49 protein-coding genes and 1 pseudogene (2 of these 50 running past the window's edge) are annotated in these 56,773 nt (G+C 68.6%); 18 read left to right on the plus strand and 32 right to left on the minus strand.

Features of this window, described 5'->3' with window-relative positions:
- The 7 genes from ACT54L_RS10535 to ACT54L_RS10565 all read right to left on the minus strand — a co-directional run.
- On the minus strand, positions 1-942 hold the 5' portion of the coding sequence (locus ACT54L_RS10535) for a methyl-accepting chemotaxis protein (protein ID WP_476085531.1). It extends 534 nt beyond the left edge of the window; 942 of the gene's 1,476 nt are visible here — the first part of the coding sequence; its start codon is at positions 940-942; its stop codon lies off the left edge, out of view.
- 85 nt (positions 943-1,027) lie between these two features.
- Positions 1,028-1,708 carry a nickel pincer cofactor biosynthesis protein LarB gene (gene larB, locus ACT54L_RS10540; RefSeq protein ID WP_476085532.1) on the minus strand — a complete coding sequence of 227 codons (681 nt, stop codon included), beginning with the start codon at positions 1,706-1,708 and terminating at the stop codon, positions 1,028-1,030.
- Positions 1,705-2,505, minus strand: coding sequence for an ATP-dependent sacrificial sulfur transferase LarE (gene larE, locus ACT54L_RS10545; protein ID WP_476085533.1), 801 nt, complete (start codon positions 2,503-2,505; stop codon positions 1,705-1,707). The genes larB and larE overlap by 4 nt, the downstream gene beginning before the upstream one ends.
- A complete protein-coding gene (larC, locus tag ACT54L_RS10550; RefSeq protein ID WP_476085534.1) occupies positions 2,502-3,971 on the minus strand; it encodes a nickel pincer cofactor biosynthesis protein LarC in 1,470 nt (489 codons plus the stop codon). Before larC ends, larE begins: the two co-directional genes overlap by 4 nt.
- A gap of 23 nt (positions 3,972-3,994) precedes the next feature.
- Entirely contained in the window at positions 3,995-5,320 is a 1,326-nt protein-coding gene (locus ACT54L_RS10555) for a nickel pincer cofactor-dependent isomerase, group 22 (protein ID WP_476085535.1), read from the minus strand.
- A gap of 63 nt (positions 5,321-5,383) precedes the next feature.
- Positions 5,384-6,358, minus strand: a complete 975-nt coding sequence (locus ACT54L_RS10560; RefSeq protein WP_476085536.1) for a Bug family tripartite tricarboxylate transporter substrate binding protein — start codon at positions 6,356-6,358, stop codon at positions 5,384-5,386.
- A gap of 256 nt (positions 6,359-6,614) precedes the next feature.
- Positions 6,615-7,409 (minus strand): FadR/GntR family transcriptional regulator, encoded by a 795-nt coding sequence (locus ACT54L_RS10565; protein ID WP_476085537.1) that lies wholly within the window; start codon positions 7,407-7,409, stop codon positions 6,615-6,617.
- 407 nt (positions 7,410-7,816) lie between these two features.
- Here ACT54L_RS10565 and ACT54L_RS10570 point away from each other — a divergent pair, with 407 nt between their 5' ends.
- From ACT54L_RS10570 to ACT54L_RS10590, 5 genes are read left to right on the plus strand one after another with little or no spacing between them, the layout of a single operon-like run.
- The gene (locus ACT54L_RS10570) at positions 7,817-8,944 is read left to right on the plus strand and encodes a four-carbon acid sugar kinase family protein (protein ID WP_476085538.1); all 1,128 of its coding nucleotides are present in this window, start codon (positions 7,817-7,819) and stop codon (positions 8,942-8,944) included.
- A complete protein-coding gene (gene pdxA, locus ACT54L_RS10575; RefSeq protein ID WP_476085539.1) occupies positions 8,941-9,966 on the plus strand; it encodes a 4-hydroxythreonine-4-phosphate dehydrogenase PdxA in 1,026 nt (341 codons plus the stop codon). Before ACT54L_RS10570 ends, pdxA begins: the two co-directional genes overlap by 4 nt.
- 15 nt (positions 9,967-9,981) lie before the next feature.
- Positions 9,982-11,115 carry an iron-containing alcohol dehydrogenase gene (locus ACT54L_RS10580; RefSeq protein ID WP_476085540.1) on the plus strand — a complete coding sequence of 378 codons (1,134 nt, stop codon included), beginning with the start codon at positions 9,982-9,984 and terminating at the stop codon, positions 11,113-11,115.
- 35 nt (positions 11,116-11,150) lie between these two features.
- Positions 11,151-12,041 (plus strand): dihydrodipicolinate synthase family protein, encoded by an 891-nt coding sequence (locus ACT54L_RS10585; protein ID WP_476085541.1) that lies wholly within the window; start codon positions 11,151-11,153, stop codon positions 12,039-12,041.
- Positions 12,042-12,050: 9 nt separating this feature from the next.
- The gene (locus ACT54L_RS10590) at positions 12,051-13,016 is read left to right on the plus strand and encodes a hydroxyacid dehydrogenase (RefSeq protein WP_476085542.1); all 966 of its coding nucleotides are present in this window, start codon (positions 12,051-12,053) and stop codon (positions 13,014-13,016) included.
- A gap of 77 nt (positions 13,017-13,093) precedes the next feature.
- Here the strand turns inward: ACT54L_RS10590 and ygfZ are convergent, their stop codons facing one another.
- Positions 13,094-13,969, minus strand: coding sequence for a CAF17-like 4Fe-4S cluster assembly/insertion protein YgfZ (gene ygfZ, locus ACT54L_RS10595; RefSeq protein WP_476085543.1), 876 nt, complete (start codon positions 13,967-13,969; stop codon positions 13,094-13,096).
- A 71-nt stretch (positions 13,970-14,040) separates the two neighbouring features.
- On the opposite strand from ygfZ, the gene ACT54L_RS10600 reads away from it, so the two are divergent.
- Entirely contained in the window at positions 14,041-15,378 is a 1,338-nt protein-coding gene (locus tag ACT54L_RS10600) for a dihydroorotase (protein WP_476085544.1), read from the plus strand.
- Between the two features lie 21 nt (positions 15,379-15,399).
- Here ACT54L_RS10600 and ACT54L_RS10605 read toward each other — a convergent pair whose 3' ends face one another.
- Positions 15,400-16,869 (minus strand): methyl-accepting chemotaxis protein, encoded by a 1,470-nt coding sequence (locus ACT54L_RS10605; protein WP_476085545.1) that lies wholly within the window; start codon positions 16,867-16,869, stop codon positions 15,400-15,402.
- 297 nt (positions 16,870-17,166) lie between these two features.
- Between ACT54L_RS10605 and ACT54L_RS10610 the strand changes: the two genes are divergently transcribed.
- Complete coding sequence (locus ACT54L_RS10610; protein WP_476085546.1) at positions 17,167-18,084, plus strand: HpcH/HpaI aldolase/citrate lyase family protein; 918 nt, start codon at positions 17,167-17,169, stop codon at positions 18,082-18,084.
- Between the two features lie 26 nt (positions 18,085-18,110).
- Here the strand turns inward: ACT54L_RS10610 and ACT54L_RS10615 are convergent, their stop codons facing one another.
- The 6 genes from ACT54L_RS10615 to ACT54L_RS10640 all read right to left on the minus strand — a co-directional run bounded on the left by ACT54L_RS10615 (position 18,111) and on the right by ACT54L_RS10640 (position 26,314).
- On the minus strand, positions 18,111-19,244 hold the full coding sequence (locus tag ACT54L_RS10615) for a DUF2778 domain-containing protein (RefSeq protein ID WP_476085547.1): 1,134 nt from the start codon (positions 19,242-19,244) through the stop codon (positions 18,111-18,113).
- 191 nt (positions 19,245-19,435) lie between these two features.
- Positions 19,436-20,665, minus strand: coding sequence for an MFS transporter (locus ACT54L_RS10620; protein ID WP_476085548.1), 1,230 nt, complete (start codon positions 20,663-20,665; stop codon positions 19,436-19,438).
- A gap of 156 nt (positions 20,666-20,821) precedes the next feature.
- Positions 20,822-21,616: an SDR family NAD(P)-dependent oxidoreductase gene (locus ACT54L_RS10625; RefSeq protein WP_476085549.1), complete on the minus strand. Its 795-nt coding sequence runs from the start codon at positions 21,614-21,616 to the stop codon at positions 20,822-20,824.
- A gap of 82 nt (positions 21,617-21,698) precedes the next feature.
- A complete protein-coding gene (locus ACT54L_RS10630) occupies positions 21,699-23,780 on the minus strand; it encodes a putative bifunctional diguanylate cyclase/phosphodiesterase (RefSeq protein ID WP_476085771.1) in 2,082 nt (693 codons plus the stop codon).
- A 177-nt stretch (positions 23,781-23,957) separates the two neighbouring features.
- Positions 23,958-25,460: a carboxypeptidase M32 gene (locus ACT54L_RS10635; protein ID WP_476085550.1), complete on the minus strand. Its 1,503-nt coding sequence runs from the start codon at positions 25,458-25,460 to the stop codon at positions 23,958-23,960.
- A 95-nt stretch (positions 25,461-25,555) separates the two neighbouring features.
- The gene (locus ACT54L_RS10640; protein ID WP_476085551.1) at positions 25,556-26,314 is read right to left on the minus strand and encodes a GntR family transcriptional regulator; all 759 of its coding nucleotides are present in this window, start codon (positions 26,312-26,314) and stop codon (positions 25,556-25,558) included.
- A gap of 283 nt (positions 26,315-26,597) precedes the next feature.
- On the opposite strand from ACT54L_RS10640, the gene ACT54L_RS10645 reads away from it, so the two are divergent.
- The 4 genes from ACT54L_RS10645 (at position 26,598) to ACT54L_RS10660 (ending at position 29,561) form a co-directional block, all read left to right on the plus strand.
- Positions 26,598-27,533, plus strand: a complete 936-nt coding sequence (locus ACT54L_RS10645; protein ID WP_476085552.1) for a hydroxyacid dehydrogenase — start codon at positions 26,598-26,600, stop codon at positions 27,531-27,533.
- The gene (locus ACT54L_RS10650; RefSeq protein WP_476085553.1) at positions 27,530-28,534 is read left to right on the plus strand and encodes an Ldh family oxidoreductase; all 1,005 of its coding nucleotides are present in this window, start codon (positions 27,530-27,532) and stop codon (positions 28,532-28,534) included. The genes ACT54L_RS10645 and ACT54L_RS10650 overlap by 4 nt, the downstream gene beginning before the upstream one ends.
- Positions 28,535-28,638: 104 nt before the next feature.
- Entirely contained in the window at positions 28,639-29,082 is a 444-nt protein-coding gene (locus ACT54L_RS10655; protein ID WP_476085772.1) for an antitoxin Xre/MbcA/ParS toxin-binding domain-containing protein, read from the plus strand.
- Positions 29,079-29,561: an RES family NAD+ phosphorylase gene (locus ACT54L_RS10660; protein WP_476085554.1), complete on the plus strand. Its 483-nt coding sequence runs from the start codon at positions 29,079-29,081 to the stop codon at positions 29,559-29,561. Before ACT54L_RS10655 ends, ACT54L_RS10660 begins: the two co-directional genes overlap by 4 nt.
- A 65-nt stretch (positions 29,562-29,626) precedes the next feature.
- Here the strand turns inward: ACT54L_RS10660 and ACT54L_RS10665 are convergent, their stop codons facing one another.
- Together ACT54L_RS10665 and ACT54L_RS10670 are read right to left on the minus strand one after the other, a co-directional pair.
- Complete coding sequence (locus ACT54L_RS10665; protein ID WP_476085555.1) at positions 29,627-30,901, minus strand: UxaA family hydrolase; 1,275 nt, start codon at positions 30,899-30,901, stop codon at positions 29,627-29,629.
- 7 nt (positions 30,902-30,908) lie between these two features.
- Positions 30,909-31,196: a UxaA family hydrolase gene (locus tag ACT54L_RS10670; protein ID WP_476085556.1), complete on the minus strand. Its 288-nt coding sequence runs from the start codon at positions 31,194-31,196 to the stop codon at positions 30,909-30,911.
- A gap of 332 nt (positions 31,197-31,528) precedes the next feature.
- Between ACT54L_RS10670 and ACT54L_RS10675 the strand changes: the two genes are divergently transcribed.
- Complete coding sequence (locus ACT54L_RS10675; protein WP_476085557.1) at positions 31,529-32,500, plus strand: tripartite tricarboxylate transporter substrate-binding protein; 972 nt, start codon at positions 31,529-31,531, stop codon at positions 32,498-32,500.
- Positions 32,501-32,563: 63 nt separating this feature from the next.
- Here the strand turns inward: ACT54L_RS10675 and ACT54L_RS10680 are convergent, their stop codons facing one another.
- Genes ACT54L_RS10680 through ACT54L_RS10695 form a run of 4 tightly spaced genes read right to left on the minus strand, consistent with a single transcriptional unit; the run spans position 32,564 to position 36,466 of the window.
- Entirely contained in the window at positions 32,564-33,493 is a 930-nt protein-coding gene (locus ACT54L_RS10680; RefSeq protein ID WP_476085558.1) for a dihydrodipicolinate synthase family protein, read from the minus strand.
- 56 nt (positions 33,494-33,549) lie between these two features.
- Entirely contained in the window at positions 33,550-34,548 is a 999-nt protein-coding gene (locus ACT54L_RS10685) for a TRAP transporter substrate-binding protein (protein ID WP_476085559.1), read from the minus strand.
- 30 nt (positions 34,549-34,578) lie between these two features.
- Positions 34,579-35,844, minus strand: coding sequence for a TRAP transporter large permease (locus ACT54L_RS10690; protein WP_476085560.1), 1,266 nt, complete (start codon positions 35,842-35,844; stop codon positions 34,579-34,581).
- Position 35,845: 1 nt separating this feature from the next.
- Complete coding sequence (locus ACT54L_RS10695; RefSeq protein ID WP_476085561.1) at positions 35,846-36,466, minus strand: TRAP transporter small permease; 621 nt, start codon at positions 36,464-36,466, stop codon at positions 35,846-35,848.
- 111 nt (positions 36,467-36,577) lie between these two features.
- Between ACT54L_RS10695 and ACT54L_RS10700 the strand changes: the two genes are divergently transcribed.
- Complete coding sequence (locus ACT54L_RS10700; protein ID WP_476085562.1) at positions 36,578-37,237, plus strand: GntR family transcriptional regulator; 660 nt, start codon at positions 36,578-36,580, stop codon at positions 37,235-37,237.
- A 16-nt stretch (positions 37,238-37,253) separates the two neighbouring features.
- Here ACT54L_RS10700 and ACT54L_RS10705 read toward each other — a convergent pair whose 3' ends face one another.
- On the minus strand, positions 37,254-38,108 hold the full coding sequence (locus ACT54L_RS10705; protein WP_476085563.1) for a glutaminyl-peptide cyclotransferase: 855 nt from the start codon (positions 38,106-38,108) through the stop codon (positions 37,254-37,256).
- Positions 38,109-38,361: 253 nt separating this feature from the next.
- Between ACT54L_RS10705 and kdsA the strand changes: the two genes are divergently transcribed.
- The 3 genes from kdsA to ACT54L_RS10720 are packed head-to-tail and all read left to right on the plus strand — an operon-like array spanning position 38,362 to position 40,940.
- Positions 38,362-39,213, plus strand: coding sequence for a 3-deoxy-8-phosphooctulonate synthase (kdsA, locus tag ACT54L_RS10710; protein WP_476085564.1), 852 nt, complete (start codon positions 38,362-38,364; stop codon positions 39,211-39,213).
- Complete coding sequence (locus tag ACT54L_RS10715; RefSeq protein WP_476085565.1) at positions 39,210-39,947, plus strand: 3-deoxy-manno-octulosonate cytidylyltransferase; 738 nt, start codon at positions 39,210-39,212, stop codon at positions 39,945-39,947. Before kdsA ends, ACT54L_RS10715 begins: the two co-directional genes overlap by 4 nt.
- On the plus strand, positions 39,948-40,940 hold the full coding sequence (locus tag ACT54L_RS10720; protein ID WP_476085566.1) for a KpsF/GutQ family sugar-phosphate isomerase: 993 nt from the start codon (positions 39,948-39,950) through the stop codon (positions 40,938-40,940).
- A gap of 47 nt (positions 40,941-40,987) precedes the next feature.
- Here ACT54L_RS10720 and ACT54L_RS10725 read toward each other — a convergent pair whose 3' ends face one another.
- From ACT54L_RS10725 to ACT54L_RS10770, 10 genes and pseudogenes are all read right to left on the minus strand, one after another.
- A complete protein-coding gene (locus ACT54L_RS10725) occupies positions 40,988-44,311 on the minus strand; it encodes a molybdopterin-dependent oxidoreductase (protein ID WP_476085567.1) in 3,324 nt (1,107 codons plus the stop codon).
- Between the two features lie 44 nt (positions 44,312-44,355).
- The gene (lhpI, locus tag ACT54L_RS10730; protein ID WP_476085568.1) at positions 44,356-45,321 is read right to left on the minus strand and encodes a bifunctional Delta(1)-pyrroline-2-carboxylate/Delta(1)-piperideine-2-carboxylate reductase; all 966 of its coding nucleotides are present in this window, start codon (positions 45,319-45,321) and stop codon (positions 44,356-44,358) included.
- A gap of 39 nt (positions 45,322-45,360) precedes the next feature.
- Complete coding sequence (locus ACT54L_RS10735; RefSeq protein ID WP_476085569.1) at positions 45,361-46,134, minus strand: helix-turn-helix domain-containing protein; 774 nt, start codon at positions 46,132-46,134, stop codon at positions 45,361-45,363.
- A gap of 152 nt (positions 46,135-46,286) precedes the next feature.
- Positions 46,287-47,522 carry an ABC transporter substrate-binding protein gene (locus ACT54L_RS10740; RefSeq protein WP_476085773.1) on the minus strand — a complete coding sequence of 412 codons (1,236 nt, stop codon included), beginning with the start codon at positions 47,520-47,522 and terminating at the stop codon, positions 46,287-46,289.
- Positions 47,523-47,599: 77 nt separating this feature from the next.
- On the minus strand, positions 47,600-48,547 hold the full coding sequence (locus tag ACT54L_RS10745) for a branched-chain amino acid ABC transporter permease (protein ID WP_476085774.1): 948 nt from the start codon (positions 48,545-48,547) through the stop codon (positions 47,600-47,602).
- A 69-nt stretch (positions 48,548-48,616) separates the two neighbouring features.
- Positions 48,617-49,492, minus strand: a pseudogene (locus ACT54L_RS10750) (branched-chain amino acid ABC transporter permease); the annotation flags it as partial.
- A gap of 10 nt (positions 49,493-49,502) precedes the next feature.
- Positions 49,503-50,216, minus strand: coding sequence for an ABC transporter ATP-binding protein (locus tag ACT54L_RS10755; RefSeq protein ID WP_476085570.1), 714 nt, complete (start codon positions 50,214-50,216; stop codon positions 49,503-49,505).
- Positions 50,209-50,955 carry an ABC transporter ATP-binding protein gene (locus ACT54L_RS10760; protein ID WP_476085571.1) on the minus strand — a complete coding sequence of 249 codons (747 nt, stop codon included), beginning with the start codon at positions 50,953-50,955 and terminating at the stop codon, positions 50,209-50,211. Before ACT54L_RS10760 ends, ACT54L_RS10755 begins: the two co-directional genes overlap by 8 nt.
- A gap of 543 nt (positions 50,956-51,498) precedes the next feature.
- Complete coding sequence (locus ACT54L_RS10765) at positions 51,499-52,359, minus strand: alpha/beta fold hydrolase (RefSeq protein ID WP_476085572.1); 861 nt, start codon at positions 52,357-52,359, stop codon at positions 51,499-51,501.
- Between the two features lie 128 nt (positions 52,360-52,487).
- On the minus strand, positions 52,488-55,076 hold the full coding sequence (locus ACT54L_RS10770) for an alpha/beta hydrolase (RefSeq protein ID WP_476085573.1): 2,589 nt from the start codon (positions 55,074-55,076) through the stop codon (positions 52,488-52,490).
- Between the two features lie 510 nt (positions 55,077-55,586).
- On the opposite strand from ACT54L_RS10770, the gene ACT54L_RS10775 reads away from it, so the two are divergent.
- Positions 55,587-56,657 (plus strand): efflux RND transporter periplasmic adaptor subunit, encoded by a 1,071-nt coding sequence (locus ACT54L_RS10775; protein WP_476085574.1) that lies wholly within the window; start codon positions 55,587-55,589, stop codon positions 56,655-56,657.
- Positions 56,654-56,773, plus strand: partial view of an efflux RND transporter permease subunit gene (locus ACT54L_RS10780; protein ID WP_476085575.1) — the 5' portion only. 2,958 nt of this gene lie beyond the right edge of the window; 120 of the gene's 3,078 nt are visible here — the first part of the coding sequence; the start codon lies at positions 56,654-56,656; its stop codon lies off the right edge, out of view. The genes ACT54L_RS10775 and ACT54L_RS10780 overlap by 4 nt, the downstream gene beginning before the upstream one ends.

The following is a 56,773-nucleotide window of genomic DNA, read 5'->3' on the forward strand; positions in this document are numbered from 1 at the left end:
CTGGTGCACCTGGCGGCGGATCTCCTCCACCGAGGAGGCCAGCTCCTCCGCGCCGGCGGCCACCGACTGCACGTTGCTGGCGGTCTGCTCGGTGGCGGCGGAGGCGGAAGCCGCCTGCATGTTGGTGCGGGTGACATCCTCGGAAATGAGGGTGAGGTCGCTGGCGATCTCCGCCTGCGCCTTGGCGCGCTGCATGCGGCGCAGGACGGCATTGGTGATGTCGGTGGCGAATTTGACCACCTTGAAGGGCTTGCCGGTGTCATCGACGATGGGGGTATAGGTGGCCTGGATCCACACCTCCCGCCCGCCCTTGCCGATGCGGCGGAACTCGCCCTGCTGGTATTCGCCGCGCTGGAGCGCCTTCCAGAACTCCCCATAAGCCGGCGTGCCGCGCTCCTCATTGGCCATGAACATGGAATGATGGCGGCCCTGGATCTCGTCCAGGCGATAGCCGAGCGTCTTCAGGAAGTTTTCGTTGGCGGTCAGGATGGTGCCGTCCAGCTGGAAATGGATGACCGCCTGGGACCGGCCGATGGCCTCCAGCTGGCACTCATCCTCCAGGCTGCGCAGCTTGCGGGCGGTGATGTCGGCGGCGAACTTCACCACTTTCAGGACGCGGCCGGAGTTGTCGATCACCGGATTGTAGCTGGCCTCCAGCCACACCTCCGCCCCGCCCTTGGCGATGCGCTTGAATTCGCCGGCGTGGAAATGACCTTTGGCGAGATTGCTCCAGAAGGCGCGGTAGTCAGCGCTCTCCGCAAAGGCCGGGGTCACGAAGATGCGGTGGTGGCGGCTCCTCACCTCGGGGAGCGTATAGCCCACCACCTTCAGGAAATTCTCGTTGGCGGCCAGGATCTCGCCAGCGGGCGTGAATTCGATCACGGCCATGGCCCGGTCGAGGGCCTTGAGCGCAAGGGCGGCCTCAGAATTCTTTCCAAACATCAGGGCCCTCGCGGGACGGGTGAACAGCACCTCACCGTGCGGGCCTCGGCTTGCATCAGGCTTGCATCCGCTCGCCCGGCGAAAATCACCTCTCGGCCGGGAGCATCAGGCCACGCATGCGCAGGGCCGATTGGGCGGCCCCGAAGCCGTTGTCGATGTTCACCACCACCAGGCCCGGGGCGCAGCTCGCCAGGGCCGAATGCAATGCGACGGTGCCTCCTTCGGACACGCCCTGTCCCACGGAGGTAGGTACGGCGATGATTGGCGCTTGGATCAGTCCCGCCAGCACCGAAAACAGCGCGCCTTCCATGCCGGCCACCGCGATGACGATGCGCGCGCGGCGGATCTCTTCCAGCCTGTCCATGAGCCGCCAGAGCCCGGCGACGCCCACATCCGCGATCACCCGGGCCCCCACGCCGCAGAAGGCGAGGGTGCGCACGGCCTCCCCCACCACGGGCATGTCGGCAAGGCCGGCGGCCACGACGGCGATGTCCGGCTCCCCGGCGCAGGCGGGCACCGGACCGAAAAGGCCGGTGCGGGAGACGGGCTCGTAGTCGAGGCCGCCACGCAGGACGTCCGGCAGTCGCTCCACCTGATCGGGGGCAAGGCGCGTCAGGAGGACCGGACGGCCGAGGCTTCGGGCGGCGGTGAGGATCTGCGCGAGCTGCGCATCGGTCTTGCCCTTGGCATAGACCGCTTCCGGCAGGCCGGTGCGGGCGTCCCGGCCCCAATCCATGCACGCGTCCGGGTTCAGGGCGTCGCTCATTCCGCGGCGCTCCGCACGAAGGCGCTGCCGACGCGATAGGCGCCGAGGCCCGCGAATGTCCGGCCTTCCGCGTGGCAGGCGGTCTCCATGAGGGCAGTCAGGTCCGCCATCGCATCCGGCGCAGGGGCCGGGCGCAATTCCAGATGCACGCCGTCCCGGCGCAGGCGGACGCGCACGGTCTGGTGTGCGCCCAGAAGGCGGCGCACCTCCCCCTCCGTGCGGTCGATGAAGGCGAGGTCGCGCGGGTCGATGGCAATGCCCGTCTCCACCCGGCTGGCGAGGCAGGGCTGGGCGGGAAGCTCGGAAAAGGCGGTGAGCCCCAGGTGCCGGGCCAGGGCGCGGATGCCCGGCTTGCCGATGCCGGCGGTCACGAAGGGATGGATGACGCCATGTTCCCGCGCGGCGTTCAGACCGGGGCGGTGCTCGCCGAGATCGTCCAGGTTCGTGCCCGAAGCGATGGTGCGCTCGGTGACGGCGGCAATGGCGCCGTAGAGGTTGGCCTTGCAGAAATAGCAGCGGTCGAACGGATTGGCGCGATAGCGCGGATCGTCTTGCTCGCCGGCATTGAGCAGGTGCAGGTTCCAGCCTTCCGCTGTCGCATGGGCCGTGATGAGCCCGCGGGCCTGGCCGGGGACGGCGGGGGAGACCGCGTGGATCATCAGCGGCGGCGTTGCCGCATGGCGGTGGACCAGCGTGGCGAGGGTCATGCTGTCCACGCCCCCGCTCACCGCCACCGCCAACGGGGGCAGGGTATCGAGCAGGGCGAGCAGGCGGGGCAGATCCTCGGGCGCGGTCATGGCTCGCTCCGTCCGGCCGCCCGCCGCGCGGCGAGGGTGCTGAGGCCGGAGAGCGCATCGGCCTCCACCTTGGCGGTGACCTGCCCGTCGGGACGGGTGGCATGCTTCACCGGGCGGCCATCCGCCGCGTGGCCGTGCGTGCGGGCAAGGACGCGCCGCTCCACCCGATGGAAGCGCAGGCCGAGGGTCGAGGTTTGTAGGAAGACGGCATCGCTGATGGCGTCGAGCCGGTCGTCCTCGCACAGCAAGGCGAAGGTGGTCAGCGGCCGGCCCTTCTTGCCGAGGCCCGACACGAGGCGCAGGTCGCGCACCCCGGTGGTGGCGCGCAGCAGGTCGGCGGCGTGGGCCATTTCCTCGCCGGTCATGTCGTCAATGTCGAAGGCGATTTCGACCAGCGCGTCGGGCCGCACCACCTCTCCGGAGCTCTCGAACAGGCTGGCGCGCAACACGTTGGGCAGGCCCGGCAAGCTGCGGGTGCCGGCGCCATAGCCGACCGCCTTGAGGCTGGCGAGGGCCGGCCGCGCAGCCGGAGCGTCCCCCATGAGATGGCGCAGGATGGCCGCGCCGGTGGGCGTCACCCGCTCGCCGCTCACCCCGTCATCCCGCCAGGGGAAGCCGGTGAGGATGTCCAGTGTCGCCGGCGCGGGCACGGGCAGGAGGCCGTGGGCGGTCTTCACCATCCCGCCGCCCAGCGGCAGGGGGGAGAGGCTCCAGCTGGCGCCGGGGAGGGCGGCGGCAATGCTGCCGGCTGCCACCACGTCCATGAGGGAATCCCAGTCGCCGATCTCATGGAAATGCACCGCCTCCACAGGCATGCGATGCATGCGCGCCTCGGCCTCCGCCAGCACGGTGAGGATGGCGATGGCGGCCTCTGCCGTGCCGGGGCTGAGCCGGGCGTCGCGGATGCGGGCGCGCATGTCCGCGAAGGTGCCGGACGGGGCGGAGACGTGAGGCCGAGGGTGCGCGTGCGGGTGAGCCTCGGCATGGGCATGCGCATGGGAATGGGCATGGGAATGGGCGTGGGCATGAGAGTGAGAGTGAGAGTGAGAGTGAGAGTGGCTCTCACCCACGCCATCACCACTCGCCGACGCCTGCGCATGGGAATGGGCATGGGAATGGGCGTGGGCATGAGAGTGAGAGTGAGAGTGAGAGTGGCTCTCACCCACGCCATCGCCGCCCGCCGACGCCTGCGCATGGGAATGGGCGCTGTGGGAATGGGCGCTGTGGGAGGGATGGCGCGTCCCGTCGGCCGGGGCCTCGCCGGGACCCACCAGCGAGACATGCAGCGCCGCGATGCCGCCATTCACCACCTCGGCGATCCGCGCCTTCCCCGCCTCCGGCGGAAGCACGGCGGCGATGTCGGCCAGCACGCGCGGCTTCAGGTCGGGGCGGGCGGCCAGCAGGGCGGCGACGAACATGTCGCCGGCGATGCCGCCCACGGGATCGAGATGAATGTGAAGCGTCACGGCCGGCTCACCCACGCCGGCGCTCAATGCGGCAGGTCCGGCCACGGGTCCAAGAGGCGCCCATCGGCGTCGAAGCCCATGGCGCGGGGTTCGCTCAGGATCTCGATGCCCGGCCGGTCGGCGATCTGCGGCAGCAGGGCCTCGGAGGCATAAAGATATTCCAGGTGCAGCGTGTTGGGGATGCGGATCATGGTGATCGCATCCGGCGTCTGGGATTCGCAGGTCTTCACCGCCGCTTGGATTGCGGTCTTGTCGTCCGGCATGGCCATGGGCAGCGAGGCGGCGATGAGCACGCCCGAGGTCAGAGAATTGGTATAGACCGCCTCCCGGTCGAAGCGGTTGAACAGGCGGTCGGTGATGACATCGGCGCGGGCGACGCCATTGGCATTGCCCTGGCTCTTGTCGGTCACGTCCAGCACGATGATGCGCGAGACGCTCGGGCCGCCCTTAATGGCGGTGGTGGAGGGGCGGCCGGTGATGTTGGGGTCCATGCCGCTGCCGGAAAATTCCTTGCCCACATAGTCCACCAGCAGCACGTCCAAGGGGCCGGAGGCCAAGGGCTGGTCGAGGGGGCCGAGCGGCAGGCGGGGCATATTGCGCATGGCCTCGGCGAGGAAGGCGCGCTCGGCCTCGATCAGGCCTTCGGGCGGCAGCACCACCACCTTGCACAGGCGGTCATAGGCATTTTCCACCGTGCCGATGCCGAACAGCACCTTGCAGGTGGCCAGCTTCACCCGCGCCATCTCGATGATGAAGCGGCCCACATGGTTGAAGCCCCAGGCGTGGCAATTGTCGGCGCCCGACTGCTTGCCGAGGCCGATGGCCAGCATCTTGACGAGGCCGCTCTCATTCTGCGCCCGGAAGGCGCTGTGCGGCTTGATGCGGTTGAACAGCACGATGCCATCCGCCTCGAAGGCGAGGCGGTCGATGCGCACCGACATGCCATTGTCCAGCACGCCCACTTCCACCGTCTCCATGGAGGAGCGGATGGGGCAGCCGGCGCTTTGCTCGGTCACGCCCAGCTGGGCCAGCACCTTGGCCTGGCCCTCGGCGGTGGCGCCGCCATGGCTGCCCATGGAGGGCACGATGAAGGGATGGGCGCCCAGCGCCTTCAGTTCGCTGACGATGGCGCGCACCAGCTCCGGCAGGCTGGCAAGGCCCCGGCTGCCCACGGTGAGGGCCACCGACATGCCCGGCCGGATAGCCTCCCGCACGAAGCCGGCGGAGGCCAGGGCGTCATGCACCGCCCCTTGCGGCTCCACCGCCGGGGCGGCGAAGAAATTCTGTCGGACGAGGGCCATGCGGGGCAGCGGGGTGTTCTCGACCAGCTTCACATAGCTCGGCCGCATGGCGTCTCTCCCGTTCTGTTCTTGATGCCGCGGCGGGCCTCGGCCCGCCGCATGCGAATCTTATCACTGGGGCTTGATGTTGCCCTTCTCGATGACTTCCTTCCACTGCGCCGTCTGCGCCTTGATGAGATCGGTGAACTTGGCGGGGGAGGAATTGGACACCGGGGTCACGCCCATGGCTACCATCTTGGCGATGGTGTCGGGCTGCTTCATGAAGGCGTCGATCTCGGCCGCCAGCTTGTTGATGATCTCGTCGGGCGTGCCGGCGGGGGCGAGGAAGCCGTGCCAGGCGGTGGCCTCGAAGCCGGGGACGAACTCGGCCACGGTGGGCAGGTTCTTGTCGAAGGCCTCTCGCTCGGGGGTCGCCACGGCGAGGGCCACCAGCTTGCCGTTCTTCACATAGGGCAGGAGGAGCGGCACGTTGTCGAAGGCCAGTTCCACATTGCCGGAGAGCAGGTCCGGCAGCATGGCGGACGAGCCCTTATAGGGAACGTGCACCATCTGGGTGCCGGTCTTCTGCATGAACAGCTCGCCGGCCAGATGCTGGGTGGTGCCAATGCCGGCGGAGCCGAAGGACACCTTGTCCGGGTTCGCCTTCAGATAGGCGATCAGTTCTGGCACGGTGCGGGCCGGGATCTTGCTGGGATTGATGACCAGCACATTGGGCACCACCGACACCTGGGCGATGGGCTTCAGGTCGCGCAGGGTGCGATAGGGGAACTTCTCGCCATAAAGGGTCGGGTGCACGGCGAGGTTCGAGGTGGAGGCGAGCACCAGCGTGTTGCCGTCGGGCGCGGAGCGCACCACCTTGTCGACGCCGGTCACGCCGCCGCCGCCGCCGATGTTTTCCACGATGAAGGGCTGGCCCAGCTTCTTCTGCAGGTTCTCGGCCACCATGCGGGCGATGATGTCTGCCGTGCCGCCGGAGGAGAAGGGCACCACGATGGTCACCGGGCGGGACGGATAGGCCGGCTGCGCCATCACCGGGCCGGCGAGGACGAGCGACAGGCAAGCAGCGGCGAGGGATCTGAGCTTCACAGCTTCCTCCGAGTGTTTTGTTTGCGGCCGGTCATCGGCGGCGCGGAAGCCGGGCGGCTCCGGGGCGGACACGCTCTGCGGCAGCATCCGCCGGCAACGTGCGGACTTGTCCACTATTTGTCAAGATGTCATTCTTGTCGCAGCGGAAGGGGCGCGGTGCAGCCGCAATATGGCCGCGCAGAGGTGCCCGCGCGCGCCTGTCCCGGCGCGAGCGGAGGGGCGGCCGGAGGGTGGTGGCCTCCGCGCGGGCAGCGGGTCAGAGCGAGAGGTCGAGGGTCCGGCCTTCAAAAATGCGGTCCCGCGAGCCTTCCAGATGCTGGCGCATGAGGGTGCGGGCGGTCTGCGCATCCCGGCGGCGGATGGCGTCGAACACCTCCTGGTGTTCCTTGAAGACGCCCGCCAGCCCGGAATGAGGCCCCATGAGGGAGACGCCGTGGAACTTCATGCCCACCGCGATGTGGTCCTTCAGCGCCTGCATGGAGGAGATGTAATAATGGTTGTTCGAGGCCTGAGCGATGGCGCAGTGAAAGGCATAGTCCGCATCCTCCCGGTGGCGGTGGGCCTGGGTGGCGTCGCGCATCAGGTCGAGGGCGGCGGCGATGGCGTCCAGCGCCGGCTCGTTCCAGCGCAGGGCGGCGTAATAAGCGTGGTCCGGCTCCAGGGTGAGGCGGAACTCATAGCAGCGCTGGATGTCGGCGATGGTCTCCACCGGCGAATAGCCGATGGCGCGGGATTCCTCCACCCGCACCTTCACGAAGCTGCCCGCCCCCTGGCGGGAATAGATCAGGCCCTCGTCCCGCAGGCGTCGGAGGGCCTCGCGGATGATGGGGCGCGACACCAGGAATTGCCCGGCCAGCTCGTGCTCGCCAGGCAGCTTCTCGTCCGGCTGATAGTCGCCGCGGCTGATCTTGGTGAGCAGCAATTGATAGACGCGCTGCACCAGCGGCGTGCGGTGGGCCCGGTCGGTGCTGCCCTCCGTGCCCTCGGGCCCCCCGTCGGAGGCGGTGGTGGGCAGGGAAACTTCCTGCGAGGTGTCGTCGCGATCGGCCATGACAACTTTCCAGAACAGTACGGGGCGGGCGGGGCGCGACCGTAACGGTCGCAGCCTGGGCATTTCCCCCGGCTCGTCTTATAACACATTGCCTGCGCACCGCTCATTGGCAAGGGGCGATGCGCCGCGCGGCTCGTCTTAATGCCATTTTCAACCTTACAACATGTTGACAGTGCGGCGGCGCCGGGCGTATCACCCCGTAAAGGGCGGCGACTGAAGCCCGTCCATGTGAGGGAGATGCCGGTGAGCCCCATTCTCGTCCCCCCTCCGCGCGCGCCCGGCGTGCCGGTGGGTGCATGGGAACGGCGCCCATGACGGCGCCCGCCCATGTGGGGCCCGCCGACGCGGCGCCCGCCGATGTGGGGCGCGCAGCGCCCGCGGCGCCGGCCGCTTGGGACGGCGCTGGAATGCCGAACCTGCGTCTGATCGCCGATGACCTCACCGGCGCCCTGGATTCCGCCATGGCCTTCGTGCGCCCCGGGCATGCGCTTCCGGTTCACCTGGGCGCACCAGGCCTGGCCGTGGGGCCGCTCGCCATCGACAGCGACACCCGCGCGTGCAAGCCGGATACGGCCCGCCGGATGGTGGCGACCCTTGCCGGGGCCGTTGCTGCGACGCCTGGGGCGGCGGAAAGCCGCACCAAGGCGCCCCTCTTCTTCTGCAAGCTCGACAGCCTTCTGCGCGGACGCGGCGCGGCGGAGATTGCCGGCTGGCACGATGCCATGACTTTCGCGCGCTGCATCATTGCCCCGGCCTTCCCCCATCATGGCCGCGTCACGCGCGGGGGCGTCCAGATGCTCCAGGGACCGGACGGCGCGCGGCCCGTAGGCGAGGATCTTGCTGCCGGGCTGAGGGCCTTGGGCCTTTCCGTGCAGCTCTGCCGGCCCGGCGATGCCGTGCCTGATGGCCTCAGCCTCTGGGATGTGGAGGCGCAGGCCGACCTTGTTCGCATCGCGCGTGATGGCGCCGCCGCCGGTGGTCGCACCTTGTGGTGCGGCAGCGGAGGTCTCGCCCTTGCGCTGGCGGGTGAAGTCGAGCCTGCCTTCATCGACCCTGCCACCTTGCCGCGCCCGCTGCTCGGCCTGTTCGGCACCGATCATCCGGTGACGCGGGCGCAGGTGGAGGCCTGCGGCGCGGCCGCCTTCCAAATTCGCGAAGGTGGGCCGCGTGAGGCCTCAGATGTCGCCGCGCGCCTTGAGGGTGACGGCGTCGCCCTCCTCTCCCTGGCGCTCCCCGAGGGCACGCCCCGCCCCGAAGCGGCGGAACGCATCGCGGACGAATTCGCCCGCCTGCTGTCGGCCATGCCCGCCCCGGGCACTCTGGTGGTGTCCGGCGGCGAGACGCTGCGGTCGCTCAGCCTGTCGCTGGGGGCGGAGCGGCTTGATCTTCTCGGTGCCTTCGAGACCGGCATTCCCGTGTCCATCCTGCGGGGCGGGCGGTTCGACGGGGTGCATGTGGTGTCGAAATCCGGCGCCTTCGGTGATTCCCTGCTGCTGCGGCGGCTGATCTTTCCAATGCAAGGAGCGCGCGCATGACGCCGCATTTGGCCGTCACCATGGGCGACCCGGCCGGGGTCGGCCCGGAAATCATCGTCAAGGCCTGCGAGCGGCTGAAGGACCGGCTGGCTGCCGGCGATTTGCGGCTCCTCATCATCGGCTCCAATCCGGCGCTGAAAGAGGCGCAGGCGCTGCTCGGCTCCACCCTGCCCATTCCCGAGGTGAGCGAAGCCGACAGTGCATGGCCGGCGCTCGCCTGCCTCCAGGCGGGGCCGGAGGGCGAGCCCATCCGCCCGGGCGTGCTGAGCCTTGATGGCGGCCGCTTTGCCTTCCTGGCCATCGAGCGCGCCGTGCGCCTCGCCCAGGCCGGCCGCGTGCAGGGCCTGGTGACGGCGCCCCTCAACAAGGAGGCGCTGAACAAGGCCGGCTATCATTATGCTGGTCATACCGACATGCTGGCGGACCTCACGGGCGCCCGCGGCTCGGTGATGATGCTGGCCCACGGCAATATGCGGGTGAGCCACCTGACCACCCACATCGCCCTGAAGGACGTGCCCGCCAAGCTCACGCCTGAGCGGCTGCGCTATGTGATCGACCTCACCGACCAGACGCTGAAGGGCCTCGGCCTTTCCCGCCGCCGCATCGCGGTGGCCGCGCTGAACCCCCATGCGGGCGAAGGCGGCCTGTTCGGGCGCGAAGACATCGAGGTGAGCACCCCCACCATTGCCAAATGCGTGGCCGACGGGCTCGACGTAGTCGGCCCCGTGCCCGGCGACACGGTGTTCGTGAAGCTGCGCGCCGGCCAGTTCGATGCCGTGGTGGCCATGTATCACGACCAGGGGCACATCCCGGTCAAGCTGCTCGGCTTCAACGTCAATCCCGAAACCGGAACGTGGGATGCCCTGTCCGGCGTCAACATCACGCTGGGCCTGCCCATCATCCGCACCTCGGTGGACCACGGCACGGCGTTCGACATTGCCGGCAAGGGCATCGCCAACGAACTGAGCCTCATCGAGGCCATCGACTATGCCGAGAAGCTCGCCGCTTCCGGCACGCACTGAAGGAAGGGCGACGTCATGACCGCAGGTCTCTCCGCGCCCATCGAGCTGGCGCGCCCGCCCCGCATCCTGTTTGGCTCCGGCACGGTGGCGTCCGTGCCGCGCTGGATCGCCGAGAAGGGCTTTTCCCGCATCCTGGTGGTGGCCGACGCCTTCAATGCCGCCCGCGTCCATCTTCTCGGCCTTCAGGGCGAGGTCACCGTCTTCGGCGCGGTGAAGCCCGAGCCGGACGTGCCGAACCTGGAGGCGCTCCTCGCCCGCGCCGTCGCGGCGCGGCCGGACGTGGTGATCGGCTTCGGCGGCGGCAGCGCCATGGATCTGGCCAAGCTCGCCGCCGTGCTGCCCGGCTCCGGGCAGTCGTTGGCCGAGGTGGTAGGGCCGGAAAAGGTGAAGGCCAAGGGCGCTGCCCTGATCCAGGTCCCCACGACGGCGGGCACCGGGAGCGAGGCGGGCACCCGCGCTCTCGTCACCGATCCCGTCACCCAGAACAAGCTCGCCGTCCAGAGCCTGCACATGCAGGCGGACCTTGCGGTGGTGGACCCCGACCTTACTCTGTCCGTGCCCCCGGCGGTGACGGCGGCCACCGGCGTCGATGCCCTCGCCCATTGCGTGGAGGCCTTCACCAGCCGCAAGGCCCATCCCACCATCGATCTCTATGCCCTGGAGGGCGCGCGGCTGGTGGGCCAGCACCTGGCGGCCGCCATCCGCGATGGGTCGAATACCGAGGCCCGCGCGGGCCTCGCGCTCGCCTCGCTCTATGGCGGCTTCTGCCTCGGCCCTGTCAACACCACGGCGGGCCATGCGGTGGCCTATCCGCTGGGCACCCGCCACCACATCGCCCATGGCGCCGCCAACGCGCTCATCTTCCCCCATGTGCTGGCCTTCAACGCGCCCGCCGTGCCGGAGAAGACCGCCCTCGTGCTCCAGGCGCTGGGCCTGAAGCCCTCCGCCGATCCGGCCGAGGTGCTCGAAGCCGCCTATGGCTGGTGCGCCGGCCTCGGCTGCCAGATGCGCCTGTCCGCCCATGGGGTGCCGCGGGAGGACCTGCCCGTCATGGCCACCGAGGCCCATGCCATCCGGCGCCTGCTCGACAACAACCCGCGCGACATCAGCCGCGACGAAATTCTCGCCATTTACGAGGCCGCCTACTGAGCGGGCCCGACAGAAAGATGGGAAAGGCTGAGGACATGACCAAGATTAAGGGCACTTTCGTTGCCATCGTCACGCCCTTCGACGCGACGGAGACCGTGGATGGCGCGGCGCTCCGCCGTCAGGTCGAGCGCCAGATCGGCGCCGGCAACGGCATATTCTGCGCCGGCACCAATGGCGAATTCTACGCCTTGTCGTTTGAGGAGAAGATCGAGGTGGCCCGCATCTGCGTGGATGCGGCGGCGGGGCGCCAGCCGGTGCTCGCCCATATCGGGGAAATCTCCACTCACCAGACCATCGCGCTGGGCAAGGAGATCGAGAAGCTGGGCGTGAAGGCGGTCTCGGCCATCACGCCGTCCTTCATCGCCTGCTCGCAGGCCGAACTGGTGGACCATTATCGCAAGGTGGCGGACGCCCTCTCCCTGCCAGTCTATCTCTACAATATCCCCGCCCGCACCGGGAACACGATCGCCCCGGAGACCGCGCGCATCCTGGCGGATCATCCCAACATCATCGGCATCAAGGACAGCGCCGGCTCGCAGGAGAGCCTGGACGGCTTCCTGGCCATCGCCCGTGAGCGCGACGATTTCGACGTGCTGGTGGGCCCGGATTCGCTGATCCTGCACGGCCTGAAGAATGGCGCCGCCGGCAACATTTCGGGGCTGGGCAACGTGGCTCCCGTCACGCTGAACGCCATCAGCGCGGCCTTTGACAAGGGCGACCTGGCCGGTGCTGAGGCGGCGCAGACCCGCTTCAGCACGCTCCGTAAGGAGCTCTATGCCCACGGCTTCCCGCCCGCTTTGGTCAAGCGCGCCTTGCGCCATGCCATCCCGGAAGTGGGCGCCAGCCGCGCGCCGGTGCTCATCTCCCAAGAGGCGGACGCTGAGATCGCGGCGCTCTCCGCGCGCTATGCCGAAGCCGTGGCCTGAGGCCGCGCCATGAGCTTCACCGTCGTCAGCCTCGGCGGCCCCGTGACCGCCGCCGGGGAGGAAATGCTCCGCGCGGCGGGGATCACCTCCCTGTCCACCGGCCCCTATCCGGCCAAGAGCGAGGTGATGGACCTCCTCGCCAGCCGGCAGGCGGATGCGCTCATCGTCCGCCTCGTGGAGCGGATCGATGGGGACATCCTGAAGGCCTCGCCCCACCTCAAGCTGGTGCACAAGCACGGCGCCGGCACCAATGACATCGACGTGGCCGCCGCCAAGGCGCTGGGCATTCCCGTGCTGGCGGCGGTGGGCGCCAATGCCCATTCGGTGGCCGAGCATGCGCTGGCCATGATGTTCGCCCTTATCAAGGACATGCGCCGGCAGGATGCCTTCGTGCGCGGCGGTGGCTGGGCGGCCAAGGCCTATCAGGGCCACGAGCTGCGCGGCCGCAGGCTGGGCCTCGTGGGCTTCGGCCTCATCGCCCGGCATCTGGCCCGCATGGCCGGTGCCATCGGCATGCGCGTTGAGGCCTATGATCCGTTCGCGCCCGACACGGCTTTTGTGGATGGCGTTTCCCGCGCCACCGACCTGGACGCGATGCTGGCCGCCTCGGATGTAGTGAGCCTCCATTGCCCGCTCACGCCGGAGACGCGCGACCTCATCAATGCCCGCACCTTGGGCCTGATGAAGCCCACCGCTTTCCTCATCAACACCGCGCGCGGCGAGGTGGTGGACGAGGGCGCTCTGGTGGAGGCGCTGCGCGCGGGGCGCATTGCGGGTGCCGGCCTCGACACCTTCGCCCCGGAGCCGCCCGCCGCCGACAATCCCTTGTGGCAGCTGGAAAATGTGGTGGTCTCGCCGCACATTGGCGGGGTTACGGAAGAGGCGCGGGGCGAGGTGTCGCTCATCACCTGCGGCAATGTGATCGCCTTTCTGAAGGGCGAAACGGTGCCGCAGCACTTCTTCGTGCGGGGGTAGGCACGGACGCCACCGGAGGAGCCGCCGTCCAGCGGCTTCTCCGGTGGGTCAGTTCCTCCGGCGGGCCAGTCCTGGACTCAGCCCGCGGCGTCCGCCCCAGCCATGTCGAAGCCGGCCCAGTCGGGCTTCTTCAGCCGCACATCCACGCCCGAGGCCACCAAGGGCAGGCCCGCCGCATGCGCGTCCGCCGCTCGGTCGAGCCGCACCAGGGCGATGCCGCGCCCGCGCGCGGAGGAGCCGATGCGCCCCACGCTCTTTTCCCCCGCCAGGATCTCCGATCCCTCCTCGGGAGCCACATCGAACACAGCGATGACGGCCCGCGTGCGGGCGGTGCCGCGATGCTGCATGCGGCTCACCACCTCCTGGCCCACATAGCAGCCCTTCTTGAAGTCGACCCCGCCCAGTTGGTCCATGTCGGTCTCATGGGGGAAGGCGTCGCTATAGGCGAAATCGGCGCCTCCCTTGGGGATGCCGAGGCCGATGCGGTGGGCTTCATAGCCGGCAGGATCGCCGGCCGGGGCATCCGCCGCTGGCAGCACCACCCGATCGCCCAGCGCCTGAAGGCGCGGATCGGGGAAGACCTGCGCCCCCGCCGGCAATTGGATGGCGCCCCAGCGGGCGGCGACCGCATGGGTCTCGTCCGGCGTGATCTCCACCTTGGCGCGCAGGCGATACATGGACAGGCGCTTGATGAGGTCACCCACCAGGGCCTTCGGCGCGTCGAGGAGGAAGGTGTCGGGGGCGTCCTTGGGCGCATAGAGCAGGAAGTCGCAGATGATCTTGCCCTGCGGCGTGAGCAGGGCGCCAAAGCGGGCGCCGCCCGGCTCCAGGCTCTCCACGTTGCAGGTCACCACATTGTGCAGGAAGTGGCGGGCATCGGGACCGGTGATGCGCACCAAGGCGCGATCGTCCAGGCGGGCGAAGGGGAAAGCCGGGGAAATGGCGTTGGGCATGGCCCTGTCCTTGTCAGAAGCGGATTTCAGACTTAAAGCCCCGCCCGGTCCCTCTCAAGAGCGAGCGCGCCATGGCTGATAGCTTCGACCTCATCCTCAAGGGCGGCACGCTCGTCACCCCCGCCGGCATCGGCGCCGCCGACATCGGCGTCACCGCCGGCCGCATCCGCGCCATTGGCAGCCTTTCGGGCGCTGCGGCGGGTGAGGTGGTGGACTGCACGGGCCTCACAATCCTGCCTGGCGTCATCGACACCCAGGTGCATTTCCGCGAGCCCGGCCTCGACCATAAGGAAGATCTGGAGAGCGGCTCGCGCGCGGCGGTCATGGGCGGGGTCACCGCCGTGTTCGAGATGCCGAACACCAACCCCCAGACCACCAGCGCGGCGGCGCTCGAAGACAAGCTGAAGCGCGCCAACGGCCGCATGCATTGCGACTTCGCCTTCTATGTGGGTGGCACCCACGAGAATGTGGCGGACCTGCCGGAGCTGGAGCGCCTGCCGGGCGCGGCCGGCGTCAAGGTCTTCATCGGCTCGTCCACCGGCTCGCTGCTGGTGGCGGATGATCCCGGCGTGAAGGCGATCCTGAAGGTGATTCGCCGCCGCGCCGCCTTCCATTGCGAGGACGAGCCGCGCTTGAACGAGCGCAAGAGCCTGCGCGTGCCGGGCGATCCGACCTCCCACCCGGTGTGGCGGGACGAGGTGGCGGCCCTGACCGCCACGCGGCGCCTGGTGACGCTGGCGCGGGAAGTGGGCGCGCGAGTGCATGTGCTGCATGTGACCACGGCCGAGGAAATGGCCTATCTCGCCGACCACAAGGACGTGGCCTCGGTGGAGGTCACCCCCCATCACCTGACCATGACGGCGCCGGACTGCTACCAGCGGCTCGGCACCCTCGCCCAGATGAACCCGCCGGTGCGCGAGGCGCGGCACAAGGATGGCCTGTGGGCCGGCATCGCCTCGGGCGTGGTGGATGTGCTCGGCTCCGACCATGCGCCCCACACGCTGGAAGAGAAGGCCAAGGACTATCCCAATACGCCCTCGGGCATGACCGGCGTGCAGACCCTGGTGCCCATGATGCTCGACCATGTGGCGGCGGGGCGCCTGTCGCTGGAGCGGTTCGTGGATCTGACCAGCGCCGGGCCGGCGCGGCTGTTCAACATCGCCTGCAAGGGCCGCATCGTGGAAGGCTATGACGCCGACTTCACGGTGGTGGACCTGAAGCGCCGCGTCACCATTACGCGGGACTGGATCGCCTCCAAGTCCCAATGGTCGCCCTATGAGGGCGTGGAAGTGACGGGCTGGCCGGTGGGCACCTTCGTGCGTGGCCGCAAGGTCATGTGGGAGGGGGAACTGACCGGCCCCTCGGGCGGGTCGGCGGTGCGCTTCCTGGAGACCTTGCAGGGCGCCTGAGCGGGCGCCCCGCGCCGGGCCTCAGTGCTTCAGCAGCGTTTGCACTTCGGAGGTGAGGCGTTCGGCAAAGCCGGACACCTCGGCCGCGACGGTGCGCACGCCGGTGGCGGCATTGCGGATCTGCGAGGACGCCGTCGAGACGCCGATAATGCTCTCGCTGACCGAGCGGTTGATGGCGGCCTGCTCGTCCACCGCCGCCGACAGGCCCGTGAACACATTGCTCAGTTCGCCCACGCTGTGCGTGATCTCGCCCACCGCACCGGCCGCCGAGGCGGCGCTTTGCTGCACGGCTTCCACCTGGTGACGGATGTCCTGGGTGGCATTGGCGGTCTGGAGCGCCAGGGCCTTGACCTCCTGGGCCACCACCGCAAACCCCTTGCCGGCCTCGCCGACCCGCGCCGCCTCGATGGTGGCGTTGAGGGCGAGCAGGTTGGTCTGGGCGGCGATCTTCTCGATCAGCGCCGTGACATTGGAGATGCGCTCGACGCTGGTGGTGAGCCCGCCCACCAGGGCGTTGGAGGCGGTCGCTCGTTCCGTCACCTCCCGCGACATGGTGGAGGCGCGGCGGATCTGATGGGTGATCTCGTCGAAGGTGGCGGACATCTCCGTCGCCGAGGAGGAGACGGTGTTGGCCATCTCCTCGCTGCGCTCGGTGAGCGACAGGAGCTGCGCGCTGGCGCCCTCGCCGGCCTCGGAGGTGCGGCGCATGTCGGCCACGACCCCGGTGACCCGATCCGCCAAGGTGATGTTGTCGGTGATGAGCGACCAGGTGACCATGGGGCCGTCATAGGAGCCGTCCGGCCCGGTGATGGCGGTCACGCGCAGGTGCAGCGTTTCCGGCCCGACTCGGATGCGCGCCTCGTGGGGGAGGTAGCTGGCATCGGCCAGCATCTTGCGCTGGTGGTGGGGGTTCTTGTGGAAGACATCGATGCAGGTGCCGATGAGCGCGTCCGCCTTGATGGGCAGATGGGCCTCGATTCGGCGCAGGGTGTCGATGGAGGTCTTGTTGGCATAGTCGATGCGCAAGGTCTCGCGGTCGCACGTCATCACGTTGACCGGCAGTTCCTCCAGCATCTGGAGCAGGCGGGCATTGCGGGCTTCCGCCTTCACGGCGGCGGTGACCACGTTCCAGGTGAGCTGGAGATGCTCGCAATTGCCGCGGGCGTCGCGCACCGCGTCCACATGCAGGTCGAGGATTTCGGGGCCGGCATGAATGCGGGCGGTGTGCGGCAGGTTGCGCAGGTCCGAGAGATGACTGCGGATGCGCGTCCCATCCTTGTGGAAAATGTCCATGGACTGGCCCACCACCGCCTCGGCCGGCACCGGCAGCACCGGCTGGATGGAGCGCAGCAGTGCCTTGGACTTGGCATTGACATAGGTGATGCGGAAGCTGCGGGGGTCGGCGAGCATCACCGCCACCGGCAACGCCTCCAGGAGGGGCATGCGCGAGGCGGAAGGGGCGTCAGTGCGCTTCAGGGCGACGGCCGGCATCGAGTAGTCCTGACCATTAGGGAAGGGGACGGGGCCCGCCCCTCCGGAGGGGGATCGTTCCCGTAAGGGGTGGAGGTCCGCGCGGGCGGCACGACCGCTTGGTGGGTGAAAAATTACGGGGCCAAGGTTGCACGGGGCTGACTCCGCGCTCAGGATTTATACGTAGAGCGTGAGCTAAGCGGTGGGCGCAAAACGTATAAGGAAGTTGCGCCTGCCTCGGGTGGTGCCGCACAAGGGCGTTAAGCGTGCCCCCTGCCGGAAGGTCGCAGAGGGGCACGAAATCCAAGGAAACGCCTCATGTCCACCTTTTCGCCATCCCCCGCCGTCCGGCCCGCCCACCTGTGCCGCACCTGGATGTTCCTCGAAGGCGCCAATGTGGAGGTGCTGGAGGCGGCCCCCGCCTGCGGGGCCGATGTGCTGATCCAGGAGCTGGAGGACTTCACCCCGCCGGCCCTGCGGCCGATAGCCCGGCAGATCGCGCCGGAGATCTATGCCCGCTGGCGGGCGGCGGGGGCGGTGGTGGCGGTGCGGGTCAACCCGCTGGCGCAGGGCGGACTGGAGGATCTGGAGGCGGTCATGGCCGGCCGGCCGGACATCGTCGCGCTGCCCAAGGTGGCCGAGCCCCATCAGGTGGCAGAGCTGGACGCCCATGTCAGCCGGCTCGAACAGGCCTATGGCTATCCGGCCGGCACCACGGCCCTCCTGCCCAATATCGAGTTCGCCCGCGGGCTGGTGCAGCTGGGCGCCATCGCGGCGGCAAGCCCGCGCGTCACCGCCTGCCTGCTGGCGGCGGAGGATCTGGCCGCGGATCTCGGCGCCGAGCGCGAGCCGGACAGCCTGGAACTGGCCTATGCCCGCCAGCGCTTCCTGTTGGAATGCGTGGCGGCCGGCATCGTTGCGGTGGATTGCCCCTATACCTGGGCGGACCGGGAGGGTGCGGACCGGGACGCCCGCTGGGCGCGGCGCCTGGGCTACCGGGCCAAGAGCGCGGTGGACCCCACCCATGCGCCCGTGCTCAACGCTGCCTTCACGCCTTCGCCGGCGGAGGTGGCCGCCGCCGAACGGCTGGTGCACGCCTTCGAGGCGGCCCGCGAGAAGGGGGAGGCGCGGGTGGAATTGGACGGGGCGCTGGTGGAAGTGCCCGGCTATCTCACCGCCAAGCGCCGCCTGGCGCGGGCGGCGGAGCTTTCAAGCTGGCGGCGGGGCGGCGCCTGAGCCGCCCGACTTGGTCTCTCTTATCCTCAGCGGGCCTTGGCCGGAGCGGCATTGGCCTTGGGCGTCAGCCAGGACAGGAGCGAGGGCGTCTGTCGGGCGGAGGGTGGCAGGCGCGGCACCACCACCAGGCGGTTGAAGTCGCCGCGCTTGAAGGCGGTCAGGAAGCGCTGATAGTCCTGCACCGAGACGCAGCCGTTGGAATCCCCGCGCGGGCCGAGCATGTAGGTGTGCACCAGGAAGCCGTCGCGGCCATACATCTTGCCGTCGCCCACGGGGGTCAGGCGGATGGCCTCCACCCCGTGGAACAGCGCCTCGCGCATGGTCAGCTTGTAGGTGTTGGGCGGGGTGGGGCCGACCATGCGGCGGTGCACGCTGGTGGGCTTGTCGAAATTCTCGCCATAGCCCGAATGGGCTTCCAGGCGCTCCCCGCTCGGCAGGTAGACCAGCCCGCCCTCGATGTCATAGAGGGCAAAGCGGCTGTCGGGGGTGGGCAAGGTGATGCCGGTGGAGGGCTGGTCCGGCTCGGGCGCGCGCTCGAGGACGCGGGGCTGGCGCTCCTCTTCCGGTGCCACGGGGGCGAGCGATGCCATCTGCCGCTCGGGCCGGGGCTGCGGGCCAACCATGGGCCGGGGCGGGGCGATGAGGCGGATGGTGTCCTTCTGGGCCGCGTCCGCCAGCGCCTCGGCGGTGGGGGTGCGCAAGGCGAGCAGCGGGTTGCGGGCGGGCAGGGGAATGCCGGCGGTGGCCACGTCCGCCACCACTTCTTCCACCTCCGCCTGGGCCAGCTCCAGACTGGCGGCGCGCATGTCGAAGGGGGTCGAGGCGGTCATCCAGCCCGGTTCCACCGGCACGGTGCCGGCGGAGGGCAGGCTCGCGGCTTCCGCCACCGCCTCGCCATCGCCGGCGAGCGCGAACGGCTCGGTGCGCGGCGGGCGCGGCGGCAGGAAGCGCGAAATGGGCGAGAGCGGCGAGATGTGCGAGGTCGTCACCGGCGCGCCGCCGGCCCAGGGGTTGCCGTTGACGGCGATGGTCGCGGCCGCACCAATGGCGCTGGTGGCGATCACCAGGGCGCCGATGAAGCTGATGGGCGCACCCTGCCGGGGGCGGCGACGACGGTCCCGGACGGGGGCCTCGTCATGGGTCCAGGCAATATAGGTCATGATCCTCGCAGCTCGACCGGGCGCTTCCGGCTTCCCCATTGCCCTGTGTGGCGGGCGATGTGGCGACGTGCCGATGAGGTCAGGCTGCCAAAAACTTCCTAACAATATGCTTTATGCCGCCGTAACCATGGACGCCGTCCCGTCCGATGGCGGCAAGCCTTGCACGCAGACCTTGCGCGAAGCCCGCTTTTTCAATGGCTTAGCTTGTCGGTGTCGCCGTCGCCCGCGCCCTTGCCGATGGCCAGCGCGGGAAGGATGGCCAGCAGCACCAAAATACCGCCCAGCACCAGGAAGCTCTCCACCGGCAAGGTGCTCAGGAGCCGGGTCAGGAAGCCCGACAGGAACACGCACACCGCCACCCCTGCGGCGGAGAGGCCGAGCACCCAGCCGCGCTCGGTCTCCGGCACCCGGCTGGAGGCGGCGGTCAAGAGCGACACGTAGCCGAACACATTGGCGATGCAGATGAACACGGTGAGCCCCATCTGCCCGAGGGCCGGCACCGGCAGGGCGGAGGCGATGAGCAACGTGCCGCAGACGGCGTGGCCGAGAATGGCGATCTTGCGCTCTTCCTTCAGCCATTCGGCCACCCGGCCATAGAAGAAGGCGGAGCCGGCCATGAAGCCGAGGCCCATCACCACCGAGAACAGGCCGATGCCGGCGGTGCCAAAGCCATAGACGCGCTGCATCAGCACCAGGATGAAGGTGTAGTAGATCAGGAAACCCAGCTGGAACAGGAAGAAGGAGGCGAGGGGCGGCACCGCCGCGGGCCGGTCCTTCAGCCGCGCGAACAGCAGGAAAGGCTGGCGCCAGCTGAACTGGAACGCCCGGCGCGGCGCCTCCTCGCCGAAGCGGGCGCGGGCCAGCAGCCAGGTGTTGAGGGCGCACAGGACGAGCGCGAAGGCGAGCGGCGCGCGGAAATCGAAATGGCCGAGCCCGCCGCCAATGGCCGGGCCCGCCAACAGGCCCAACGTGTTGACGGCGGTGACCTGCGCCATGGCTGCGCCGCGCTCCTCTTCCGCCACCGCATCCACCATGCTGGCCTGGGCGATGGGCGCGGTGCCGGACATGAGGCCGGCCACCACGCGGCCGAGGAAGAACAGCCAGAGCCAATTGACCTCCAGCGACAGCCACATGAGCCCATAGGCCAGCGCCAGTCCCCCCATGCACACCACCAGGGTGCGCCGGCGGCCGAAAGCGTCGGAGAGCTCGCCCAGCAGCGAGCAGCCGAAGAAGGCGCCGATGGGAAACAGCGAGAAGGCGAGCGCCATCAGCGTGTCCCGGTTCTCCGGCGTGACCTGCCCGCCAAAGCCCGGCCCGTCGAACAGGGACACGATCAGCGGGTACATCAGGCCGAAGGAGAAGATGTCCAGGAAGACGGCGAGGAAAAGCGGGCCGTGGCTCCGAAACAGAGCGGTCTTCATCAAGGGCTCCGAGGCGGGGAGGGGACGCGCGGCGGCGCAGGGGGGCGTGGCGGCACAGTGCACCAATCCGCCGCCCGGCGCCTCACAAGACTATGAAACAAACCGGACGCCCCTCGGTACGCCCCCTGTTACGCCCTTCGGGGCGCGCCGGAGGCTTCAGGCGGGCAAACGGGTGCCGCCATAGGTGTGCCAGGTGGTGGCCACCAGCCATCCGCAATCCACCGGCAGGTCGATGCCGGTGATGGCGCTGGAGGTGCGGCCGGCCAGGAAGATCACCGCGTCCGCCACCTCTTCCGGCAGCACCAGGCGATGGAGCGCCGCATTGCCGGCGAGGTTGGAGACATCCCGCTCGCCCTTGTCGATGGCGGCCTGGAGGGCGGGGGTCAGGGTATAGCCGGGCGAGATGGAATTCACCCGCACGCCCGCCGGCCCCCATTCGGCGGCCAGGCACCGGCTGATGGCGATCACCGCCGCCTTGGCGGGGGCATAGGCATGCATGGGCACCGAGCGGGAGCCGGTGATGGAGGCGATGTTGATGATGGAGCCGGCCCGCCGCTTCAGCATGCCCCGTGCGAAGGCGCGGCAGCCCAGATAGGTGCCGCGCTGGTCGATAGTGATGACCGCGTCCCATGCTTCCATGGGCAGGTCATGGGGCCGCAGCGGCACCTGGAGGATGCCGGCGCTGTTCACCAGCACGTCCACCGGGCCATATTCGGCCTCGATGGCGGCGGCGCAGCGCTCCACGTCTTCTTCGCGCGCCACGTCGAGGGCGAAGGCGCGGCCGCCAATCTCCTGCGCCACCGCCTCCGCCCGCTCCAGGTCCCGGTCCGCCACGGCCACTTGCGCCCCGGCCGCCGCGAGCGCGCGGGCGCAGGCGGCGCCGATGCCGCTGGCGCCCCCCGTCACCACATGGATGCCGGCGGGAAGGGGAGAGGACGAGGGGGCGGTCATGGGGGGGCGTCTCCGATCCGATTCTGCGTCGGGGCGGATCCTATCTCATGGGCGCCACTCGCGCCTCCTCAAGCGGCTTGGCCTACGGGCCGCGGCGGTGCTCCGCTTCCCTCAGGCTCTGCGTCGGGTCCGCCGCTTGGGCCGCGAGCATGGCCTCGAAGGCGTCGCGCGTGAGCGGACGGGCAAACAGGAAGCCTTGGGCTTCCTCGCACTCCCGGCGGCGCAGGAAGTCGGCCTGCGCCTGCGTCTCCACCCCCTCCGCCACCACCGAGAGGCGCAGATTGTGGGCCATCCCCACGATGGAGCGCACGATGGCGGTGTCCTCCGCCGCCGCGGTATCGGAGAGGTTGCGCACGAAGCTGCGGTCCAGCTTCAGCCGGGTGAGCGGGTAGCGCATGAGGTAGCTGAGGGACGCATAGCCGGTGCCGAAATCATCAAGCGCGAGGCCCACGCCCCGGGACCGCAGGGTGACGAGGGACCGGGTCAGGTCCTCGTCGAGGCCAAGGGCAATATTCTCGGTGATTTCCAGCTCAAGGCAGGAGGGGGCGAGGCCGCTCACGGCCAGCGCCTGTTCCACATCCTCCACCAGCGTGCCGCAATGCATCTGGGCGGGGAAGAGGTTCACCCCCATGCGCAGGGGCGGCAGGCCCTTGCTGCGCCAGTGGGCGGCGGTGGTGCAGGCGGTCTTCAGGATCCAGGTGCTGAGGTCGAGGGCGGCGGGGCTGCGGGCCAGCGCCTCGATGAATTCGGCCGGCGGCAGGAGGCCGCGCTCGGGATGGCGCCAGCGCAGCAGGGCCTCCGCGCCGACGATGGCGCCATCGGAAAGACGCACCTGAGGCTGGTAGTGAAGCTCGAATTCGGCCCGCGCGCAGGCCCGCCGCAATTGCGTCTCCAGGTCCTGCCGCACCACCGCCCGCTGCCGCAGGTCCGGCATTAACAGGCTAACGCGCCGCACGTCGGACGCCTTGGCCTCGTAGAGGGCGAGATCGGCATTGGCGATCACCTCCTCCGCCGTGCGCCCGTGCTCGGGCGCGAGGGCAAGGCCGAGGCTGACGCCGATGAAGAGATGATGCCCCTCAAGATCATAGGGCGCCTCTATCTGGCGCAGGACGGCGGCGAAGGTGTTCGCGGCCACGTCCGGCGGGCCGGGCTGCGAGAGCAGGAAGACGAATTCGTCCCCCCCGAAGCGATAAAGCCGCATGGCTGGGCCGGTCATGGCCTCCAGCCGCCGGGCGGCGGCCGCGATCAGGCGGTCGCCGGTGTCGTGGCCGAGCGTGTCGTTGATGTCCTTCAGGCGGTTGAGGTCGAGGATGGCCACCGCCAGCGGCGCCTTGTCCACGCCCGCCTCGAGGTCGTGGGCGAGGTCGCGCATGAGACTGGCGCGGTTGGGCAGGCCGGTGAGGGCATCAAAATGGGCGATATGGTCGAGCCGCGCCTCCACCGCCCGGCGCTCCGAACGGTCCCGCCCGATGACGAAATAACGCTGCGCCTCCTGCGACCAGACGCCGGAAAAGGCCATGGGCACCATGTGCCCGTCCGCATGCCGGCAGTCGGTCTCATAGTCGCGCACGGGCACCCCGGCGCGCGCGCTCCGAATGAGCGCTTCCGCCTCGTCCGGCACATGGGGTGCGATGAAGGCGCTGGCCAACTGGCCGATCATCTCCTGCGGGCTGTGGCCCAGGATGGTGCGCGCGCTCTCTGAAACCCGGCGCAGGCGCCAGTCGCGGTCAATGAGCAGCAGCAGGTCCACCGACACCTCGAACAGGCGGCGCTGCTCCTCCATTTCCTGGCGCAGGTCCGCGCCGGTCTGGCTGATGGCTTGCGCCGCCGCGGCCCGTTCACGGGCGGCCATGGGCAGCCAGCGCAGCAGCAGCAGGCCGAGCACCACGCAGGCGGCGATCACATTGAGGATTTTCGGCAGGATGAGCAGCGTCGGCTGGCCGAGCGTCTCCACGATGGCGTGGGGCAAATAGCCATACAGGGCGCCGAAATAGAGCCCGAAATAGACGTTCTCGAAGATGTTGCGGAACGTGTCGATGATGAGCACGGTCAAGAGCAGGCGCACCGTGCCGAAGGTCTGCGGATTGCGCGCATAGGCCAGGCATACGGTGGCGAAGATCCCCGCCCACAGGGCGACAATCAGCCAGTAAATGAGCGTGGCCACCAAGCCCAAGGTCAGCCTCCCCCGGGAACGGGACACCGCCGGGCCGCCCGCTCCCGATCGCCGATCCCTGTCCTTTTGCGATGAGCGGCGGCCGGCTGAGGAGACCAGCGGGTCGCCGCCGCAATTACAACACCTTAGCGCATGTCCCGCGGCCGGCAAATTGAGCGGCCGGGGCGCTCACGCTTCGTCCACGTAGCGCCGCCGCAGATGGGCCTTGAAGACGGCGGCGTCGAGCGGGCGGCCGGTGGCGCGGGTGAGCAGCTCGTCCTTCTCATAGAGCGAGCCGAGGCCGTGGATGTTGGCGCGCAGCCAGCTCACCAGCGGCGCAAAATCGCCCCGGGCGATGCCCGGCAGCACGTCGGGTTCGGCCCGCTTGGCGGCATCGAAGATCTGGGCGGCGGTCATGGCGCCCAAAGTATAGGTGGGGAAATAGCCCCAGCCGCCGCTCGGCCAATGCACGTCCTGGAGGCAGCCCAGGCGGTCATTGGGGGGCGTGACGCCGAGCAGGTTGCGCATCTGGGCGTTCCAGGCGGCGGGCAGCTCCGACAGCGGCATCTCGTCGCCGATGAGCGCCTTTTCCAGCCGGTAGCGCAGGATCACATGGGCGGGATAGGTGACCTCGTCCGCATCCACCCGGATGAAGCCGCGTTCCACCCTGGTGTAGCGCCGCCACAGCGCTTCGGGCTCCCACGCCGGACCGGACCCGCCAAACGCCTCGCGCATGAGCGGGGCGGCGAAGCGCAGGAATTCCTTGCTGCGGCAGGCCTGCATCTCCATCAGCAGGGACTGGCTCTCATGCAGGCTCATGCCCCGTGCGCCGCTCACCGGCTGGTTCAGCACCGCCTGCGGGCGGCCCTGCTCGTAGAGGGCATGGCCGGTCTCATGCATCACGCCCATGAGGGCGCGGGCAAAGTCGGCCGTGTCGTAGCGCGTGGTGATGCGCACGTCATTGTCGGCGCCACCGCAGAAGGGATGGGTGGAGACGTCCAGCCGCCCGCGATCGAAATCATAGCCCAGCACGCCCATCATCTTCACGCCGAGCGCCCGCTGGGCCTCCACCGGGAAGGGGCCTTCCGCCACCGGGTCGGCCGGCCGGCGGGCCTGCACCGCCAGCACCTCCTCGGTGAAGCCGGGCAGGAAGGCGGCCAGATCCGCGAACAGGGCATCGATCTGGGCCGAGCGGCCGCCGGGCTCATAATCGTTCAGGAGCGCGTCATAGGGGGAGAGGCCGAGCTTCTCGCCCTTGGCGCGGCCGATCTCCCGCTGCAGGCGCAGCACTTCGGCCAGGTGCGGCAGGAGGGCGGGGAAATCCGATTCGGCGCGCGCCGTGCGCCAGGCCATCTCGCACACGGAGACCGCCTTGCTGGAGGCCTCCACCAGATCGGAGGGCAGCGCGGTCTCCACCGTATGGATGCGGCGCACCTCGCGCAGATTGGCGCGCTCCCAAGGGCCGAGCCCGTCCGCATCGGCGCTGTCCTCGGCGGCGGCGAGCAGGTCGCCCACCTTGGGATCGGTGACGAGGCCGTGATGCAGCACCCGCAGCAAGGCGAGGCTCTCCGAGCGGGTACCCACGGCGCCCTTCGGCATCATGGTGTCATTGTCCCACTGGAGGATGCCGATGGCATTGGAGAGGGCGGAAGCCCGCCCGAAATGGGCGGCAAGCTCGCGATAGGCGGCCATGTTCGTTTCCTTGCCTGTTGGGCGCGCGGGGCGCGGGCGCACAATGGCACCGTCGCAGCGGGGCGTCGATGCCCCCCGGCTGGGCGTCGCCGGGGTCAGGTGAGGTCAGCGAGATAATGGAAGCCGTTGGTGAGGCACAGGCTGACGCGCCATTCCACCGGGATGCCCTCCAGCGACAAGGCGAGGCGATCGATCAGGAGGGCCGGCGTGCCTTCGGGCACCCCAAGATGGGTCGCGTCCTCGCCCACGGCCGCGACGGCTTTCAGCTTCTCGCGGGCGCGGGCCACGGTGACGCCATAGCGGCTGGCATAGAGGCCATAAAGATTATTGGGGATGGGCGCATCGCCGAGGCCGGGAAAGAGCGCGTCCGGCAAGGTGAGCGTCTCGCAGATGAGCGGGGTCTCGTCAAAGGCGCGCAGGCGGCGGATGCGCACCACCCGGGCATTCGGCCCCAGCTCCAGCGCCGCCCGCTCCGCCGCGCTTGCCCGCCCGCGCTCCAGCGACAGGGGGCGGCTTTCGGGAAAGCGGCGCTCGCCGTCATCGGCCACCAGCTTGAAGAACTGGAACAGGATACGGTCCTCGTCGTGGCGGCCCACGAAGGTTCCGCGTCCCTGCCGGCGCACCACCAGGTTTTCCGCCGCCATCTCGTCGAGGGCCTTGCGCACCGTGCCCTGGCTCACCCCCAATTCAGCGGCCAGCTGCATCTCGCTGGGCAAGGGTTCGCCGGGCGCCCAGATGCCGTCCACCATGCGGCGGATCAGGGTGTCGCGCACCTGCCGGTAGAGCGGCTTCAGGGCGAGGCCGGGGGCGGGGGGCGCCGCTTCTGCCGATGTCTTGATGGATGTCTTCGCCACGTCGCCCGTCCGCCCAATCACATTGTTTAACTGTGTATAGCCGCCCCCGTCGGGTCGAGGCTAGAGCGTGCCCCGCCAAGCGGCGCACGATGAGAGCTTGCGCATGCGCGGGCGTGGCAGGAGGTTGATGCATCTCCCGAAACCGCCTTCGCCCCAACGCTGCGCGCCCCCCGATCTTGTCCCGCTCTTATATCTTATATATGATAGCAAAATTCATCGGCCGTTCCAGCGATTTCCTTAAGCGCCCCGGCCTCCTCCCGTTCTGCATCCGCACGGACCGTCCATGCCCGATATCGTCGTCACCGAATTCATGGATGAGAGCGCGCTCGCGCCGCTGCGCGCCGCCTATGACCTTGTCTATGACCCCACCCTCGTGGATCGCCCGGCGGACCTTGCCGCCGTGGTGCCGCAGGTGCGCGCGCTGATCGTGCGCAACCGCACCCAGGTGCGCGGCGCCTTGCTGGAGGGGGCGGCCAAGCTGGAAGTGGTGGGGCGGCTCGGCGTCGGCCTCGACAATATCGACGTGGAGGCCTGCCGCGCCCGCAACATCAAGGTCTGCCCCGCCACCGGCGCCAATGACCTTTCGGTGGCTGAATATGTGATCTGCGGCGTGCTGATGCTGCTGCGCGGCGCCTATTTCGCCACCGCCGAGGTGGCCGATGGCGGCTGGCCGCGCAACCGCCTCATGGGGCGGGAGGCGAGCGGGCGCACGCTCGGCCTCGTCGGCTTCGGCGCCATCGCCCGGGAGGTCGCCCGCCGCGCCGTGGCGCTGGGCATGCAGGTGGTGGCCTATGATCCCTTCCTGCCCGCCGATCATGCCGCCTTCGCCGAGCACCAGGCCCGCCCCGTCTCGCTGGAAGCGCTGCTGGCTGAAAGCGATGCCGTGAGCCTGCATGTGCCGCTGACCGACGCCACGCGCGGCCTCATTGGACCCGACGCGCTCGCCCGCATGCGCGCCGATGCGGTGCTCATCAATGCCGCCCGCGGTGGCGTGGTGGACGAGGCGGCGCTGGCGGATGCGCTTAAGGCCAAGCGCCTGGGTGGGGCCATGCTGGACGTGTTCGACCGCGAGCCCTTGCCCGGCGGCGGGCCGCTGGTGGGGGTGCCCAACCTCATTCTCACCCCGCACATTGCCGGCGTGACCGAGGAATCCAACGTGCGCGTCAGCGCCGTGATCGCCCGCGATGTGGCCCGCGTGCTGGAGGCGCCCCGTTCATGAGCGTCGCCCTGACCCTCGACGAAGCCCGCGCCCTCGCCGTCGCCGTGCTGGAAAAGGCCGGCACCAGCCCCGCCAATGCCCGCGCTGTGGCGGACGCCTTGGTGGAGGCGGAGGCGGACGGCATTGCCAGCCACGGCCTCTCGCGCCTGCCCGCCTATGCGGACCAGGTGGCCTCCGGCAAGGTGGATGGCGCCGCCGTGCCCGTCCTCACCTGGACCGCCTCGGCCGCGCTGCGGGTGGATGCGGCCACTGGCTTCGCCTTCCCCGCCATCGCCGCCGGCCTTGATGCGGCGGCCGAGCGGGTGAGGGAGACCGGGATTGCCTCCGTCTCCGTGTTCCGCTCCCACCATGCGGGCGTGCTCGGCCATCATGCGGAGCGCATGGCGCAGCAGGGCCTCGCCTGCCTGGCCTTCACCAATTCGCCGTCGGCCATCGCGCCCTGGGGCGGGTCGGTGGGGCTGTTCGGCACCAATCCGGTGGCCTTCGCCGTGCCGCGCCTGGAGGCGGCGCCGCTCGTCATCGACGCCTCGCTCAGCAAGGTGGCGCGCGGCAAGATCATGGTGGCCGCCCAGAAGGGCGAGCCGATCCCCGATGACTGGGCGCTGGACGTGAACGGCAAGCCGACCACGGACGCCAAGGCGGCATTGGCGGGCACCATGGTGCCCATGGGCGATGCCAAGGGCGCGGCCCTGGTGCTGATGGTGGAGGTGCTGGCCGCGGCGCTGACCGGCGGACAGTTCGGCTTCGAGGCGTCCTCCTTCTTCACCGCCGACGGGCCATCCCCCGCCATCGGCCATCTCTTCCTGGTGATGGACCCGGCGCGTCTCGGCGGGCCCGAGGCGCTGGCCCGGCTGGAGGTGCTGCTCTCCGCCATCCTGGCGCAGGAGGGCACCCGCCTGCCCGGCGACCGGCGCCTTGGGTTGCGGCAGAAGGCGGAGGCGGCGGGCATCACCGTGCCGGATGCGCTGGCGGCCGATCTGCGGGCGCGGGCGCAAGCCTGACCCGTCAAGGGGCCGGCGCCTCCCGCCGGACCCGCCTTGCGGATGGCCTCGATTGAGACTATTTTTAGTCTCGAATGAACCGGAGGCCGATCGTGACTGCCCATATGCATGGCGCCCAGGCCGTCGCGCAGACGGTGACGCAGGTGCTCGGCCTGCCCGCACGGGAGGCGCAGGTGCCTTCGCCCTTCGACCTGATGGCAAAGATCGAATTGGGCCTCCCCTTGCGGGCGCTGGAGCGCATGTCGGCCTTGCTGGCGCCGGGCGATGCGCAGTTCAAGTATCGCCTGGTACCCAAGGCCACCTATGAGCGTCGCAAGGCCTCCCACCGCCTCAATGCGGAGGAGGGGACGCGCCTGGCGCGCCTTGCCCGGGTGTGGGGGCTGGCGCTGGATGTGTGGCGGGACGAGAAGGAGGCGCGCGACTTCCTCTTCCGCCCCCATGCCATGCTGGAGGACGAGCGGCCCATCGATCTCGTCATCCGCAGCGAGATCGGTGCCGAGCTGGTGCTGGAACTGCTGGGCCGGCTGAAATACGGCACCGCTGCGTGAGCGGGCAGATTCTGGACCGGACGCTGACCTGCTACCGGATCGGCGATCCCGACGGTGCCTTCCCCATTTTCGACGCCACAGGCTCGACGCTCGCCCCCGGCCGCTGGAACACGCCGGGCAGCCCGCTCATCTATGCGGCCGAGCATTATTCCACCGCGCTGCTGGAAAAGCTGGCCCATGGCAGCGGCCGCTTGCCGCCCAACCAGCATTTCATCACCATCACCGTGCCGCGCGGCGTGACCTATGAGGTGTTCTCGGAACCGGCGCATCCCGGCAGGGATGCCTTGCCGTCGGGCGTAGCGAAACGGTTCGGCGAGCGCTGGTGCCAGGAGCGGCGCAGCGCCATCCTGCTTGTGCCTTCCATGGTGGCGCGGCTCGACGCCAATATCCTCATCAATCCGGCCCATCCGGAGTTTCATCTCATCACCACCAGCCTCCACCAGCCGGTCTTCTGGGACCGGCGGCTGTTCGGCGGCTGAGGCGCGCAAAGAAAAAGGGCGCCGGCCGAAATGGCCGACGCCCTCTTGTCTGACGCGGTGGTCGATCAGGCGCTGCGATAGAGCTTGGTCATCACGAATTCGCGGTGGCCGAGGCTCTCGGCGGCCGTGAGGCGGCCGTTGGCGGTGCGGATAATCATGTCGATCAGCGCATCGCCCGCCTGCGGGATGGTCATGTCGCGGCGGAGCACGCCGGACACGTCCACGTCGATATGCTCGCCCATGGTGCGGATGGTGCGCGGGTTGCCGGAGATCTTGATCACCGGAACGATGGGATTGCCGATCACATTGCCCTGCCCGGTGGGGAAGGTGTGGACCACATAGCCCGCCGCCGCCATCAGGGTCACGCACTCAGCCGCGGCCGAGGAGGTGTCCATGTAATAGAGGCCCGGTCCCTTCGCGGGGGCCTCGGCGGGCTCCAGCGCGTCGATATATTTGCACTCGCGGCCGATCTTCTCGAGATTGCCGAGGGCCTTTTCCTCGATGGTGGTCAGGCCGCCGGCAATATTGCCCTTGGTGGGCTGGCTGTCGGACAGATCGTTGGTCTTGTGGGCCTCGATCACGTCTTCCTGGTAGGCCTTCCACATCTTGTACCACTTTTCGGCGATCTCCGGGGTCGCCGCGCGCTCCTTGCACAGGTGTTCGGCACCGGTGATTTCGGAGGTCTCGCCGAACACGCCATAGATGCCGTGCGGGATCAGCTTGTCATACATGTTGCCCACGGTGGGGCAGGAGGACAGGCCGGTGGTGGTGTCGCTCTCGCCGCACTTGGTGGAGACCCACAGCTCGGAGATGGAGCAGGTCTCGCGCGGCAGCTCGGTGGCCCACTGCACGAACTTCTTGGCCTGGTAGGAGGCCTTGGCGATGGTGGCGATGTCGCCGTTCAGCTCGATGCCGAAGCCCACCACCGGCTTGCCGGTCTTGGCGATGCCCTCGACCACGCGGTTGGTCCACTGATCCTCGATGCCGATCACCACCACGGCGGCCACATTGGGGTTGGAGCCGATGCCGATGAGGGTGCGGAAGTGGATTTCCAGGTCTTCGCCGAACTGGAGCCGGCCATAGGCGTGGGGAAGGGCCATGGTGCCCTTCACATTGTTGGCCACCGCCTCGCAGGCGGCGTTGGACAGGTCGTCCAGGGGCAGGATCACCACATGGTTGCGCACGCCGACGCGGCCGTTTTCACGGCGCCAGCCGGAGAAGGTCGCATTCTTGTAATCGGCAGAGGCGAGCGTGGTGGGCGTGGCCTTGGTCACGAACTGGTCGGGGGCGCCGCCATTGAAGGGGTTGGGCGCGGTCTGGGCGTGGAACATTTCGGACATGGCGACCTCACCAGCGCTTGGTCTTGGCGTTATGAACATGGACATGCTCGCCGGTGGCGATGTCCGCCTTGGCGATGCCGATGTCCTGGCCGTACTTCCAGATGGTGTCGCCGGCCTTGATGTCGGTGAGCGCCACCTTGTGGCCGATGGGAACGTCCATCTTGGCGGTCAGGTGGAACGCCGAATTGTCGTGGGTGACCACGCACAGCATGTCGGTGCCGGCCTTCAGGCCCTCCACCACCACCACGCCGACGGTGTCTTTCTTTTCGTGAACCAACAGATGCGGCGCACTCACGCTTGCCTCCTCAGTCTCCAGGACCCGGCCGGTCTTTGGGCGGTCTCCTGACGCATGTTCCCGCGGATCGCCGGATGGACGAACCAGTTGCGAACCGTGAAGTCTTCTATAAGATATAGGACATAGGAGTCAATGCGGCTCGCAAAATTGTCCGGCCGCAAAGACGCCGGCCGCCCGCTCCGGGCGGTGGGGTGGGGAGGGAAAACGACGGTGCCATGCGGGTTTGCGCCCGATCGGCCACCGTCCGCCGCCATGCCCGCCCCGAACGTGAACCGGACGACCCGCATCAGACAGGGTCGCCGGCAGGGATGGACGTTCAGGGAGGAAAGAGGATGAAGTCAGTGTTGAGGACCCTTGCGGCCGGCCTCTTCGGGCTCGCCATGGCCGGCGGGGCGGCGCAGGCGGAGACATTCCCGAGCCGCACCATCACCATGGTCGTGCCGTTCGCCGCCGGCGGTCCGAGCGATGCCATCGCCCGCCTGCTGGCCCAGTCCATGTCCGGCACGCTCGGCCAGCAGGTGATCGTGGAAAACATCGCGGGCGCCGGTGGCACCACCGCCGCGGGCCGCGTCGCCAAGTCGACGCCGGACGGCTACACCATGATGATCCATCATGTGGCGCTCGCCGCCTCCGCCGCGCTTTATCGCAGCCTGCCCTACGACACGCTGGGCGCCTTCGAGACCGTGGGCCTCGTCAATTACGGGCCCATGGTGGTGCTGTCCAAGAAGGATTATCCCGCCAATACGGCGGCGGAACTGCTGGCCCGGCTGAAGGCGGAAGGCAACAAGACCACCATCGCCCATGCGGGCGTGGGCTCGAATGCCTATCTGTGCGGCGTGCTGCTCCAGAAGGCGCTGGGCGTGCAGTTCACGGAAGTGGGCTATCGCGGCACGGGGCCGGCCATGAACGACCTCATGGGCGGCCAGGTCGACATATTGTGCGACCAGTCCACCACTGCGGTGCCGCAGGTGACGGCCAAGACGGTGAAGGGCTTTGCCGTGACCTCGGCCGAGCGCGTGCCGGTGCTGAAAGACCTGCCCACCCTCCAGGAAGCCGGCCTGAAGGGCTTCGACTTCATCATCTGGCACGCCCTCTATGTGCCCAAGGGCACGCCGGCGGACGTGGTGGCCAAGCTGAACGGCGCCCTCCAGAAGGCACTGGACGATGCCACCATCCAGGCCCGCTTCGCCGACGTGGGGACCACCGTCTTCCCCGTGGCCGAGCGCACCACCCAGGCCCACCGCAAGCGCTTCGAGGCGGAAGTGGCCACCTGGAAGTCGGCCATCCCGACGCCGGTGCAGTGAGGCGGGGGGTTACGGTCCTCTGAAAAAGGCAACGCCCGGTCCGCGCGGACCGGGCGTTTTCGTTCAGGCCGCGACCTTCAGGCCCACTTCCGGCAGCGCCGGGCGGGTGGCCAGGGCGGCGGCCATGAGGGCCTCGATCTCGGCCTTTTCCTTCTCGGGCAGCTCCAGGCGCGGCGGGCGGGTGCGCCAAGTGCCGCGGCCCATGATGTGCTCGCACAGCTTGATGCACTGGACGAGGTCCGGGCGGGCATCCAGGTGCAGCAGCGGCATGAACCACTCGTACAGCGACATGGCCTCGGAAAAGCGGCCCTGCTTGGCGAGGCGGAACAGCGTCTCGCCCTCGCGCGGGAAGGCGTTGGACATGCCGGACACCCAGCCCACCGCGCCCATGGCGATGCTCTCCACCACCACGTCGTCGAGGCCGGCGAACATCACGAAGCGGTCGCCCACCTTGTTGCGCACGTCGATGAAGCGGCGCGTGTCGCCCGAGCTCTCCTTGAAGCAGACGATGGTCTCCACGTCCGCCAGCATGGCCAGGATGTCGGGGGTGACGTCGTTCTTGTAGATGGGCGGGTTGTTATAGACCATGACCGGCAGATCGGTCGCCTTGGCCACGCCCCGGAAATGGGCGGCGGTCTCGTGGGGCTTGGAGGAATAGACCAGAGCCGGCATGACCATGATGCCGTCGAGGCCGACCCGCGCGGCTTCCTTGGCGGTGTCGGCGGCGAAGGCGGTGGTGAATTCGGCGATGCCGCAGATCACCGGAACGCGGCCGGCGGCGGTGGACTTGGCGGCCTCCATGAGGGAGACCTTCTCGGCCGTGGTCAGCGAGCAATTCTCGCCCACCGTGCCGCAGATGATGAGGCCGGACACGCCGTCCTTGATGAGGGCGTCCATGACGCCGGCCGTGGCTTCCACGTCGACGGAGAGGTCCTCGCGGAACTGGGTGGTGACGGCGGGAAACACGCCTTCCCAGGTGATCTTGGGCGTCATGGCTCGTTGGGTCCTTCGGGAAATGGGAGGCGGGCGCGGCCCGCCCCGTTGGGGGATCAGAGGGTCGCGCCGACCTTGCGCAGCTCGGCGAGGATGGGGGCCTTGGGCAGCCAGATCTTGTCGTATTCGGCGATGATGGTCTTGGTCTCGGCATCGCCCACCTTGGCCTCGCGCATGGCGATGCCGGTGCCCTTGAACTTCTCGATCAGCACCGGCTCGTTCACCACCGTCTCTTCCACCTGGGCGTCGAGGGCGGCCTTGGTGGCCTTGGTGATGAGCGCCTTGTCCTCGGCCGACAGGCCCTGCCACACGCGGCCCGAGACCAGGGCGACGCAGGGCATGAAGATGGCGTTCATGCGCAGCATGGTCTTCGACACCTTGTCGAAGCGCTGGTTCCAGGAGAAGTCGAGGTCCGCCTCCAGGCCGTCCACCTGCCCGTTGCTCATGGCATCGAACACCTGCGGGGTGGGAATGGGGGTCGGGGCGGCGCCGAGCAGCTGGTAGAAGTCCTTGTAGGCCGGCGTCGTATTGATGCGCAGCTTCATGCCCTTGAGGTCGGAAATGCCCTCGATGGGCTTGGCCGTGAACACCACCCGCATGGTGGTGATGCCCCAGGCCAGTCCCACCGTGCCGGTCTCGCGCGGCAGGAGGTCGAACAGGCTCATGGCCACCGGCGTCTTCACCAGCTTGGCCACCTTGGCGGTGGAATCCACGATCCAGGGCGCGTTGATGGCGGCGATGGCGGGCACGCGCGAGCCGAGCTCGGCGGTCATGATGAAGCCCATGTCGAGGGCGCCGGTCTGCATCTGCTGCAGCATGGCGCCTTCATTGCCCAACTGGCCGGAGGGGAAGACGGTGATGGACAGGCGGCCATTGGTCTCCTTCTTCAGCGTCTCGCCCACCTTGATGGCGGCCTCGTTCCAGGGGTGGCCGGGGGGCGTGATGATGCCGAGGCGGAAATCCTTCGCCTGGGCGCGCGCGATGCCGGGCGCGGCGAGGGGAAGGGCGGCGCCTGCCGCTGCGGCAAGCATGAAGCGTCGACGGTCGAGGGTCATGGCAGGCTCCTGGAAGGTTTTGGAGGTTTGTTATTTGGTCAGTGCGGTCGACAGGACCGGGAACAGGGACAACAGCACCAGCAGCCCGCAGGCGGCGAAGAAGAAGGGCAAGGTGACGATGAACATCTTGCCGGGCTTGGCCCCCGTCACCGCCGAGGCGACGAAGAAGCACAGGCCGACCGGGGGCGAGAGGAAGCCCAGCACCAGGTTGATGACCACCACGACGCCGAAATGGATGGGGTCGATGTGATAGACCTCGGTGGCGATGGGCAGCAGGATCGGCACGGTCATGATGAGGCCGGGCGCGCCGTCGATCACCGTGCCGATGACCAGCAGCACCACGTTGAGCAGCAGCATGAAGGTGACGGGATCGTGCGCCGCGCCCTGCACCCAGCCGGCCACTTCCTGCGGCACCTTGGCGTAGATGAGCACCCAGGTGAACACCGCCGCCGCCGCCACCAGGAACAGCACCGCCGCCGAATAGATGCCGGCGCGCAGGAACATGCCGGGCAGCTGCGAGAATTTCAGCTCCTTGATCCAGTAGCGGCCCACCAGCACCGAGGCGACCGCGCCAATGACGGCGGATTCGGTGGCGTTGGCGAGGCCCGAAAGGATGGAGCCGACAATGACGAACGGGATCAGCAGGGTGGGCGCGGTGTCCAGCACCACGGCGAAGCGCCGGCGCAGCGACATCTTCTCGCCGCGCGGATAATTATAGACGAGGCCCATGAGCGCGATGACGATGCAGAACAGGCCGGTCAAGAGCACGCCGGGAATGATGCCCGCCACCAGCATGTCGGAGACCGGCACCTGGGCCATCACCGAATAGATGACGAACATGATGGAGGGCGGGATGATGGGCCCCAGCATGCCCGCATAGGCGGTCAATCCGGCGGCGAAGGTCTTATCGTAGCCCTTCTTCTCCATCTCCGGCACCAGGATCTGGGACATGATGGCCACCTGCGCGGTGGCCGAGCCCAGGATCGAGGACACCAACATGTTGGCGACCATGTTCACATAGGCGAGGCCCCCCTTGATGGAGCCCACGAACGCCATGGACAAATCGATGATGCGCCGGGTGATGCCGCCGCCATTCATCAGTTCGCCGATGAGGATGAAGAGGGGGATGGCGATGAGGCCGTAGCTGTCGACGCCGCCGAACAATTGTGTGGGAAAGGTCTGGTAGAGCAGCGGGTTGCCGGTGGCCTGGATGAACACGATACAGGTCAGGCACAGGCACAGGCTGATGGGCAGGCCCACCAGCATGAGCGCGACGAAGGCGGCGGTGGAGATCATGTCAGCTCACCCCTTCCGCCGAGCCGAGGCTGGCTTCACGCACCGGCGGGGTGACCCATTCCAGGTCTTCCAGCAGGTTGGCGAGGCCGTGCACCACCAGCGAGAGTGCGAAGATGGGCATGATCAGGCTCACCAGCCAGGTGGGCCAGCGCAGGGTCTGGGTCTGCTCGGTGTAGAGAAAGTTGAAGGTCTGCGCGGCGTGCTCGCGGGCGTCGAAGCCGGCCGCCGCGATGCCCACGGGGTCCATCCACACCCAGCACATGGCGGCGAGCGCGCCGCCGAAGAAGACCAGGAGCGCGGTGGAGATGACCCGCGCCACCTTGGCCTGGGCCGGGGACAGGCGCTCGGTGAGCAGCGTCACCGAAAAGTCGAGCCGCAGCCGGCTCATGGCGGAGGCGCCCACGAAGGTCAGCCACACCACCGTGTAGATGGAAGCCTCGTCCACCCAATAGAGCGGCAGGCCGGAATAGCGCGTCACCACGTTCAGCATAATCAGGCCGGTGAGCAGCATCATCAGCCCGGTGACCGCCTTGCGCTCCACCTTCAGCAGGGCCTCGGAGGCGCAAGTGACCAAACGGAATGCGTCCGCCGGCCCCTGCCGTGGCTGGGTTGCTGCTGTCATTGCTCGCTCGCTGGTCAGGCCTAAAAATAGGGCTTTCGTCAGCAATGTAGATTTTATACATTTTCGGCGTCAACGGCTTTTTCGCACTTTTTTCATTCCCTGGATGCCGACATGAATCCGCGCCTCAAACACCGCACTTTGTCGGCCGCCATCGTGGATGAGCTGCGTCGCGCCATCCTGGGCGGGACCTATGCGGCGGGGACGTCCCTGCGGCAGGATGCGCTCGCCGAGGCCTATGGGGTCAGCCGCATTCCCGTGCGCGAGGCGCTGTTCCAGTTGGAGGCGGAAGGCCTGGTGCGGATGGTGCCCCAGAAGGGGGCCATCGTTTCAGAACTGTCGCTGGACGAGATCAATGACGTGTTCCAGCTGCGCGCCATCCTGGAGCCGCGTCTCCTGGGCGCCTCGGCGGGCGCCTTCACCGAGGGGGATTTCGCCAAGCTCGACGACATCCAGGCCCGCTTCGTCGCCGCTACCAAGGCCCGCGACGTCGCCAGCTTCGGCGTGCTGAACGCCGAGTTCCATCTGGCACTCTACGCCCATGCGGTGCTCCCCCGCACCCAGGGCATCGTCGTGTCCCTGCTGCAGACTTCGGACCGCTACACCCGCGTGCAATTGTCCAGCCGCGAGGCCATGGCGGTGGCGGTGCGCGAGCATGCCGAGCTGATCGGCCTGTGCCGGGCGCGGGACGTGGCGGGGGCTTGCGCGCTCCTGAAGGCCCATATCGAGACCGTGCATTCCGACCTGCTGCGGGTGGTCTCCCGCACGCCGTGACGGGTCGGGACGGCCTTCAGGATTTGGCGAACGGCACCAGTTCGATCTCCCACAGATGCGGCCAGCATTTTCCTGTCACGATGAGCCGCCGGGTCTCCTCGTTCCAGGCGATGCCGTTCAGCACCAGGGGATAGGTCAGGCGGGCGGGGTCGGGATTGAGGCCGGTCAGGTCGATCCAGGCGCTGAGCGCACCGGTCGCGGGGTCGATCACGGCGATATAGGGCGTCTGCCAGACATTGGCATAAAGCGCCCCCTCCACATATTCCATCTCATTGAGGAAGCCGACCGCGCCGAACGTGTCGTGCGCATAGATCTTGCGGACCTCCTTGAAGGTGGCGGGATCGCGGAAGGCCACCGCCGACGAGCCGTCGCTCATGAGAAGATGGGTGCCGTCATGGGTCAGGCCCCAGCCCTGGGCGCCGAAGGTGAAGCTCGCCTTCGGGGCGAGCGTGGCGCGGTCATAGGCCAGGGCGAGATTGGACAGATAGGTCAGCTGATAGACCCGGTCGCCCATCACCGTGACGCCCTCGCCGAACTCGGTGGCGGGCAGGCCGACCTGCCGGATCACCCGGCCGCTCGCCAGGTCCCATTCCACGACGCGAGACTGGCCATAAAGGCCGGTACCCTCGAAGATGGAAGCGCCCACCTTCACCAGGCCCTCCGTATAGGCGCTGGCATCATGGGGATAGATCCGCGCCACCTTGAAGCCGAACACCGGGATCGCCGTCTGGTCGTGGATGCGGCCGGACGGAAAGGCGTCGTGGCCGTGGGGCAGGGCCTCCCCGCCCTGGCCTCGCGCGGGCCGGGGCTGGAGGGCGGAAGCGGCGGCGAAAAAGGCGGTGGCGCCCAGGGCAGCGGCTCCCGTGGTCACGAAGCGACGGCGCGTCGTACCGCCCTCTGCGCCCCCGCTGGAGGGCGCCCCCCTTTCCGCCATCGTGCCTCAGCCCCCGCGGCCCTTGACCCCCGCCGTGCGCCGGCGGGCGAAGGGGGCACTTTCCCTGTCCTGCGCAACCTTGTCCACTGCCCGCCGCGCTGCCCTCCTGCCATTCCTCCCGCCTTGCCCTTGCCACGCGGCCAGCGTTAAGGATGCGCGGGCGCACGCTGCGCCTCAGCGAGAACGAGCCTTGACCCTGTCCCCCCATTCCGTCGTGCCCGTTGGACCCGTCCGCTTCGGCAACCATCTGCCGCTGGCGGTGATCGCCGGCCCGTGCCAGCTGGAAAGCCGCGCCCATGCCCTGGAAGTGGCGGGCGCGCTGAAGGAGATCGCGGACCGCCTCGGCATCGGCCTCGTCTACAAGACCTCCTTCGACAAGGCCAACCGCACCAGCGCCGGCGCCCAGCGGGGTCTCGGCCTGGAAAAATCCCTGCCCATCTTCGCCGAGATCCGCGAGAGCCTGGGCCTGCCCGTGCTCACCGACGTGCACGATGCCGCCCAGTGCGCCGATGTCGCGCAGGCGGTGGACGTGCTCCAGATCCCCGCCTTCCTGTGCCGGCAGACCGACCTCTTGCTCGCCGCTGCCGCCACCGGGCGGGTGGTGAATGTGAAGAAGGGCCAGTTCCTCGCCCCCTGGGACATGGCTAATGTGCTGGACAAGATCGTGGGCGGCGGCAATCCCAATGTGCTGCTCACCGATCGCGGCACCTCCTTCGGCTACAACACCCTGGTGTCCGATTTCCGCGGCCTGCCCATCATGGCCCGCACCGGCGCGCCGGTGATTTTCGATGCCACCCATTCCGTGCAGCAGCCGGGCGGGCAGGGCACCAGCTCCGGCGGCCAGCGGGAATTCGTGCCGGTCCTCTCCCGCGCGGCGGTGGCGGTGGGGGTGGCCGGCCTCTTCATCGAGACCCATCCCGATCCCGACCATGCTCCCTCCGACGGTCCCAACATGGTGCCGCTCAGGGAATTCGAGCCGCTGCTGCGCCAGCTCATGGCGCTGGATTCCCTGAGCAAGGCGCAGCTGTCGGGGGCCGCATGAGGCCGGTCGTTCTCATTCCCGCCCGCATGGCCTCCACCCGCCTGCCGGGCAAGCCGCTGGCGGACCTCAATGGCGAGCCCATGATCGTGGCCGTGTGGCGCCGGGCGCTGGAGGCGGATGTCGCCCCGGTCTGCGTCGCCACCGACACGCCGGAGATCGCCGAGGCCATCCGCGCCGTGGGCGGGCAGGCGGTGATGACCGCCGCCGACCATGCCTCGGGCTCCGACCGCATCTTCGAGGCGCTGGGCCGGCTCGATCCGGACGGGCGCTATGATGCCGTCATCAATGTGCAGGGCGACCTGCCCACGGTTGCCCCCGACACGCTCCGCGCCGCCGCGCTCCCGCTTGTGGATGCCGAGGTGGCCATCGGCACGGCGGTGGCCCTCATCACCCGCGCGGAGGAAAAAGAGGCCTCCAGCGTGGTGAAGATGGTGGGGTCGCCGCTGGGCGGCGGGCGCTTCCGCGCGCTCTATTTCACCCGCACCCGCGCGCCCTGGGGCGAGGGGCCGCTTTATCACCATATCGGCCTTTATGCCTGGCGCCGCAGCGCGCTGGCGCGCTTCGTGGCTCTGCCGCCCTCGGTGCTGGAGCAGCGCGAGAAGCTGGAGCAACTGCGGGCGCTTGAGGCGGGCATGCGCATCGATGCCATGGAAGTGGCCGAGGTGCCGCTGGGCGTCGACACGCCCGAGGACCTGGAGCGGGCGCGCGAGATGCTCGCGGCCCGGGGGATCTGAATGACCGACATCACCCATCCCCTCACCGCCCGCGACGAGGCCCGCCGCACGCTCGAACTGGAGAGCGATGGCCTCAACGCCCTGCGCGCCGCCATGGACGGGCCGCTGGGTGCGGCGGTGGAAGAAACCTGTGCCGCCATCCGCGCCGCCCAGGCCAAGAATGGCCGTGTCATCGTCACCGGCATGGGCAAGTCCGGCCATGTGGCGCGCAAGATCGCCGCCACCTTGGCCTCCACGGGCACCCAGGCCTATTTCGTCCATCCGGGCGAGGCGAGCCATGGCGATCTCGGCATGATCGGCACCGAGGACCTGGTGCTGGCTCTGTCCTGGTCGGGCGAAGCGCCGGAACTGGCTGACATCATCGTCTATACCCGGCGCTTCCAGGTGCCGCTGGTGGCGATCACGGCGCGCGCGGAAAGCGCGCTGGGCACGGCGGCGGACATTGCCTTGGTGCTGCCCGTCATGCCCGAGGCCTGCCCCAATGGCCTTGCCCCCACCACCTCCACGGTGATGCAGATGGCCATGGGCGATGCCATCGCCGTGGCGCTCCTGTCGCTGCGCGGCTTCACGGCACAGGATTTCCGCGAGTTCCATCCCGGCGGCAAGCTGGGCGCGCGGCTGCGCAAGGCGTCCGACCTCATGCATGCGGGCGAGGACGTGCCCCTGGTGCCGCTCGGCCTGCCGCTCTCGCAGGCCATCGTGGAGATGACCTCCAAGCGCTTCGGCGTCACCGGCGTGGTGGACCAGGACGGGCGCCTCGCTGGTGTCGTCACCGACGGCGACCTGCGCCGCGCATTCCGGGCCGGCTTCGTGGACCGGCCGGTGGACGAGGTGATGACCCGCGCACCGCGCACCGTCGCGCCGGACCTCCTGGCCCAGCAGGTGCTGGCGCTCCTGAACTCCGTGTCCATCACCTCGGTCTTCGTGGTGGAGGCCGGTCGCCCGGTGGGCATCGTCCACATCCACGATCTGCTGCGCGCCGGGGTGATGTGATGACCCTGTGGCGCCGGTCCGTGACCGGCGCCTGAAGGGCTTGAGGCTCAGGCGTCCAGCACCAGATCGGTGAGCGGCACCGCCTGGCAGGCGAGGCACGCGCCCTCTTCCTCGTCCTCCACCGGCACCAGATGCAGCACCTGCCCTGAGACCACAGTGACCTTGCAGCTTTCGCACTGGCCGGTGCGGCAGCCGCTGGGCAAGGTGAGCCCGGCTTTTTCTGCGCAGGCCAGCACAGCGCCGGCCTCCGGCGTCCAGGTGAGCGTGCGGCCGGAGCGGGCGAAGGTGAGCGTGCGGGGGGAAAGGTCGCCTTCCGGCACGCCGGCGGGGGAGCGGAAGCGTTCGCGGAAGATCTCGAAGGCCGGCACGCCCCGGCCCTTCAGCAGCGCCACCGCCTCGTTCATCATGGCGTCCGAGCCGCACAGATAGAAGCGGGAGCGGGCCTCGATGAGCGCCTGCGGCAGGTCCGCCGCGCAGAAGCGGCCCTCCACATCGCAGCGCGCCCCCGCTTCGGGGCGGGTGAGATAGGTGGTGAGCTTCAGGTTGGGCAGGCGCTGGGCAAGCGCGGCGAGCCGTGCGGCGAAGGGCTGCTCGGCGGCGCTGCGGCAGCCATAGTGCAATTCCACCTGCGGCTCGCCGGCCTTGCCCTCCAGGCTTTCCAGATAGGACAGGAAGGGCGTGATGCCGATGCCGCCGGCAATCAGCACCACCGGAAATTCATTCTCCAGAGGCATGACGAAATTGCCCGCCGGGGCTTGCAGATCGAGGCGCGTGCCCTCCTTCAACCCCGCGAAAATCGCCTCCGACACCGCCCCGCCCGGCAGGCGGCGCACGGCGATGGAATAGGCGGTGGGCGCGGCCTCGACCGGGCAGGTGAGCGAATAGGAGCGGGTCAGACCATCCACCCGCACGGTCACGAACTGCCCTGGCCGGAAGGGGGGGAGCAGCCCGCCGTCTTCCGGCACGAGGGTAAGGGCGGCCACCTCCCCCGGCTCGTCCCGGCGCGCGGCCACACGGAAGGTGCGCCAGCCCGGCCAGCGGCGGGCGAGGACGGAGGCGTCCAGCTCCACCTCGCACACATAGGAGCGCAAGGGCAGCGAGCCGCTCACCGGATCGCGGTCGGCCTCGGGAATGACGGCATTGTAGCTCGCAGCCCCAGGCGCGCCGGCCGAGATGGCGAAGGCGGGAAGGCCGAGATCGGGCGCGCCCTGCCACCAGCCATAGTCGCAGGCCACCGTATCGGGCGCGAGCGTGGCGTTGAGCTTGGCCTTCACCGAGATGGCGCCGCGCGGCGTGCGCACGCGGATGGCATCGCCCTCCGCGATGCCACGGGCGGCGGCGGTGTCGGGATGGATCTCCGCCAAAGGCTCGCCGCGTTTCTTGCGGAGCGCGGTGATGCCGCGCTGCTGGCTGTGGCAGAAATAGCCGTTATTGGCGGAGAAGAGGACGAGGGGGAAATCCCCATCCGGCGTGCGCGCGGGCGGCACGAAGCGCGGCAGCGGATCATAGCCGTGGCGCAGGAAGAGTTCGCTGTAAAGCTCCACCCGGCGGGTCTGGGTGGCAAATCCGGTGTCGCGATATTTGCGATAGGTCTGTGTCAGGGGCAGGCTGATGCCCTCGGGATGCTGGCGCAGCCTTGCCACATCAAGGCCCAGCGGGGCCAGCATGTGGTTCCAGCCGGCCTCCACATCGCCGCCAAAGAACGCCTCCCCCAGCCCGAGACGCGGGGCGAGGGCGAAGACGATCTCCTGGTCCGAGCGGGTATCGCCCTGGCGGGGGATCATTTGCGGGCGCAACTGCACCAGCTCCTGCGCCGCATGGGTGATCTCGAAGCCCACCCGCAGCGCCTCGTGCTCATAGGAACTGGTCACCGGCAGCACGATGTCCGCATGCTCCGCCGTGGGGTTCAGGAACAGGTCGCAATGGACCTGGAATTCCAGCGCATCCAGGGCCTTGGCGCCCCGCTCCGGCTCGGGATGGGAGACCAGAAGGTTGGAGCCGAAGGTCATCAAGGCGCGGATGGGATAGGGCTTGCCCTCCAGCACCGCGTCATAAAAGTCCGTGGAGGTGATCCAGCCATCGGCGGGCGGGCCAAGGGGGCGGTCGCTAAGCCCCAGCGCCTTGGCGCGGGTGGCGGGCGGGATCATGGCCAGGGAATGGAGCGCGGGCACCGGATGGGCGGCGCGGCGCACATTGCCGCCGGGGATGTCGAAGGAGCCGGTGAGGGCATAGAGGCTCGCCACCGCCCGCTCGGTCTGGGTGGCGTTGGTGTGCTGCCCGATGCCGGTCCAGGCGTGATAGGCGACCGAACCCGCCGCCGCGATCAGGTCCGCGAACCCTTCCACATCCCCCGCCGGCACGCCAGTGATGGCTTCCACGGTGGCCGGATCATAGGGGGCGAGCGCCTCCTCATAGAGGTCGAAGGCGGTGCGGCAGGAGATGGGGCCGAAGGCGGTGTTGAGGGCGAGGCCGCCGGAAAGGCGCGGCTTTCCGCTGCGGTCCTCGCTGGAGACCGGCCGGCCGGCGGCCTCGTCCCACATCACATAGGCGGCGTCATCCTCAAGGCCCACCTCGGCGCCGCGCAGGAAGCGGCCGGTGTCGGTGCGCACCAGGAGAGGGGCGTTGGTCCAGCCTTCCACGAAGTCGCGGTCATAGCCGCCGCGCGCGATCAGCGCCCGCGCCACGCCCAGAGCCAGGGCCGCGTCGGTGCCGGGGCGCACGCGCAGCCAGAGGTCGGCATCGCGGGCCATGCCCGTCTGGCGGGGATCGATCACCACCACCTTGGCGCCGCGCGCCCGCGCCGTGCCGATGGCTTCCGCCTGGGCGAGCCAGACATTAGCGGGATTGTGGCCCCACAGCAGGATGAGGTCGGAATTCAGATAGTCGGCGGTGGGAATGCCGCAGCCGAAGGTGAAGATGTGGGCGTGGTCCTTATGCCAGTTGCACACCTCGGTGGAGAAAATGGTGTTGGGACTGCCGAAGCCGCGAATAAGCCGCTGCACCCAGTCGAGCGCATCCGACATGGAGGAGGACGAGCCCGAGGTCACGGCGAAGGCCACAGCCTCCGGCCCGCTCTCGGCGCGGATGGCGTTGAGCTTTTCCGCGATCTCGTCCAGCGCCTCGTCCCAGCTTATGGGCTTGAAGGCCGGATCTGCCGCCCCGCGCGGGGAGGTGCGGCGCAAGGGAGTGGTGAGGCGGCGGGCGGAATGGGCGATCTCCGGGGCCGCGCGCCCCTTCGGGCACAGGGCCTTGCCGGTGGGGTGCGCCGGGTTCGGCCGCACCGAGACGAGCCGCCCGCCCGCGACCGTGACAGTGGTGCCGCAGCGCGAGCGGCAGAGCGTGCAGAAGCCCGGCTTGTCCTCGATCCGCATTCCGGTCTCCTCTTCTTGTTTCCTCCGCCCGCGCCCTCAGCCTCTCACGAGGCGGCGCGCAAGGGCGGGGTGCCCGTGTCCACAAGCAATTGGGCGGCCACCAGATCCTCCAGCGCCGCGCCCACCGACTTGAAGACGGTGATGGCGGCGGCGTCCGTGCGTCCCGGCACACGGCCGGCGGTCAAATCGTGCAGGTCGCCCTTCAGGCGGTCCGCGCTCCAGGCGCCGGCGGCGATGGGCTGGAGAAGGTCGCCCGCCTCGGCCAGGGCGCCGGCGCGGGTGTCCACATAGATCTCGGCGCGGGCGATGAGGGCATCGTCGCTCTCGCGCATCTTCGGTGTGAAGGCGCCCACCAGGTCCACATGGGTGCCGGGGCGCACGGCCGCGCCCCGCACCAAGGGCTCCACGGACGTGGTGCCGCAGGCGACGATGTCCGCCGCCGCTACCATGGCGTCGAGGTCGGCCGCCGCTTCCGCCTGCACCTTCAGCTGCGTGCGGGCCTTCTCCACCAAGGCGGCGGCGCGCTCGCGGTTGCGGCCGAACACCAGGATGCGGTCGATGGGCCGGATGGCGCAGTGCGCCTCCATCAGATGGGCAGCCACATGGCCGGTGCCGATGATGGCCAGCGTCCGGCTATCGGGCCGGGAGAGATAGGAGGAAGCGAGCGCGGAGGCCGCTGCCGTGCGGCGGTTGGTGAGCGCGTCGCCCTCGATGATGGCGCGGGGCTGGCCGGTCTCCCCGTCCATCAGCACATAGAGCGAGGCCACCGAGCCGAGCCCGCGTGCCGCATTGCCGGGAAAGACGGTGACGAGCTTGGTGCCGATGGCGCTGCCGCGCTTCCAGGCGGGCATGAGCAGGAGATGGCCGGGGGCGGCCTCCGTGCCCACGGGATAGGACTGGCGCACGGGCATGGTCTCGCCCTCCTCCTGGAAGGCGGCGCGCAGCGCCTCCACCAGGCGCGGATAGGTGAGGGCGGCTTCGACTTCTTCTGCGCCGAACATGCGCGGCATGGACAACAACTCCAGAACACGGACGGATGAAGGGGGAAGCTAGTCCGCCCCCAGCTTGACGGCGCCGGTGCAGATCCACAGCACTTCGGCGTCCTCTTGCGACAGCGACACCAGGGCATGGCCCATATTGCTGTCGAAATAGGTGCTATCCCCCGGCTCCAGAATGGCGGGGGCGTAGAATTCGGTGAAGACCTGCACGCGGCCGGAGAGCACGCACAGGAATTCCTCTCCCTCGTGCCGCACCCAGCCGTCGAAATCGTCCAGGCTTCGGGCGCGGATCTTGGCCTTGAAGGGCAGGATGCGCTTCTGGGAGAGGTCGGTGGCCAGCACCTCATAGAGATAGGTGCTGGTGGGATGGTGCTTGCCCTCGTTCTTGCGGGTGAGCGAGCGGCGCCCGAAGGGGGCGGCCTGGCTGCGCACGTCGAACAGCTCCACGATATCGAGCGCCATGCCGTGCGTGATCTTCTGCAGCACGTCATAGGTGGGCGACATCTGCCCGTTCTCGATTTTGGACAGGGTGGAGCGGGCGACGCCGGTGCGCTGGCTCACATCGTCCAGGGTCCAGCCGCGCTCATTGCGCATGCGCTTGAGCTTCAGGCCGAGATCCACCCGGTCCTCCCGCGCCGGGCGCGGGGCGGCGGCGAAGCGAGCGGGGATGACAGGGCTCTGAGCGCCTTCGGATACCAATTGAGGGGCGCCGGGCGCGGCGGTCGCTTCGGGCGCGGCCCCGTTTCCGGGCGCGGCCTTGCGCCGGGTGCGGGGGGGCGCCGTATCGGCCGCCGCGCGTCTGGCATTGGAAACCGTGTCCTTCACCACGTCACTCCCTGGGATGGCGCGGGTCCACCCCGCCACGCGCCGGCCCGATCTGTCGCGGGCCGGGTCCTATCCTGCCATTAAACCGGGCCGGTGCCATTGCGTAGCCCACAGAAGGGCGGAGCCGGAGCCCCGCCCGACGCAACGTCAGGTCACTTCTTTACCAGCGGGCACTCGCTCTGCGCGAGGGGCAGGAAGGCCTGGTCGCCGGGAATGGTCTCCAGAACGTCGTAATAGTCCCACGGCGCCTTCGATTCGGAGGGCTTCTTGACCTTCACCAGATACATGTCGTGGACCATGCGGCCGTCGGCCCGCACCACGCCGTTCTTGGCGAAGAAGTCGTTGACCGGCAATTCGCGCATCTTGGCCGCCACCGCCTTGGCCTCGTCCGTGCCGGCGGCCTGGATGGCCTTCAGATAGTGGAAGATGGAGGAATAGACGCCGGCCTGGAGCGCGGTGGGCATGGCGCCGCGCTTGTCATAGAAGCGCTTGGCGAAGGCGCGGGTCTCGTCATTATAGTTCCAGTAGAAGCCCTCCACGAACGAGGTGCCCTGGGCGATGTCCAGGCCCAGCGAATGCACGTCGGTGATGAACATGATGGGCGCCGCCAGCGTCTGGCCGCCCTGCACGATGCCGAATTCATGGGCCTGCTTGATGGCGGTGGTCAGGTCCTTGCCCGCATTGGCGAGGAAGATCACCTGCGCGCCCGAGGCCTGGGCCGGCAGCAGATAGGGCGACATGTCGGCGGAATTGAACGGGTTGCGGATGGAGCCCACCACCGTGCCGCCCAGGTCCTTCACCTCGGCCATGCCGATCTTTTCCAGCGAATGGCCGAAGGCGAAGTCGGCGGTCACGAAGTACCAGCTCTTCTTGCCCTGCTTGATGAGGCCCTTCACCGGGGCCACCGCGTTGGAATAATTGTCATAGACCCACTGGAAGCCGGTGGGTGAGCACTGCTTGCCGGTGAGGTCGGTGGTGCCGGGGGAGGAGAACAGCGCCACGCGGTTGGTGTCGCGGGTGAGCTGCTGGACGGCCAGCGCGATGGCGGAGTTGGTCACGTCCGAGATGGCATCCACCTGCTCATTCTCAATCCAGCGCCGGGCGATGGAGACGCCCACGTCGGTCTTGTGCTGGTGGTCGGCGCTGATGAGCTTGATGGGCTTGCCGAGCACGGTGCCGCCGAAATCGGCGATGGCCATTTCCGCCGCCGTGACGGAGCCGGGACCGTTCATGTCGGACCACTGGCCGGACAGATCGGTGAGCACGCCGATCTTCACCACGTCGTCGCTCACCTGGGCGGAGGCGGGCGCGGCGGCAAAGGCACCAAGGGCGGTGGACAGTCCGAGCGCGAAAAGCGCGCCCTTCAGGGTCGAGGTTCGGGCGGACATATTGGTGGTTCCCTTCTGCTGGTTCTGGATCGGGCTTGCCGGGCGATGCCCGGTGCCCCTGTTTCCTTTGCGAAACATCAGGCGTGCTCCGCCGCCGGCTTGGACGTGGCGGAGGGGGCGGCGCGGCGGGGCAGGCGGGCGAGGATCTCGCCCACGATGCCGCGCCGGAAGGCCAGCACGCACAGGATGAAGATGAAGCCGTGGATCACCGTCACCCACTGGCCGAGAGCGGTGAGATAGTTCTGCATGGCCACCACCAGGAAGGCGCCCACCACCGGCCCGAACAGGGTGCCCACCCCGCCGAGGAAGGTCATGAGCAGCACCTCCCCCGACATGGACCAGTGCACGTCCGTGAGCGAGGCGAGCTGCACCACGATGGCCTTGGTGGAGCCGGCGAGCCCCGAGAGCGCCGCCGAAAGGGTGAAGGCGAGGAGCTTGTAGCGGTCGGTGGCAAAGCCCAGGGACTGGGCGCGGGGCTCGTGCTCGCGGATGGCTTTCAGCACCTGCCCGAAGGGCGAGCGGGCAAGCCGCATGATGAAGAAGAAGCCGGCCAGGAATACCACCAGCACGAAGGCATAAAGGTTGGTGTGGTCGTTCAGGTCGATGAGCCCGAACAGCTTGCCGCGCGGCACGTTCTGCAAGCCGTCCTCGCCGCCGGTGAAGGGCGCCTGGAGGGCGACGAAATAGATCATCTGGGCAAAGGCCAGCGTGACCATGGCGAAATAGATGCCGGTGCGGCGGATGGCGAGCCAGCCGGAGACGAGGCCCAGGAGCGCCGCCGCCCCCGTGCCGGCGAGGATCGACAGTTCCGGGGTGAGGCCCAGGCTCTTGGCCGCATAGCCGCACACATATCCCGCCGAGCCCAGGAACATGGCATGGCCGAAGGAGACGAGGCGGCCATAGCCGGCGATGAGGTTGAAGGCGCAGGCGAAGAGGGCGAACATCATCCCCTTCATCAGGAAGCCGGGATAGATGAGCGCCGGGGCCACCGCCAGGATCGCGGCCATGGCGAGGAAGGCCGCCATGTCCGAGCGCGGCGAGGCCGGCGGGACATCGAGCGCCTCATGGGCGCCGGCCGCCGCTTCCGGCTTGGAGCCGAACAGGCCCGCCGGGCGCACCAGCAGGATGATGGCCATCATCACGAACACCACGGTGCTCGATCCCTGCGGATAGAAGGTGCGGGTGAGGCCCTCCACCAGACCCACCAGGAAGCCGGTGACGATGGAGCCCATGATGGAGCCCATGCCGCCGATCACCACCACCGCGAACACCACGATGATGATGTCCGCCCCCATGAGCGGGCTCACCTGATAGATGGGCGCCGCCAGCACGCCGGCCAGCGCCGCCAGCCCCACGCCCGCGCCGAAGGTGAGCATGACCATGCGCGGCACATCGATGCCGAAGGCCTGCACCAGCATGGGATTCTCGGTGGCGGCGCGCAGATAGGAGCCGAGCTTGGTGTGCTCGATGACGAACCAGGTCAAAAGGCACACCACCAGCGAGGCGACGATGACCCAGGCCCGGTAGGTGGGCAGGAACATGAAGCCCAGATTGGTGCCGCCCTTCAGAAGGGCGGGGATGGCATAAGGCTGGCCGGACGAGCCGAACACATCCCGCAGCACCCCTTGCAGCACCAGGGCCAAGCCAAAGGTGAGCAGCATGCCGTAGAGATGGTCGAGCTTGTAGAGCGGGCGCAGCAAGGTGCGTTCCACCACCATGCCGAGGGCGCCCACCACCAGGGGGGCGATGAGGAGCCCCCACCAATAGGACAGGCCGAAATAGGTCAGCAGCACCCAGGCCCCCAGCGCCCCCAGCATGTAGAAGGCGCCGTGGGCGAAGTTGACGATGTTCATCATGCCGAAAATGACGGCGAGGCCCAGGCTCAGCATGGCGTAGAAGGCGCCGTTGATGAGCCCGAGCAGAAGCTGGCCGAACAGGACCGCGGTGGGGATGCCGAAGAGTGTGGTCATGGATCCCCGCTCACACGCCGAGATAGGATTTCAGGGAGGGCAGGCGGTCGGCGAAGGCGGCGGCGGGGATCTCGTCCACCACGCGGCCCAGCTCCACCACATAATGCCGGTCGGCGAGCCCCGCGGCGAAGGCGACGTTCTGCTCCACCAGGAGGATGGTGAAGCCCAGCGCCTTCAAGGTGCGGATGGTGTCGCCGATCTGCGCGATGATGACCGGGGCGAGGCCCTCGGTGGGCTCGTCCAGCAGCAGGAGGCGCGCGCCGGTGCGCAGGATGCGGGCGAGCGCCAGCATCTGCTGCTCGCCCCCAGAAAGCTTGGTGCCCTGGCTTTTCAGCCGTTCCCTCAGGTTCGGGAACAGCTTCAGAATGTCCGGCACGCTCATGCCACCGGGCCGCACCTGCGGGGGCAGCAGGAGATTTTCCTCCACGTTCAGGCTGGCGAAAATGCCCCGCTCTTCCGGGCACAGCGCCATGCCCTTGCGGGCGATCTGGTGCGGGCGGGCGGCGACGATCTCGTCGGCGCCAAGGCGGATGGAGCCGGTGCGGTTGGCGATCAGGCCCATGAGGGCGCGGAGCGTCGTGGTCTTGCCGGCGCCGTTGCGGCCGATGAGGGTCACCACCTCGCCTTCTCGCACGGAGAACGTCATGCCGTGCAGCGCCTGGCTCTCGCCATACCAGGCTTTCAGATGGGTGGTGCGCAGGGCCTCAGACAGGTGCTCAGACATGAGCGCCTCCCGTATAGGCGGCGATCACGTCCGGGCGGGCGGAGACCTCGTCATAAGTGCCTTCCGCCAGCTTCTCGCCGCGCACCATGACGGTGATGGTGTCGGCAAGGTCGGAGACCACGCGCATATTGTGCTCCACCAGCAAGATGGTGCGCCCGCGCCCGGCCTCGCGCACCAGGGTGGCCACCTTGTCGATGTCCTCATGGCCAAGGCCCGCCATGGGCTCGTCGAGGAGCAGGACGGCAGGATCGAGGGCCAGCGTGGTGGCCAGCTCCAAGGCACGCTTGCGGCCATAGGGGAGGTTGCCGGCGCGGGCTTCCAGATAGGTGGACAGGCCGAAGCGCTCGATCATCTCTTCGGCCGCGCGCTTGAGCGCCGGGCGGCGGGAGAGGGAGCCGAGGAGGTTCCAGGCGAGGCCATGGGCGTTCAGCAGCGCCAGTTCCACATTCTCGCGCACCGTGAGCCCGGCAAACACCGCCGAGATCTGGAACGAGCGCACCACCCCGCGCCGGGCCATGGCGGGCGGGGAGAGGCGGGTCACGTCCTCGCCCTTGTGCAGGATGGTGCCGCCGGTCGGGGGCAGGAACTTGGTGAGCAGGTTGAACAGCGTGGTCTTGCCGGCGCCATTGGGACCGATGACGGCGTGGATGGAGCCTTCGACGAGGCCGAAATCCACGTTCGCCACGGCCTTGAAGCCGCCGAAGTCCCGACTGAGCCCGCGTGCTTCCAGAACGTACACGGCCGTCCCCCTCGAAGGCGCGCGCCGTCGGCGCCGGAGAGCGCGGATGGCACGGCTTCAGCAAGTGGCGGGGCCTTGAGCGGCAAGTGGCGAGTGCCCCTTGCGGACGGGCCCCGGAATGGAAGGTGTCCCGCCCTCGTGGTCTTGATCCGGGGCAGGTTCTGGGGATCAGACTAGCCGAAAGTTTCACAAGTTCAATATCGGAAACTTATTTCTTCATCAGTGGCGAAAATTGATGCGCTTGCCCGATTTTTCGCCGCGCATGTGCCTGTCGGGATGGCGGGGGAGGGGGAGTGGCGGGGAGTCTTGGAGACGGAAGGGCGAAATGGTTTGAAGGGGCTGAGGCGAGCCAAATCCAATTCTGGTCATGGCCGGGCTCGTCCCGGCCATCCATGGGCCTCGACCTGGAACGCCCACATGTTCCTCCAAGCGGTTGGCCGTGGATGCGCGGGACAAGCCCGCGCATGCCCGTGCGCTCGGAAGCGCCGGGGAGACTAGACGTGCGACGCCCTGTGATTTCTCCGAAAGGAAACGTCTTCCCGATCACGGCCCCGCCAGGAACCACTCCCCGAACGCCTTGGCGTAAAGCTCGGGCGCTTCCAGGTTGGCGGAATGGCCGATGCCGGGGAGCACGTCCAGCCGGCAATCGGGCAGGCCGGCGCACATGTCCTGCGCGTCGGCGAGCGTGAGGATGACGTCCTTCTCGCCCCACAGGATCAATTGCGGCTGGCGCATCTCGCCCATGCGGGCGGCAAGCTCGCCCAGCTTGAACTCCCGCTCCAGCCCCACGGGCGTGCCGGACCAGATGCCGTCGGACACAGAAAAGGTCTGGTCGACGATCTTCTCGAACAGCACGCCGCGTGCCCCCGCATTGGCCACCAATTGGGGGCCTTCCGGCGAGGTGAGGCTCTCGGGCACGAACAAGGAGGAGGCCGCCCAGGCCATGCCGGCGCGGGTGGCGGCCTTGTGGGCCTTCATGGCGGCGAAGCCCTTGATGGCCTGTTCCGGCAGCACGATGGAGCGCGGCGCCACCGGGTCCAGATGCAGCACCCGCCCGAAGCGCTCCGGCTGGGCCAGCAGCATGCGCGCCGCGATGATGCCGCCAGTGGAATGGGTGGCCAGATGGCAGAAATCGATTCCCAGCGCATCGAGGGCCGCGATCATGTCGGCCGCGTGCTGGGCGATGGAGTAATTGGCAAAATCGGCATCCGCCGCCGGCCGGTCGCTGTCGCCGCAGCCGCGCCAGTCGATGCCGATGGTCTTGAGGCCGGCGGGAAAGAGGGGGGCGGCCAGCTCGATCCAGTCCTTGCTGGCGAGATTGCCATGGATGAAGACCACGGGCACGTCGCCTTCGCCCCAGCTCCGCAGGCCGAGCTTGAGGCCCCCGATGTCGACATGCGTCATGGCTTTCTCCTGCTTGCGGTGCGAACGGGGCCGGTGCGCCAGCCCGAAAGGGAACGCCCGGCCGGGGCCGGGCGCGCCAGGGATGTTACGGCTGAAGCCGCCCCTGCAGAAGGGCCGGCAGCGGCGCCTTACTTGTTCAGCCCCTTGGGCGTGGCGGCGGTGGCGGGGCTCGCCGCGGGGGCGGCGGCCACCTGGCCGGGGACGCCGTTGATGAGCCGGTCCACGATCACCTGCGAGGTGGTCTCCACCTGGCCGGATTTGACGAAGTCCACCACGTCCTCGGCGAATTCCACCGGGTCATCGGTGTGGATGAAGTGGGCGGTGTCCGTATAGATCTTCACCTGCACGTCGCGGCCTGCCGCTTCCATGCGCGTCATGAAGGGCAGGATGGCCTGGCGGCTGAGGTCCGTGCGGCCGTTGAAGGGCGCGCTCGGGATGAACGGCTCCTTGTTGCCGAAGGCCAGGAAGATCGGCACCTTGATCTCGGTGAGGCGCTTGTAGAGGCTCTTCGGGTCGCTCTCCAAGGATTCCGAGGCCATGGTGTAGATGTCGAACACGAACACATCCACCCATTGCTGCAATTCGCGCGGATCGCCCTTGATCATGCCGATGCGCTGGTCGGTGTGGAGCCGGGCATATTCGCTGTCGCGCAGGAAATAGCCGGACTTGGAGGGCGTCACGACGCCGGTGACGGGGTCACGGGTGCGAAAGTGGAAGAAGTCGTCCACCTGCTGGGCGGTCAGGTTCTTCTCCCGGTCGCGCAGGCCCGTCTGGTCCCAGGTGGCCGCCCAGGCCTTGAAGTCGCGGGCGAAGGCGGGGTTGAAGAGGTCCAGCTTCTTGCCCGGCCCCACCGTGACCTCGCGGGGATATTCCTCAAGCCCGGCGGGGGCTTCCAGGATCAGCTTGGTGACCGCGTCGGGATAGGAGAGGGCATAGCCCATCACCAATTGCCCGCCCATGGAATGGCCGAGATAGGCGGCCTTCTTTACGCCCAGCTGGTCCACCACCAGCCCATGCACCACCTGGCGCATGTCCTCCATGGTGCGGGCGGGGCTCTTGTCCAGATTGCCGGGGCCGGACATGCCGTAATGGGGCAGGTCGGGCACGATCACCCGCAGGCCGCGCTCCAGCGCGATGCGCATGATGTTGCCGTAATGGCCGCCAAACGCGCCCTTGCCGTGGACGATCACCAGCACGTCGGGATTGGGCGAGGTGCCGGCATATTCATCCATATAGCCGATGTCCCACTCGACACCCTGGCCGTCCTTCACCTTGGTCTTCTTCACCGGGAAGGGATATTTCACAAAATTATTCCAGAACGACTTGTCGGGCGTGATGTCCTTGGCCACCGAGGGGGTGGTGTAAGTGGAGGCGGTGAGCGCCTGGTTGCGGGTGAGGCGCGCCACGTCGCCCAGGAAGCCGTTCACCGTGGGGTCGAACTGCTTGTTCTTGAGGATCGAGAACACGCCGTAATGGGCCACCGGGCTCGGCTCATGCACGAAGTCGGCGCCGGGCACGCGGGCGACCGTGCGCTTGGCGCGGTCGAAGGTCAGCCACTGGTCATTGTCGATATGCATGACCAGGGTGCGGGCCTTGATGCGCCCGAGGTCGGCATTGATGTTGTAGGTCTCGCCCGCCCGGTTGCGCCACAGCAGGTCCACCGCGTCGAACAGCAGCGCGCGGGCATTCACCGAGGAGCCGGCCTTCTCAGTGGGCGGGTTCCAGTAGAAGACGTCCGGCTGCACCTTGTCCCAGGGCTGCTGCGAGCGGAAGTCGAAGGAAAAGCCGGTCATGAGCAGGATGGACCAGCCGAAGGCGACGCCCTGGTTGGGGTGCTTGTCCTTGGGCAGATTGTAGTAATTGCCGCCTGTGGCGCGCCATTGCGGGTCGGATTCGATGGCCGCCGACATGAGCTGGAAGGTCCAGTTGCCCACCGGATCCTCGCCATCGGACTGGGTGGTGCCGCCGATGGGCATGAGGCCGTTCATGAAATCGGGATGCATGACGCCCCAGACATAGGTCTGGGTGGCGCCCATGGAGACGCCCGTCACCAAGGCGGCGCGGCCGATCTTCAGATGGTCGCGCAGCATGCGGTAATTGGACTGGACGAGGTCCATATAGCCATATTGGGGAAACTTCTGGCCGAGCCCATCCGAGGGCTTGCTGGCGCCCCACAGGCCGAGGCCATCCAGGAGCACCACATAATATTGGTTGGTGTCGATGGCGCGGTTCGGGCCGATGACCGAGCCGCCGGACAGGGCCGAGCCCTCCACCCACTGGGCGTACATGTCGGTGGAATCGCCGGAATAGAAGGTGTTGACGATCACCGCATTGGTGATCTCGCCGGCGGCGTTCCGGCGGGGCGTGCCGAGCGCGATATAGGCGGTCTTCAGCGGGCCGGCGCCGAGCGATTCCAGCGTGGTGCCGCCTTCCCCGCCATTTTCCCACTTTGCCGGGTTGGAGAGGTCATAGGTGCCGCCGATGCGGAAATTTGGCACCTCATAGTATTTTTTCAGGTCGCACAGGCGGGCCTGCGAGCATTGGCCGGTGATCTTCAACGGCTGCGCGGGCGCCGGCGTTGCGGCCGGGGCGGCAGCGGGTGCCGCAGCGGGTGCCGCAGCGGGCTTGGCGCCCGGCGCTGCCGGCGGGTTGGATTGGGCCGTGGCCAGCGTCGCCGACGCCAGCAGCAGGGCGGCGGCCCAGAGGGTGCGTCCCATTTTGTCTCTCCTGCATGCCCCCGTGGGCGGGTGGTAGCTTGGTCCCGCAGCAGGGCTGGGGACCCGGTCCGGCCAAAAAAAGTGCTGCGGCAGGGATCGGGCATTTGCCGCGCCGATGCGAGGCGCGGGCGGTGGCCCGATGTGCGGCAGGTGATGTCTTTCTCAACGTCCCCTGGAATCGCGTGAGGTATTAACGTCCGTCGGCGAAGCGGTGAGGCTGCCGCCAAAGCCAAGCCGTGCCGTTGATCCGCGTCAAGGTCCATCGCATGAATGCATAGTCCTTTCGTGACAGCGAATTACGCTGCATGTGCGAAGGGATCATGGCGCGCTGCACTGCATATGACTACCGGCGTGGCGCGGAATGTCTGGTTCAGGGCTATGAGGCTTTGCAAGTGCATTGCGTGATATGAGCCTGAATGCCAAGGTGACGCCGCCGTTGCGTTGTGCGATGCGTCACGCGTGACGGTCCGGCAGGCGGGGCCGTGAGAGGGGTGGGCGATGAAGGGGCGTATGTGTTGGGTGGCGGCGGTGGCGCTCGCGCCCCTGGTCCTGGCCGGCTGTGGCGAGACCCCGCAGGCAAGCCCCCCCGATGTCCGCCCCGTGCGCACCATCACCACCACCACCCGCGGCGCGGTGGAGTCCCTGGCCCTCACCGGCCATGTGGAGGCCATGAACGAGGCCGCCTATGGCTTCCGCATCGGCGGGCGCATGATCGACCGGCTGGTGAATGTGGGCGATACGGTCAAGCCCGGCCAGGTGCTGGCGCGGCTGGATTCCCAGAACGAGGCCAATGCGGTGCGCTCCGCCGAGGCGGCGCTGTCCGCCGCCGAGGGGCAGGCCTCCGTGACCCGCAATGCCTATGAGCGCCAGCGCGCGCTGCTGGCGCGCGGCTTCACCCCCCGTGCCCAGTATGAACAGGCCGAGCAGGCCTTTCTGGCCGCCCGCTCCCAGGTGGAAGACGCCCAGGCCCGGCTCCAGATCGCCCAGGACCAATTGGGTTTCACCGAGCTGAAGGCGGATTCGGAGGGCGTGGTCACCGCCCGCCGCGCCGAGCCCGGCGAGGTGGTGCAGGCCGGCCAGCCCATCGTCACCGTCGCCCGCAAGGATGGCCGCGACGCGGTGTTCGACGTGCCCGCCAATCTGCTGGCCGCCGTGCCGGGAGATCCCGACGTGCTGGTGACGCTGGCCAGCGACCCCGCCATGAAGGCCCATGGCCGCGTGCGCGAGATCGCGCCCCAGGCGGACCCGGTGACGCGCACCTTCGCGGTGCGGGTGGGGCTCATCGATCCGCCCGCCGCCATGCGCCTCGGCGCCACCGTCATCGGCACGGTGCAGGTGGATACCGGCCCGGTGATCGAAGTGCCGGCGAGCGCGCTGACACGCATCGGCGGCAAGCCGGCGGTGTGGATCGTCGACCCCAAGGCACAGACGGTGGCGCTGCGCCAGATCGAGGTGATGCGCTACACGCCCGCCAAGGTGAGCGTGGTGAGCGGGCTGAAGGACCATGAAATCGTCGTGACCGCCGGCGTGCAGGCGCTGCATCCCGGCCAGAAGGTGCGCCTCCTGGGAGCTGGCCTGTGAAGGGCTTCAATCTCTCCGAATGGGCGCTGCGGCACCGCTCCATCGTGATCTATTTCATGGCGGTGGCGGTGGTGGCCGGCCTCCTGTCCTACCAGCGCCTCGGGCGCGGCGAGGAC

Source organism: Aquabacter sp. DMC10 (assembly GCF_056314145.1).

Coding starts and splice junctions, on each gene's coding strand:
- larB (WP_476085532.1), bottom strand. CDS start 1,708: ATGAGCGACGCCCTGAACCCGGACGCGTGCATGGATTGGGGCCGGGAC.
- ACT54L_RS10715 (WP_476085565.1), top strand. CDS start 39,210: ATGAGGCCGGTCGTTCTCATTCCCGCCCGCATGGCCTCCACCCGCCTG.
- ACT54L_RS10680 (WP_476085558.1), bottom strand. CDS start 33,493: ATGACGCCCAAGATCACCTGGGAAGGCGTGTTTCCCGCCGTCACCACC.
- ACT54L_RS10690 (WP_476085560.1), bottom strand. CDS start 35,844: ATGATCTCCACCGCCGCCTTCGTCGCGCTCATGCTGGTGGGCCTGCCC.
- larE (WP_476085533.1), bottom strand. CDS start 2,505: ATGACCGCGCCCGAGGATCTGCCCCGCCTGCTCGCCCTGCTCGATACC.
- ACT54L_RS10675 (WP_476085557.1), top strand. CDS start 31,529: ATGAAGTCAGTGTTGAGGACCCTTGCGGCCGGCCTCTTCGGGCTCGCC.
- ACT54L_RS10555 (WP_476085535.1), bottom strand. CDS start 5,320: ATGCGGCCGAGCTATGTGAAGCTGGTCGAGAACACCCCGCTGCCCCGC.
- ACT54L_RS10685 (WP_476085559.1), bottom strand. CDS start 34,548: ATGACCCTCGACCGTCGACGCTTCATGCTTGCCGCAGCGGCAGGCGCC.
- lhpI (WP_476085568.1), bottom strand. CDS start 45,321: ATGCCGCGCATGTTCGGCGCAGAAGAAGTCGAAGCCGCCCTCACCTAT.
- ACT54L_RS10745 (WP_476085774.1), bottom strand. CDS start 48,547: ATGGCGGCCTTCCTCGCCATGGCCGCGATCCTGGCGGTGGCCCCGGCG.
- ACT54L_RS10600 (WP_476085544.1), top strand. CDS start 14,041: ATGGCTGATAGCTTCGACCTCATCCTCAAGGGCGGCACGCTCGTCACC.
- ACT54L_RS10620 (WP_476085548.1), bottom strand. CDS start 20,665: ATGAAGACCGCTCTGTTTCGGAGCCACGGCCCGCTTTTCCTCGCCGTC.
- ACT54L_RS10565 (WP_476085537.1), bottom strand. CDS start 7,409: ATGGCCGATCGCGACGACACCTCGCAGGAAGTTTCCCTGCCCACCACC.
- ACT54L_RS10775 (WP_476085574.1), top strand. CDS start 55,587: ATGTGTTGGGTGGCGGCGGTGGCGCTCGCGCCCCTGGTCCTGGCCGGC.
- ACT54L_RS10590 (WP_476085542.1), top strand. CDS start 12,051: ATGAGCTTCACCGTCGTCAGCCTCGGCGGCCCCGTGACCGCCGCCGGG.
- ACT54L_RS10645 (WP_476085552.1), top strand. CDS start 26,598: ATGCCCGATATCGTCGTCACCGAATTCATGGATGAGAGCGCGCTCGCG.
- ACT54L_RS10655 (WP_476085772.1), top strand. CDS start 28,639: ATGCATGGCGCCCAGGCCGTCGCGCAGACGGTGACGCAGGTGCTCGGC.
- ACT54L_RS10610 (WP_476085546.1), top strand. CDS start 17,167: ATGTCCACCTTTTCGCCATCCCCCGCCGTCCGGCCCGCCCACCTGTGC.
- ACT54L_RS10700 (WP_476085562.1), top strand. CDS start 36,578: ATGAATCCGCGCCTCAAACACCGCACTTTGTCGGCCGCCATCGTGGAT.
- ACT54L_RS10615 (WP_476085547.1), bottom strand. CDS start 19,244: ATGACCTATATTGCCTGGACCCATGACGAGGCCCCCGTCCGGGACCGT.
- ACT54L_RS10755 (WP_476085570.1), bottom strand. CDS start 50,216: ATGTCTGAGCACCTGTCTGAGGCCCTGCGCACCACCCATCTGAAAGCC.
- ACT54L_RS10695 (WP_476085561.1), bottom strand. CDS start 36,466: ATGACAGCAGCAACCCAGCCACGGCAGGGGCCGGCGGACGCATTCCGT.
- ygfZ (WP_476085543.1), bottom strand. CDS start 13,969: ATGCCCAACGCCATTTCCCCGGCTTTCCCCTTCGCCCGCCTGGACGAT.
- pdxA (WP_476085539.1), top strand. CDS start 8,941: ATGACGCCGCATTTGGCCGTCACCATGGGCGACCCGGCCGGGGTCGGC.
- ACT54L_RS10635 (WP_476085550.1), bottom strand. CDS start 25,460: ATGGCCGCCTATCGCGAGCTTGCCGCCCATTTCGGGCGGGCTTCCGCC.
- ACT54L_RS10650 (WP_476085553.1), top strand. CDS start 27,530: ATGAGCGTCGCCCTGACCCTCGACGAAGCCCGCGCCCTCGCCGTCGCC.
- ACT54L_RS10585 (WP_476085541.1), top strand. CDS start 11,151: ATGACCAAGATTAAGGGCACTTTCGTTGCCATCGTCACGCCCTTCGAC.
- ACT54L_RS10665 (WP_476085555.1), bottom strand. CDS start 30,901: ATGTCCGAAATGTTCCACGCCCAGACCGCGCCCAACCCCTTCAATGGC.
- ACT54L_RS10625 (WP_476085549.1), bottom strand. CDS start 21,616: ATGACCGCCCCCTCGTCCTCTCCCCTTCCCGCCGGCATCCATGTGGTG.
- ACT54L_RS10770 (WP_476085573.1), bottom strand. CDS start 55,076: ATGGGACGCACCCTCTGGGCCGCCGCCCTGCTGCTGGCGTCGGCGACG.
- ACT54L_RS10570 (WP_476085538.1), top strand. CDS start 7,817: ATGCCGAACCTGCGTCTGATCGCCGATGACCTCACCGGCGCCCTGGAT.
- ACT54L_RS10605 (WP_476085545.1), bottom strand. CDS start 16,869: ATGCCGGCCGTCGCCCTGAAGCGCACTGACGCCCCTTCCGCCTCGCGC.
- ACT54L_RS10580 (WP_476085540.1), top strand. CDS start 9,982: ATGACCGCAGGTCTCTCCGCGCCCATCGAGCTGGCGCGCCCGCCCCGC.
- ACT54L_RS10765 (WP_476085572.1), bottom strand. CDS start 52,359: ATGACGCATGTCGACATCGGGGGCCTCAAGCTCGGCCTGCGGAGCTGG.
- ACT54L_RS10725 (WP_476085567.1), bottom strand. CDS start 44,311: ATGCGGATCGAGGACAAGCCGGGCTTCTGCACGCTCTGCCGCTCGCGC.
- ACT54L_RS10720 (WP_476085566.1), top strand. CDS start 39,948: ATGACCGACATCACCCATCCCCTCACCGCCCGCGACGAGGCCCGCCGC.
- ACT54L_RS10740 (WP_476085773.1), bottom strand. CDS start 47,522: ATGTCCGCCCGAACCTCGACCCTGAAGGGCGCGCTTTTCGCGCTCGGA.